At 56.7% G+C, this 56,405-nt stretch carries 58 protein-coding genes, 4 tRNA genes and 1 riboswitch (2 of these 63 running past the window's edge); of the genes, 22 read left to right on the plus strand and 40 right to left on the minus strand.

Annotation, left to right across the window (positions count from 1 at the left end; all coding sequences use genetic code 11):
* The 4 genes in view from hlyD to SK51_RS19760 are tightly spaced (at most 57 nt apart) and all read left to right on the plus strand, a layout consistent with a single transcriptional unit that may run on beyond the window.
* Positions 1-128, plus strand: partial view of a secretion protein HlyD gene (gene hlyD / locus SK51_RS19745; RefSeq protein ID WP_022647509.1) — the final stretch only. It extends 868 nt beyond the left edge of the window; 128 of the gene's 996 nt are visible here — the last part of the coding sequence; its start codon lies beyond the left edge, outside the window; it ends in the stop codon at positions 126-128.
* A complete protein-coding gene (locus SK51_RS19750; RefSeq protein WP_048206986.1) occupies positions 121-1,860 on the plus strand; it encodes an ATP-binding cassette domain-containing protein in 1,740 nt (579 codons plus the stop codon). Before hlyD ends, SK51_RS19750 begins: the two co-directional genes overlap by 8 nt.
* Positions 1,850-2,983: an ABC transporter permease gene (locus SK51_RS19755; RefSeq protein ID WP_022647507.1), complete on the plus strand. Its 1,134-nt coding sequence runs from the start codon at positions 1,850-1,852 to the stop codon at positions 2,981-2,983. The genes SK51_RS19750 and SK51_RS19755 overlap by 11 nt, the downstream gene beginning before the upstream one ends.
* Before the next feature lie 57 nt (positions 2,984-3,040).
* The gene (locus SK51_RS19760; protein WP_023305733.1) at positions 3,041-4,147 is read left to right on the plus strand and encodes an ABC transporter permease; all 1,107 of its coding nucleotides are present in this window, start codon (positions 3,041-3,043) and stop codon (positions 4,145-4,147) included.
* On the opposite strand, the gene SK51_RS19765 is transcribed toward SK51_RS19760, so the two are convergent.
* Entirely contained in the window at positions 4,109-4,519 is a 411-nt protein-coding gene (locus tag SK51_RS19765; RefSeq protein ID WP_003858499.1) for a YbhQ family protein, read from the minus strand. The two genes, SK51_RS19760 and SK51_RS19765, sit on opposite strands and share 39 nt — an antisense overlap.
* A 133-nt stretch (positions 4,520-4,652) precedes the next feature.
* Between SK51_RS19765 and SK51_RS19770 the strand changes: the two genes are divergently transcribed.
* Genes SK51_RS19770 through SK51_RS19780 form a run of 3 tightly spaced genes read left to right on the plus strand, consistent with a single transcriptional unit; the run spans position 4,653 to position 7,611 of the window.
* Positions 4,653-5,414, plus strand: a complete 762-nt coding sequence (locus SK51_RS19770) for an endonuclease/exonuclease/phosphatase family protein (protein WP_022647505.1) — start codon at positions 4,653-4,655, stop codon at positions 5,412-5,414.
* On the plus strand, positions 5,411-6,649 hold the full coding sequence (gene clsB / locus SK51_RS19775) for a cardiolipin synthase ClsB (RefSeq protein ID WP_022647504.1): 1,239 nt from the start codon (positions 5,411-5,413) through the stop codon (positions 6,647-6,649). The genes SK51_RS19770 and clsB overlap by 4 nt, the downstream gene beginning before the upstream one ends.
* Positions 6,649-7,611, plus strand: coding sequence for a lysylphosphatidylglycerol synthase domain-containing protein (locus tag SK51_RS19780; RefSeq protein ID WP_023299637.1), 963 nt, complete (start codon positions 6,649-6,651; stop codon positions 7,609-7,611). Before clsB ends, SK51_RS19780 begins: the two co-directional genes overlap by 1 nt.
* Before the next feature lie 531 nt (positions 7,612-8,142).
* Here SK51_RS19780 and SK51_RS19785 read toward each other — a convergent pair.
* The 6 genes from SK51_RS19785 to moaA form a co-directional block, all read right to left on the minus strand.
* Complete coding sequence (locus SK51_RS19785) at positions 8,143-8,850, minus strand: Bax inhibitor-1/YccA family protein (protein WP_003858508.1); 708 nt, start codon at positions 8,848-8,850, stop codon at positions 8,143-8,145.
* A gap of 58 nt (positions 8,851-8,908) precedes the next feature.
* Positions 8,909-9,361 carry a molybdopterin synthase catalytic subunit MoaE gene (gene moaE, locus SK51_RS19790; RefSeq protein WP_022647503.1) on the minus strand — a complete coding sequence of 151 codons (453 nt, stop codon included), beginning with the start codon at positions 9,359-9,361 and terminating at the stop codon, positions 8,909-8,911.
* Between the two features lies 1 nt (position 9,362).
* Positions 9,363-9,608: a molybdopterin synthase sulfur carrier subunit gene (moaD, locus tag SK51_RS19795; protein ID WP_022647502.1), complete on the minus strand. Its 246-nt coding sequence runs from the start codon at positions 9,606-9,608 to the stop codon at positions 9,363-9,365.
* A complete protein-coding gene (gene moaC, locus SK51_RS19800) occupies positions 9,601-10,086 on the minus strand; it encodes a cyclic pyranopterin monophosphate synthase MoaC (protein WP_023305732.1) in 486 nt (161 codons plus the stop codon). The genes moaD and moaC overlap by 8 nt, the downstream gene beginning before the upstream one ends.
* 3 nt (positions 10,087-10,089) lie before the next feature.
* Entirely contained in the window at positions 10,090-10,602 is a 513-nt protein-coding gene (moaB, locus tag SK51_RS19805; protein WP_022647501.1) for a molybdenum cofactor biosynthesis protein B, read from the minus strand.
* A gap of 24 nt (positions 10,603-10,626) precedes the next feature.
* Positions 10,627-11,616, minus strand: coding sequence for a GTP 3',8-cyclase MoaA (gene moaA / locus SK51_RS19810; RefSeq protein WP_022647500.1), 990 nt, complete (start codon positions 11,614-11,616; stop codon positions 10,627-10,629).
* Positions 11,604-11,737: riboswitch (molybdenum cofactor riboswitch) on the minus strand. (Overlaps the previous gene by 13 nt.)
* A gap of 226 nt (positions 11,738-11,963) precedes the next feature.
* Between moaA and yvcK the strand changes: the two genes are divergently transcribed.
* The gene (yvcK, locus tag SK51_RS19815; RefSeq protein ID WP_023305731.1) at positions 11,964-12,872 is read left to right on the plus strand and encodes a uridine diphosphate-N-acetylglucosamine-binding protein YvcK; all 909 of its coding nucleotides are present in this window, start codon (positions 11,964-11,966) and stop codon (positions 12,870-12,872) included.
* Between the two features lie 516 nt (positions 12,873-13,388).
* Here yvcK and uvrB read toward each other — a convergent pair.
* Positions 13,389-15,404, minus strand: coding sequence for an excinuclease ABC subunit UvrB (uvrB, locus tag SK51_RS19820; protein WP_003858519.1), 2,016 nt, complete (start codon positions 15,402-15,404; stop codon positions 13,389-13,391).
* A gap of 748 nt (positions 15,405-16,152) precedes the next feature.
* Here uvrB and SK51_RS19825 point away from each other — a divergent pair.
* The gene (locus SK51_RS19825) at positions 16,153-16,875 is read left to right on the plus strand and encodes an ABC transporter ATP-binding protein (protein ID WP_023305730.1); all 723 of its coding nucleotides are present in this window, start codon (positions 16,153-16,155) and stop codon (positions 16,873-16,875) included.
* Here SK51_RS19825 and bioD read toward each other — a convergent pair.
* From bioD to bioB, 4 genes are read right to left on the minus strand one after another with little or no spacing between them, the layout of a single operon-like run.
* The gene (gene bioD, locus SK51_RS19830) at positions 16,838-17,539 is read right to left on the minus strand and encodes a dethiobiotin synthase (RefSeq protein ID WP_074132799.1); all 702 of its coding nucleotides are present in this window, start codon (positions 17,537-17,539) and stop codon (positions 16,838-16,840) included. The two genes, SK51_RS19825 and bioD, sit on opposite strands and share 38 nt — an antisense overlap.
* Positions 17,532-18,287, minus strand: coding sequence for a malonyl-ACP O-methyltransferase BioC (gene bioC / locus SK51_RS19835; RefSeq protein WP_023305728.1), 756 nt, complete (start codon positions 18,285-18,287; stop codon positions 17,532-17,534). The genes bioD and bioC overlap by 8 nt, the downstream gene beginning before the upstream one ends.
* A complete protein-coding gene (bioF, locus tag SK51_RS19840; protein WP_023305727.1) occupies positions 18,271-19,428 on the minus strand; it encodes an 8-amino-7-oxononanoate synthase in 1,158 nt (385 codons plus the stop codon). The genes bioC and bioF overlap by 17 nt, the downstream gene beginning before the upstream one ends.
* The gene (gene bioB, locus SK51_RS19845) at positions 19,425-20,465 is read right to left on the minus strand and encodes a biotin synthase BioB (RefSeq protein WP_017384942.1); all 1,041 of its coding nucleotides are present in this window, start codon (positions 20,463-20,465) and stop codon (positions 19,425-19,427) included. The genes bioF and bioB overlap by 4 nt, the downstream gene beginning before the upstream one ends.
* A gap of 86 nt (positions 20,466-20,551) precedes the next feature.
* Between bioB and bioA the strand changes: the two genes are divergently transcribed.
* Both bioA and SK51_RS19855 read left to right on the plus strand, forming a co-directional pair.
* The gene (bioA, locus tag SK51_RS19850; protein WP_032670994.1) at positions 20,552-21,871 is read left to right on the plus strand and encodes an adenosylmethionine--8-amino-7-oxononanoate transaminase; all 1,320 of its coding nucleotides are present in this window, start codon (positions 20,552-20,554) and stop codon (positions 21,869-21,871) included.
* Between the two features lie 17 nt (positions 21,872-21,888).
* Complete coding sequence (locus SK51_RS19855) at positions 21,889-22,365, plus strand: kinase inhibitor (RefSeq protein WP_003858531.1); 477 nt, start codon at positions 21,889-21,891, stop codon at positions 22,363-22,365.
* An 85-nt stretch (positions 22,366-22,450) separates the two neighbouring features.
* On the opposite strand, the gene hutH is transcribed toward SK51_RS19855, so the two are convergent.
* The 5 genes from hutH to hutI form a co-directional block, all read right to left on the minus strand.
* Positions 22,451-23,971 (minus strand): histidine ammonia-lyase, encoded by a 1,521-nt coding sequence (gene hutH / locus SK51_RS19860; protein WP_023305725.1) that lies wholly within the window; start codon positions 23,969-23,971, stop codon positions 22,451-22,453.
* Positions 23,968-25,656, minus strand: coding sequence for a urocanate hydratase (gene hutU, locus SK51_RS19865; RefSeq protein ID WP_023305724.1), 1,689 nt, complete (start codon positions 25,654-25,656; stop codon positions 23,968-23,970). Before hutU ends, hutH begins: the two co-directional genes overlap by 4 nt.
* A gap of 127 nt (positions 25,657-25,783) precedes the next feature.
* Entirely contained in the window at positions 25,784-26,518 is a 735-nt protein-coding gene (locus SK51_RS19870; RefSeq protein WP_023305723.1) for a histidine utilization repressor, read from the minus strand.
* Positions 26,519-26,537: 19 nt separating this feature from the next.
* Positions 26,538-27,476, minus strand: a complete 939-nt coding sequence (gene hutG / locus SK51_RS19875) for a formimidoylglutamase (RefSeq protein WP_023305722.1) — start codon at positions 27,474-27,476, stop codon at positions 26,538-26,540.
* Positions 27,473-28,696, minus strand: coding sequence for an imidazolonepropionase (gene hutI / locus SK51_RS19880; RefSeq protein ID WP_023305721.1), 1,224 nt, complete (start codon positions 28,694-28,696; stop codon positions 27,473-27,475). Before hutI ends, hutG begins: the two co-directional genes overlap by 4 nt.
* 223 nt (positions 28,697-28,919) lie before the next feature.
* Here hutI and SK51_RS19885 point away from each other — a divergent pair, with 223 nt between their 5' ends.
* On the plus strand, positions 28,920-30,203 hold the full coding sequence (locus SK51_RS19885) for a putative acyl-CoA thioester hydrolase (protein ID WP_023305720.1): 1,284 nt from the start codon (positions 28,920-28,922) through the stop codon (positions 30,201-30,203).
* A gap of 103 nt (positions 30,204-30,306) precedes the next feature.
* On the opposite strand, the gene pgl is transcribed toward SK51_RS19885, so the two are convergent.
* Positions 30,307-31,302, minus strand: a complete 996-nt coding sequence (pgl, locus tag SK51_RS19890; protein WP_023305719.1) for a 6-phosphogluconolactonase — start codon at positions 31,300-31,302, stop codon at positions 30,307-30,309.
* A gap of 119 nt (positions 31,303-31,421) precedes the next feature.
* Between pgl and SK51_RS19895 the strand changes: the two genes are divergently transcribed.
* A complete protein-coding gene (locus SK51_RS19895) occupies positions 31,422-32,240 on the plus strand; it encodes a pyridoxal phosphatase (RefSeq protein ID WP_022647486.1) in 819 nt (272 codons plus the stop codon).
* On the opposite strand, the gene modC is transcribed toward SK51_RS19895, so the two are convergent.
* From modC to SK51_RS19915, 4 genes are all read right to left on the minus strand, one after another.
* Positions 32,241-33,299, minus strand: coding sequence for a molybdenum ABC transporter ATP-binding protein ModC (modC, locus tag SK51_RS19900; protein ID WP_017384950.1), 1,059 nt, complete (start codon positions 33,297-33,299; stop codon positions 32,241-32,243). It abuts the gene before it with no gap.
* Entirely contained in the window at positions 33,299-33,991 is a 693-nt protein-coding gene (gene modB / locus SK51_RS19905; protein WP_006809548.1) for a molybdate ABC transporter permease subunit, read from the minus strand. Before modB ends, modC begins: the two co-directional genes overlap by 1 nt.
* Positions 33,988-34,764, minus strand: a complete 777-nt coding sequence (gene modA / locus SK51_RS19910; RefSeq protein WP_023299624.1) for a molybdate ABC transporter substrate-binding protein — start codon at positions 34,762-34,764, stop codon at positions 33,988-33,990. The genes modB and modA overlap by 4 nt, the downstream gene beginning before the upstream one ends.
* Positions 34,765-34,942: 178 nt before the next feature.
* On the minus strand, positions 34,943-35,095 hold the full coding sequence (locus SK51_RS19915) for an AcrZ family multidrug efflux pump-associated protein (protein WP_003858549.1): 153 nt from the start codon (positions 35,093-35,095) through the stop codon (positions 34,943-34,945).
* Between the two features lie 127 nt (positions 35,096-35,222).
* Between SK51_RS19915 and modE the strand changes: the two genes are divergently transcribed.
* The 7 genes from modE to gpmA all read left to right on the plus strand — a co-directional run bounded on the left by modE (position 35,223) and on the right by gpmA (position 43,039).
* Positions 35,223-36,011 (plus strand): molybdenum-dependent transcriptional regulator, encoded by a 789-nt coding sequence (gene modE, locus SK51_RS19920; RefSeq protein WP_022647484.1) that lies wholly within the window; start codon positions 35,223-35,225, stop codon positions 36,009-36,011.
* A gap of 67 nt (positions 36,012-36,078) precedes the next feature.
* Positions 36,079-37,551 (plus strand): molybdate ABC transporter ATP-binding protein ModF, encoded by a 1,473-nt coding sequence (gene modF, locus SK51_RS19925; RefSeq protein WP_022647483.1) that lies wholly within the window; start codon positions 36,079-36,081, stop codon positions 37,549-37,551.
* Between the two features lie 201 nt (positions 37,552-37,752).
* Complete coding sequence (galE, locus tag SK51_RS19930; RefSeq protein WP_022647482.1) at positions 37,753-38,769, plus strand: UDP-glucose 4-epimerase GalE; 1,017 nt, start codon at positions 37,753-37,755, stop codon at positions 38,767-38,769.
* Between the two features lie 9 nt (positions 38,770-38,778).
* Positions 38,779-39,825 carry a galactose-1-phosphate uridylyltransferase gene (galT, locus tag SK51_RS19935; RefSeq protein ID WP_022647481.1) on the plus strand — a complete coding sequence of 349 codons (1,047 nt, stop codon included), beginning with the start codon at positions 38,779-38,781 and terminating at the stop codon, positions 39,823-39,825.
* A gap of 2 nt (positions 39,826-39,827) precedes the next feature.
* Complete coding sequence (galK, locus tag SK51_RS19940; protein WP_032676357.1) at positions 39,828-40,976, plus strand: galactokinase; 1,149 nt, start codon at positions 39,828-39,830, stop codon at positions 40,974-40,976.
* Positions 40,970-42,013, plus strand: coding sequence for a galactose-1-epimerase (gene galM, locus SK51_RS19945; RefSeq protein ID WP_023305716.1), 1,044 nt, complete (start codon positions 40,970-40,972; stop codon positions 42,011-42,013). The genes galK and galM overlap by 7 nt, the downstream gene beginning before the upstream one ends.
* Before the next feature lie 273 nt (positions 42,014-42,286).
* Positions 42,287-43,039, plus strand: a complete 753-nt coding sequence (gpmA, locus tag SK51_RS19950; RefSeq protein WP_003858562.1) for a 2,3-diphosphoglycerate-dependent phosphoglycerate mutase — start codon at positions 42,287-42,289, stop codon at positions 43,037-43,039.
* 61 nt (positions 43,040-43,100) lie between these two features.
* Here the strand turns inward: gpmA and aroG are convergent, their stop codons facing one another.
* The gene (gene aroG, locus SK51_RS19955) at positions 43,101-44,153 is read right to left on the minus strand and encodes a 3-deoxy-7-phosphoheptulonate synthase AroG (RefSeq protein WP_022647478.1); all 1,053 of its coding nucleotides are present in this window, start codon (positions 44,151-44,153) and stop codon (positions 43,101-43,103) included.
* 304 nt (positions 44,154-44,457) lie between these two features.
* On the opposite strand from aroG, the gene SK51_RS19960 reads away from it, so the two are divergent.
* Both SK51_RS19960 and zitB read left to right on the plus strand, forming a co-directional pair.
* Positions 44,458-44,817, plus strand: coding sequence for a protein YbgS (locus SK51_RS19960; RefSeq protein WP_023305715.1), 360 nt, complete (start codon positions 44,458-44,460; stop codon positions 44,815-44,817).
* Between the two features lie 99 nt (positions 44,818-44,916).
* Positions 44,917-45,855, plus strand: coding sequence for a CDF family zinc transporter ZitB (zitB, locus tag SK51_RS19965; RefSeq protein WP_022647476.1), 939 nt, complete (start codon positions 44,917-44,919; stop codon positions 45,853-45,855).
* Here the strand turns inward: zitB and pnuC are convergent.
* The 17 genes from pnuC to cydA all read right to left on the minus strand — a co-directional run.
* Positions 45,852-46,571, minus strand: a complete 720-nt coding sequence (gene pnuC, locus SK51_RS19970) for a nicotinamide riboside transporter PnuC (RefSeq protein WP_022647475.1) — start codon at positions 46,569-46,571, stop codon at positions 45,852-45,854. The genes zitB and pnuC overlap by 4 nt on opposite strands.
* A 22-nt stretch (positions 46,572-46,593) precedes the next feature.
* A complete protein-coding gene (gene nadA, locus SK51_RS19975) occupies positions 46,594-47,637 on the minus strand; it encodes a quinolinate synthase NadA (protein WP_032676358.1) in 1,044 nt (347 codons plus the stop codon).
* A 330-nt stretch (positions 47,638-47,967) separates the two neighbouring features.
* Positions 47,968-48,043: transfer RNA gene (locus SK51_RS19980), tRNA-Lys, on the minus strand.
* A 31-nt stretch (positions 48,044-48,074) separates the two neighbouring features.
* Positions 48,075-48,150: transfer RNA gene (locus SK51_RS19985), tRNA-Lys, on the minus strand.
* A 3-nt stretch (positions 48,151-48,153) separates the two neighbouring features.
* Positions 48,154-48,229, minus strand: a tRNA-Val gene (locus SK51_RS19990).
* Between the two features lie 27 nt (positions 48,230-48,256).
* Positions 48,257-48,332: transfer RNA gene (locus SK51_RS19995), tRNA-Lys, on the minus strand.
* Positions 48,333-48,493: 161 nt separating this feature from the next.
* A complete protein-coding gene (gene cpoB, locus SK51_RS20000) occupies positions 48,494-49,282 on the minus strand; it encodes a cell division protein CpoB (RefSeq protein WP_023305713.1) in 789 nt (262 codons plus the stop codon).
* 9 nt (positions 49,283-49,291) lie between these two features.
* On the minus strand, positions 49,292-49,813 hold the full coding sequence (gene pal, locus SK51_RS20005; RefSeq protein ID WP_003858578.1) for a peptidoglycan-associated lipoprotein Pal: 522 nt from the start codon (positions 49,811-49,813) through the stop codon (positions 49,292-49,294).
* Between the two features lie 34 nt (positions 49,814-49,847).
* Positions 49,848-51,140, minus strand: coding sequence for a Tol-Pal system beta propeller repeat protein TolB (tolB, locus tag SK51_RS20010; RefSeq protein WP_023305712.1), 1,293 nt, complete (start codon positions 51,138-51,140; stop codon positions 49,848-49,850).
* Between the two features lie 129 nt (positions 51,141-51,269).
* A complete protein-coding gene (tolA, locus tag SK51_RS20015; RefSeq protein ID WP_048206994.1) occupies positions 51,270-52,574 on the minus strand; it encodes a cell envelope integrity protein TolA in 1,305 nt (434 codons plus the stop codon).
* A gap of 28 nt (positions 52,575-52,602) precedes the next feature.
* On the minus strand, positions 52,603-53,031 hold the full coding sequence (gene tolR, locus SK51_RS20020; protein WP_003858589.1) for a colicin uptake protein TolR: 429 nt from the start codon (positions 53,029-53,031) through the stop codon (positions 52,603-52,605).
* Positions 53,032-53,034: 3 nt separating this feature from the next.
* Positions 53,035-53,727 carry a Tol-Pal system protein TolQ gene (gene tolQ, locus SK51_RS20025; RefSeq protein ID WP_022647470.1) on the minus strand — a complete coding sequence of 231 codons (693 nt, stop codon included), beginning with the start codon at positions 53,725-53,727 and terminating at the stop codon, positions 53,035-53,037.
* A complete protein-coding gene (ybgC, locus tag SK51_RS20030) occupies positions 53,724-54,128 on the minus strand; it encodes a tol-pal system-associated acyl-CoA thioesterase (protein ID WP_003858593.1) in 405 nt (134 codons plus the stop codon). Before ybgC ends, tolQ begins: the two co-directional genes overlap by 4 nt.
* 148 nt (positions 54,129-54,276) lie before the next feature.
* The gene (gene ybgE / locus SK51_RS20035) at positions 54,277-54,567 is read right to left on the minus strand and encodes a cyd operon protein YbgE (protein WP_023305710.1); all 291 of its coding nucleotides are present in this window, start codon (positions 54,565-54,567) and stop codon (positions 54,277-54,279) included.
* On the minus strand, positions 54,567-54,680 hold the full coding sequence (gene cydX, locus SK51_RS20040; protein WP_014169181.1) for a cytochrome bd-I oxidase subunit CydX: 114 nt from the start codon (positions 54,678-54,680) through the stop codon (positions 54,567-54,569). The genes ybgE and cydX overlap by 1 nt, the downstream gene beginning before the upstream one ends.
* A 14-nt stretch (positions 54,681-54,694) precedes the next feature.
* Complete coding sequence (cydB, locus tag SK51_RS20045; RefSeq protein ID WP_022647469.1) at positions 54,695-55,834, minus strand: cytochrome d ubiquinol oxidase subunit II; 1,140 nt, start codon at positions 55,832-55,834, stop codon at positions 54,695-54,697.
* A 15-nt stretch (positions 55,835-55,849) separates the two neighbouring features.
* A protein-coding gene (gene cydA / locus SK51_RS20050; protein ID WP_023299615.1) for a cytochrome ubiquinol oxidase subunit I crosses the window boundary here: on the minus strand, positions 55,850-56,405 show its 3' portion. 1,013 nt of this gene lie beyond the right edge of the window; the window shows 556 of its 1,569 coding nt (coding positions 1,014-1,569); the start codon falls outside the window, past its right edge; the stop codon is at positions 55,850-55,852.

Raw genomic sequence — 56,405 nt, forward strand, 5'->3', positions numbered from 1 at the left:
TTGAAACCCCGGATCTGCGTACCGACCTGGTGTATCGCCTGCGCATCATCGTCACCGATGCGGACGACGCGCTGCGTCAGGGCATGCCTGTTACCGTGACCTTAAACGACGGGGAACAACATGAATGATGCGGTTATCCAGCTCAATAATCTGGTCAAACGCTTCCCGGGAATGGCTAAACCGGCGGTCGCGCCGCTGAACTGTACGATTCAGAAAGGCTATGTGACCGGGCTGGTGGGGCCGGACGGCGCGGGTAAAACCACGCTGATGCGGATGCTAGCGGGATTGCTGAAGCCGGATGAAGGCAGCGCCAGCGTGCTTGGCCTCGATCCCATCAAAGACGACGCGGCGCTCCACGGCATACTCGGCTATATGCCGCAGAAGTTTGGTCTGTATGAAGATCTGACGGTAATAGAAAACCTCAACCTGTATGCCGATCTGCGCAGCGTTACCGGCGAAACCCGGCAGAAAACCTTCGAGCGTCTGCTGGCGTTTACCTCCCTCGGCCCGTTCACCGATCGGCTGGCGGGCAAACTTTCCGGCGGGATGAAGCAGAAGCTGGGGCTGGCCTGCACGCTGGTGGGCGAACCGAAGGTGCTGTTGCTGGATGAACCCGGCGTCGGCGTGGACCCGATTTCCCGCCGCGAGCTGTGGCAGATGGTGCACGAGCTGGCGGGTGACGGCATGTTGATCCTCTGGAGTACCTCTTACCTTGATGAAGCAGAGCAGTGCCGTGACGTGCTGCTGATGAACGAAGGCGAACTGCTCTATCAGGGCGAGCCCACCGAGCTGACGCAAACCATGGCCGGGCGCAGTTTTCTGCTACACAGCGCGCAGGAATCCAACCGCAAGCTGCTGCAACGGGTGCTGAAGCTGCCCCAGGTGAGCGACGGGATGATTCAGGGCCGTTCGGTGCGCGTGATCCTCAAAAAAGAGGCCACCGCCGACGATATCCGGCGTGCGCAGGGGATGCCTGAAATCGACATGACAGAGACCGCGCCGCGCTTTGAAGATGCGTTTATCGATCTGCTGGGCGGGGCGGGAACCTCAGAATCACCGCTTGGCGCCATTCTGCACACGGTGGAAGGCACGCCGGGCGAAACGGTCATTGAAGCGAAATCGCTCACCAAAAAATTTGGCGATTTCGCCGCCACCGATAACGTCAATTTTGCCGTGAAGCGCGGCGAGATATTTGGCCTGCTCGGGCCGAACGGTGCGGGGAAATCCACCACCTTTAAAATGATGTGCGGCCTGCTGGTACCGACCTCCGGCAAAGCGCTGGTGCTGAACATGGATCTCAAAGTCAGCTCCGGCAAGGCGCGCCAGCATCTGGGCTATATGGCGCAGAAGTTTTCGCTCTACGGCAACCTGACGGTGGAGCAAAATCTGCGATTTTTCTCCGGCGTCTACGGCCTGCGGGGACGGGCGCAGAACGAGAAGATCGGCCGCATGTGCGACGCCTTTGGCCTGACCGATATCGCCTCACACGCTACCGACGCGCTGCCGCTTGGCTTCAAACAGCGGCTGGCGCTGGCCTGTTCGTTGATGCACGAGCCCGACATCCTCTTTCTTGATGAACCTACGTCAGGCGTGGATCCCCTCACCCGCCGTGAATTCTGGTTGCATATCAATAGCATGGTGGAAAAAGGCGTGACCGTGATGGTCACCACCCACTTTATGGACGAGGCAGAGTACTGCGACCGCATCGGGCTGGTCTATCGCGGCAAGCTGATTGCCCACGGCACGCCGGACGACCTGAAAGCGCAGGCCGCCGACGACGCACAGCCGGACCCGACCATGGAGCAGGCGTTTATCACCCTCATCCACGACTGGGATAAGGAGAATCCTCATGCGCAGTAACGCCCTCTCCTGGCGCCGGGTGCGCGCCCTGTGCGTCAAAGAGACGCGGCAGATTGTGCGTGACCCCAGCAGCTGGCTGATTGCGGTGGTGATCCCCCTGCTGCTGCTGTTTATTTTTGGCTACGGAATTAACCTCGATTCCAGCAAGCTGCGGGTTGGGATCCTGCTGGAGCAGCAGAGCGAAGAGGCGCTGGACTTCACCCACGCCATGACCGGCTCGCCCTACATCGATGCCACCATCAGCGACAACCGGCAGGAACTGATCCAGAAAATGCAGGCCGGTAAAATTCGCGGTCTGATCGTCATCCCGGTCGATTTCGCCGCCAACATGGCACGCCCGGGCGCCGATGCGCCAATTCAGGTGATCACCGACGGCAGCGAACCGAACACCGCCAACTTCGTGCAGGGCTATGCGGAGGGGATCTGGCAGCTCTGGCAGATGCAGCGCGCCGAAGACCGGGGGGAGAAGTTTGAACCGCTGATTGACGTGCAGACGCGCTACTGGTTTAACCCCGCCGCCATCAGCCAGCATTTTATTATCCCGGGTGCAGTCACTATCATCATGACGGTGATTGGCGCGATCCTCACCTCGCTGGTGATCGCCCGCGAATGGGAGCGCGGCACCATGGAGGCGCTGCTCTCCACCGAAGTGACGCGCGTCGAGCTTTTGCTCTGCAAGCTGATCCCCTACTACTTCCTCGGCATGCTGGCGATGCTGCTCTGTATGCTGGTCTCGGTATTTATTCTTGGCGTGCCGTACCGCGGTTCGCTGGTGGTGCTGTTCTTTATTACCAGCCTGTTTTTACTCAGCACGCTGGGAATGGGGCTGCTGATCTCCACCATCACCCGCAACCAGTTTAACGCCGCGCAGGTGGCGCTTAATGCCGCCTTCCTGCCGTCGATCATGCTCTCCGGCTTTATCTTCCAGATTGACAGTATGCCAGCGGTGATCCGTGCCGTGACCTACATCATTCCGGCACGCTACTTTGTGAGCACCCTGCAAAGCCTGTTTCTGGCGGGGAACATCCCGGTAGTGCTGATTATCAACACCCTGTTTTTGCTGGCGTCGGCGGTGATGTTTATCGGGCTGACGTGGATGAAAACGAAAAGAAGATTAGATTAGCCATCGGATTTTGTAGGTCGGGTAAGCGCAAGCGCCACCCGACAGGAGGACGACGCGATGTTTCACCGTTTATGGACATTGATCCGCAAAGAGCTGCAATCCTTGCTGCGCGAGCCGCAGACCCGCGCCATTCTGGTGCTGCCGGTGCTGCTTCAGGTTGTACTGTTTCCGTTTGCCGCCACGCTGGAGGTCACCAACGCTACCATCGCCATTTACAACGAAGACAATGGCAAGCATTCCGTCGAGCTGACGCAGCGTTTCGCCCGCGCCAAAGCCTTTACCCATGTCCTGCTGCTGCAAAGCCCGCAGGCGATCCAGCCCACCATCGACACGCAGAAAGCATTATTGCTGGTGCGCTTCCCGGCGGATTTCTCCCGCAATCTGGACACCTTCCAGACCGCGCCGATGCAGCTGATCCTCGACGGGCGTAACTCCAACAGCGCCCAGATAGCGGCGAACTATTTGCAGCAGGTAGTGAAGGACTACCAGCAGGAGCTGATGGCGGACAAACCCAAACCCAACAACAGCGAGCTGGTGGTGCGCAACTGGTACAACCCGAATCTGGACTACAAGTGGTTTGTGGTGCCGTCGTTAATCGCCATGATCACCACTATTGGCGTGATGATTGTCACCTCGCTGTCCGTGGCACGCGAACGTGAGCAAGGTACGCTGGATCAGCTGCTGGTCTCGCCGCTCGCTACCTGGCAGATATTTGTCGGCAAGGCGGTGCCGGCACTGATTGTCGCGACGTTCCAGGCCACCATCGTGCTGGGGGTGGGAATATGGGCGTACCAGATCCCGTTTGCCGGATCGCTGGTGCTGTTTTACTTCACGATGGTGATTTACGGCCTGTCGCTGGTGGGGTTTGGGCTGCTGATTTCCGCGCTCTGCTCAACGCAGCAGCAGGCGTTTATCGGGGTGTTTGTCTTTATGATGCCGGCGATTTTGCTTTCAGGGTACGTGTCGCCAGTGGAGAACATGCCGGTGTGGTTACAGGATCTGACATGGATAAACCCGATTCGTCACTTCACGGATATCACCAAGCAAATCTATCTGAAGGATGCGAGTCTGGATATTGTGTGGGGAAGTTTGTGGCCGCTACTGGTCATCGCGGCCACAACGGGCTCAGTGGCCTATGCGATGTTTAGACGAAACATCGCGTAGCTTTTTCTCTTTGGTGAGCAACGACACCACCGCAGGCCCTGCGAGGATAGCCAGACCCGCCAGGGCCAGCAGCAGGTTGTTTTGCAGCACGCGTGACAACAGCCACAGGACGATCATTGCCGCACCAAAATACCAGGTGGTGGTGAGCTCTTCGAGCACATCACCCACTTCACGCCAGCGCGCGTCGTGGTGACGCTGTAAAAACAGCATCGACAGCACGGTCACGCCGTAAACCACGCATAACCCTAAGCCGACACGCACCAGCGTGCCGCTCATCCAGCCCATCACCAGTACGGCCACGACCAGTAAATGCAACATTATCTGCCAGCAACTCAAACCGGTTGCGACACGAACGCGTTGTTGCCACTTCATGGCTTCTCTCCTGAAGGATTTTTCTCTGCTAATTCAGACTACCGCACTTTACGGAAAATTCCGTAACGCCGCATCTTTTTGTGACGCCTACTACACTTTATTTTCATCGGGATAGTCACCCAGGAAGGTGTTTATGAGCAAAAGAACGCAGCATTTCTCGCTTAAGGTGCTGACGATAAATATTCATAAGGGCTTCACAGCATTTAACCGCCGCTTCATTTTACCGGAGCTGCGCGACGCGGTACGCACCGTCAGCGCCGATATTGTCTGCCTCCAGGAGGTCATGGGCGCGCACGAAGTGCACCCGATGCATTTCGAAAACTGGCCCGACACGCCCCATTACGAGTTTCTGGCGGATACCATGTGGAGCGATTACGCCTACGGGCGCAATGCGGTCTACCCGGAGGGGCATCACGGTAACGCAGTGCTGTCGCGTTTTCCTATCGAGCATTATGAGAACCGGGACGTCTCCGTTGGCGAGAGCGAAAAACGCGGGTTGTTATACTGCCGCATCACGCCACCGGCGCTCGATTTTCCCATTCATGTGGGCTGCGTTCATCTTGGCCTGCGTGAGGCCCACCGTCAGGCTCAGCTACAGATGCTGGCAGACTGGACCAATGCGCTGCCGGAGGGCGAGCCCGTGGTAGTGGCCGGTGATTTTAACGACTGGCGACAGCGGGCCAACCATCCTCTGAAGGTGAATGCGGGGCTGGAGGAGATTTTTACCCGCTCACGCGGTCGTCCCGCGCGGACGTTTCCGGTGCGCTTCCCCCTGCTGCGCCTTGACCGCATCTACGTAAAAAATGCCCACGCCAGCAGCCCGACTGCGCTGGCTTTACTCAACTGGCGACATCTCTCCGACCATGCCCCACTCAGCGCGGAGATCCACTTATGAAATGCACATGGCAGGAAGGTAACCGTATTACGCTGCTGGAAAATGGCGATAACTTTTATCCGGCAGTCTTTGAGGCGATTAGCCACGCACAGCAGAAAGTCTTTCTGGAAACGTTTATCTGGTTTGAAGACGACGTGGGCAGGCAGTTGCACAGCGCGCTGCTGCAAGCCGCTCGTCGCGGTATAAAAATCGAGGTCCTGCTCGACGGATATGGTTCGCCGGATCTCAGCGACGAATTTGTTAACGAGCTCACCGCCGCAGGGGTGGTATTCCGCTATTACGATCCCGGCCCGCGTCTGTTCGGGATGCGCACCAACCTGTTCCGCCGAATGCACCGCAAAATTGTGGTGGTGGACGAAACGGTGGCCTTCGTTGGCGGCATTAACTACTCCGCCGAGCATATGTCGGATTATGGTCCCGAAGCGAAACAGGACTACGCGATCCGTATCGAAGGGCCGGTGGTTCAGGACATCCAGCTGTTCGTGCTGGAAAACTTACCCGGCAAAGAGGCCGCACGCCGCTGGTGGCGACGCCGCCATCGCCCGGAAGAGAACCGCAAGCCCGGCGAGGCGCAGGCGCTGTTCGTCTGGCGGGATAACGAGGAGCACCGGGACGATATCGAACGTCACTACCTGAAGATGCTGGCGAACGCGAAGCGCGAGGTGATTATCGCCAACGCCTATTTCTTCCCCGGTTACCGGATTTTGCACGCCATGCGCAACGCGGCCCGACGCGGCGTGAGCGTGAAGCTCATCGTCCAGGGTGAGCCCGATATGCCGATTGTGAAGGTGGGCGCGCGTCTGCTCTATCGCTATCTGGTCAAAAGCGGCGTGCAAATCTATGAATATCGCCGCCGCCCGCTGCACGGCAAAGTGGCCGTGATGGATGACCACTGGGCGACCGTTGGCTCAAGCAACCTCGATCCGCTGAGCTTATCGCTCAATCTGGAAGCGAACCTGATCATCCACGATCGCCAGTTTAATCAGACCCTGCGCGATAACCTTCAGGGTCTGATCAATAAAGACTGCGTGCGTGTGGATGAGTCCATGGTGCCGAAACGCAGCTGGTGGAACGTTGGCATCGGTGTGGTGGTGTTCCACTTCCTGCGCCACTTCCCGGCCATGGTGGGCTGGCTGCCCGCGCATACGCCGAAACTGGCGCTGGTGGATCCGCCAGTGCAACCCGAAATGGAAACCCAGGACCGCGTAGAGGCGGAAGATGGAGGGAAAACCTGATGTCGAAATCTCATCCTCGCTGGCGGCTGGCGAAAAAAATCCTGACCTGGCTGTTCTTCATTGCCGTCGCGGTCCTGCTGGTGGTGTATGCCCAAAAGGTGGACTGGGAAGAGGTGTGGAAGGTTATTCGCAACTACAACCGGACAGTCCTGCTGGGGGCGGTTGGCCTGGTGATTGTGAGCTACCTGATGTACGGCTGCTATGACCTGTTGGGACGCGCCTACTGCGGGCATAAGCTTGCCAAACGGCAGGTTATGCTGGTGTCATTCATCTGCTACGCCTTTAACCTGACGCTGAGCACCTGGGTGGGCGGGATTGGTATGCGCTATCGCCTGTACTCCCGCCTTGGCTTACCGGGCGGCACCATCACGCGTATTTTCTCGCTGAGTATCACCACCAACTGGCTGGGGTATATCCTGCTCGGCGGGGTGATCTTCACCATTGGCGTGGTGCAGCTGCCTGCGCACTGGTACATCGATGAGGCCACCCTGCGCATTCTGGGCATCGTACTGCTGCTGATCATCGCCGCCTACCTTTGGGCCTGCGCCTTTGCCAAACGTCGTCATATGACCATTAAAGGGCAGAAGCTGGTGCTGCCGTCATGGAAGTTTGCCGTCCTGCAAATGGTGGTTTCCAGCGCCAACTGGATGGCGATGGGGGCCATTATCTGGCTGCTGATTGGCGAAGATGTGAATTACTTCTTCGTGCTGGGCGTGCTGCTGGTAAGCAGTATTGCCGGGGTGATTGTGCATATTCCAGCGGGGATCGGCGTACTGGAAGCGGTGTTTATCGCGCTGCTTGCAGGGGAGCATGTGTCTCACGGGACGATTATCGCTGCCCTGCTCGCGTACCGCATGATCTACTACTTCCTGCCGCTGGCGCTGGCAACGATCTGTTATCTGGTGCTGGAGAGTCGGGCGAAGAAGCTGCGCGCCAAAAACGAGAAGGCGATGGCAAAATAAAAGCAAAACGGCAACTTCGTTGCCGTTTTTAGGGTTTGTTCCCTCTCCCTGTGGGCTGAGGGATCCCCAGTAATTTTTTTATGCAGAAGCAATAAAGTTGCTTTCTAAATGACTGAGGGCTGTCAGCGATGCCCTGGTCCGGCTGTAAATCGCTGAGGCGTTTCCTGCAGGCCGGGGCGAGGCGCAGGGATGCGCCGAGAGGGCGGCTTTACAGGGACGTTGCCTCCGCCCGTACCCGATAAGCCGGAAGGAATAAGCCGAGGGCACCGCGAAGCGGCGATTTACCGCCGGGAGCCCGGGTCGCCAGGGTGGTGGCGACTGAGCCACCCTGGCACGTTCACCGGTCATGTCGTTACAGAGTAGCAAGGAACATAAAGTGAACGGAATGACCACCACCGCCGTATGTTCCCCTCACCCTAACCCTCTCCCCGGAGGGGCGAGGGGATTGCTCAGTGCTCGCATTAATTTGTGGGGAACCCTCAGCCCTGTGGGAGAGGGTCAGGGTGAGGGCATCAGACAGCGCCACCCTCACTAGCGACGGTTGCCGAAGATACGCAGCAGCATCAGGAACAGGTTGATGAAGTCCAGATAAAGCGTCAGTGCGCCCAGAATCGAGTATTTGCGCAGGTTTGAACTGTCGCGAACATCAATTTGTTCACCGATGTTTTTCAGTTTCTGGGTGTCGTAGGCGGTTAAGCCCACGAAGATCACCACCCCGATATAGGTCACCGCCCACATCAGCGCGTCACTCTTCAACCACAGGTTCACCAGCGACGCCAGCACAATCCCTATCAGCCCCATAAACAGCATGTTGCCGAAGCCGCTCAGGTCACGTTTGGTGGTGTAACCGTACAGGCTCATCACACCGAACATCCCGCCGGTCACCACAAAGGTGCTGGCAATGGAGGAGTAGGTGTAAACGATGAAAATACTGGAGAGCGTCAGCCCGGTCAGCGCCGAATAGAGCATAAACAGCGTGGTCGCCATGCCCGAACTGAGCTTGTGCACCAGCCCGGAGAGCACGAATACCAGCGCCAGTTGCGCAATAATCAGCCCAAAGAAGGTGATTTTGCTGGAGAAGATAAACATCATCAGTTCAGGCGTGTTTGCCGCATACCACGCGATAAACGCGGTAAGCAGCAGGCCAACCGTCATCCAGCCATATACCTGAGCCATGTAGGTTTGCAGCCCGCTACGGGTCTGCTGAACTATCGAATCGGAACGCGGAAATCGGTCCATGATTCACTCCTGATTAAGTAAACACACACGTTAAGACTAACACATCCACGTAAACCTGTTACCAGCGGCTGGCAGCCTGTTTGTCGCTGTCCCGCGATTCCACCCAGCGCTCACCTTCCGGCGTCGCTTCACGCTTCCAGAACGGCGCTTTAGTTTTGAGGTAATCCATGATGAACTCCCCCGCCGCAAAAGCACTCCCGCGATGGGCGCTGGTGACGCCGACAAACACAATTTCTTCGCCGGGCCACATTTCGCCGATGCGATGGATAACCGTAACGCGCCCCAGCGGCCAGCGGCCTCGCGCCTCTTCGACAATGGCCGCCAGCGATTTTTCGGTCATTCCCGGATAGTGCTCCAGCGTCAGCGCTTTTACGCTGTCGCCGAGATTATGATTACGCACTTTCCCGGTAAAGGTCACGACCGCGCCGTCTTCGTCGCGCCCGGCCAGCCAGTCATATTCCGTGCCCACGTTAAAACGCTCATGGCCAACCAGAATTCGGGTTTCCGTCATCTCAACCCCCTGTGACCGGCGGGAAGAAGGCCACTTCATCCCCATCAGCCAGCGGGTGGGTCAACTCCACCAGCGTCTGATTCACGGCGGCCAGCAGTTTGCCTTCATCCAGCGCCAGCGCCCAGCGGTCGCTTTGCGCCGCCAGATGCGCACGCAGGGCGGCGACGTTTTCGAAAGAGCCGTCCAGCGTCAGGCTGTCGGTATTGATAAGCTCACGGACCTGGGCAAAAAAGAGCACCTTAATCATGGATTTCCACCTTAAAATCACCGGATTTGCCGCCGCTTTTTGCCAGCAGACGCACCGGGCCAATCACCATATCTTTCTGCACCGCTTTACACATGTCGTAGATGGTCAGCGCCGCCACGGAGGCTGCCGTTAACGCCTCCATCTCCACACCGGTTTTCCCGGTTAAGCGGCACAGGGACTCGATACGCACGCGGTTATGCTCCGGCTGCGCCTGCAAATTTACCTCCACTTTGCTAAGCATCAGCGGATGGCAGAGCGGGATGAGGTCCCAGGTGCGTTTAGCGGCCTGAATACCGGCGATGCGGGCGGTGGCAAACACATCACCCTTGTGATGGCTACCGTCGATAATCATCGCCAGCGTCTCCGGCAGCATGGTGACGAACGCTTCAGCACGCGCCTCGCGCACCGTTTCGGCTTTGGCGGAGACATCCACCATATGCGCTTCGCCAGCGGCGTTTATGTGGGTCAGTTGTGACATAGCTTATTTCTTTAAATGGGGATGGAAATTACACGGACGGGTACGGGCATCCAGCTGCGGGGCAATAATGTTTTCCCACGCGGTGCGGCAGGCTTTGGTCGAGCCCGGCATGGCGAAGATCAGCGTCTTGTTCGCTACCCCCGCGACGGCACGGGACTGGAGCGTAGAGGTGCCAATCTCTTCAAATGAGAGCATGCGGAACACTTCGCCGAAGCCTTCTACTTCGCGATCGAACAGCGGAAGCAGCGCTTCCGGCGCCTGGTCGCCTGCGGTAAAGCCGGTGCCGCCAGTGATCAGTACAACCTGGACGTCATCACTCGCAATCCACTGTGAAACCTGAGCGCGAATGGCGTAACGGTTCTCTTTGACGATCGCTTTATCAACAATCTGGTGCCCGGCTTCGTGTGCCGCCTCGCGCAGCCAGTGGCCGGAGGTATCATCCTCTTCACCACGACGTTCGGAAACGGTAAGAATAGCAATGCGTGTCGGGATAAATTCCGCGCTTACCTGACTCATCTTCTGGTTCCTTCTAAAGCCTGATTACCCGCCGATATAGGACAGGTTCTGAGTAATGCCGGTGTTGCCCTGATGCAGGAAATGGGTCTGCTTTTTGTGCGTCAGCGCCTCGGAAATGCGTGCTTCAAGCGCGTCCTGTTGGGCGTCGTCTTCCAGCAAATCGCGCAGATCGACGCCGCCATCCCCGAACAGGCAGAGGTGCAGCTTGCCAACAGAGGAGACGCGCAGGCGGTTGCAGCTGGCACAGAAGTCTTTTTCATAGGGCATGATCAGGCCGATTTCGCCTTCATAATCCGGATGACAAAAGACCTGCGCCGGGCCATCGCTGCGCTGGCGGATCTGGTGGATCCAGCCGCGTTTCAGCAGTTCGTCACGCAGGACCATGCCGGAGATGTGATGGCGACGGAACAGCTCGCTGCCCTCCCCGGTCTCCATCAGCTCAATAAAACGCAGTTGAATGCGGCGCGGTTTGATCCACGCCAGAAAAGTGTCCAGCTGATGGTGGTTCACATCACGCATCAACACGGTATTGACTTTGACCTTGTCGAAACCGGCGGTGAACGCGGCATCGATGCCGTCCATTACCTGCTGGAACTTATCCTGGCCGGTAATGGCGTGGAACTGACGGGCGTCCAGGCTATCGACGCTGACGTTGATCGCCGTCAGCCCCGCATCGCGCCAGTTCGCCACGTCACGCGCCATGCGGTAACCGTTGGTGGTCACCGCTATCTGGCGGATACGTTCGTTTTCACGCACGGCGGCAATGATGTCAGGGAAATCACGGCGCAGGGAGGGCTCTCCCCCGGTAAGACGCACTTTTTCCGTACCGAGTTCAGAGAACGCGCGCGTGACGCGGCGTACTTCTTCCACGGAGAGAAAGCCATTATTGGTGACGCTGCCCGGCTTGTAGCCATCGGGCAGGCAGTAGGTGCAACGGAAGTTACACACGTCGGTAATCGACAAACGTAAGTAGAAAAACTTACGCGCGAAAGCATCAGTAAGTTGTGAAGCCATGTACACCTTTCCAGATCGGGAGGCACAGTCATTTCTTTCTGTACCCTGGTGGCAAATCCGCCACGGCCAGGGCGCCATATCTCTCGACACAGGCGCCAGGGCTAGAGTGTATGTTTTCAGTTTTGAAAACGTGGTTATGGCGATAGTAGCGTGGAAATCGCCACTTCGCCATTGTCGCTTTTCGCTATATAAATTTATACATAACGATGTTATCGTGCATTTTCACTACAGAATACGCAAAAACAGCGCTTTCGCATTGATATACGTCATTATGGTTTGTGAGAGGCATCGTCTTTTAGGAGTAGTTGCGTTACTGTGACGCAAGCTTAACAGGATAAGGAATAGGTATGCGCAATCGCACTTTTGCGGATCTGGACCGCGTGGTCGCTCTTGGAGGAGGTCACGGTCTGGGACGGGTTATGTCGTCGTTATCGTCACTGGGCTCACGCCTGACGGGCATCGTGACAACAACGGACAACGGCGGCTCAACCGGGCGGATCCGACGTGCTGAAGGCGGGATAGCCTGGGGTGATACGCGCAACTGCCTCAACCAGCTCATCACTGAGCCAAGCGTGGCCTCGGCGATGTTTGAGTACCGTTTTGGGGGAAATGGCGAACTTTCAGGCCATAACCTTGGAAATCTGATGTTAAAGGCGCTGGATCACCTGAGCGTGCGCCCTCTGGAAGCGATCAATTTAATTCGTAACCTGCTAAAAGTGGATGCGTTCCTGATCCCGATGTCCGAACAGCCGGTAGATTTGATGGCGATCGATGCTGACGATCACGAAGTGTATGGTGAAGTGAATATCGACCAGCTTCTTCTTCCGCCAAAAGAGCTGATGACCTACCCCAGCGTACCCGCAACGCGTGAAGCGGTTGAAGCGATTGGCGAGGCCGATCTGATCCTGATTGGGCCGGGGAGTTTTTATACCAGCCTGATGCCGATCCTGCTGGTGAAAGAGCTGGCGCAGGCGCTGCGCAGAACGCCTGCGCCCATGGTCTATATCGGTAATTTAGGCCGCGAACTCAGTCCGGCCGCGGCAAGCCTGTCGCTGGCGGATAAGCTGGACCTGATGGAACAGTATGTTGGTAAGAAAATTATCGATGGTGTCGTGGTCGGGCCAAAAGTAGATGTGTCGGGGATTGGCGATCGCGTGGTGGTGCAGGAGCCGCTGGAAGCCAGCGATATTAAATATCGCCACGACCGCCATTTGCTGCGCGAGGCGCTGGAGAAGGCGATTCAGGCATTAGGTTAGGTTCGTTTTGTGCGGCCTGATGCCCTCACCCCGGCCCTCTCCCACAGGGCTGAGGGTTCCCCACAAATTAATGCGAGCACTGAGCAATCCCCTCGCCCCTCCGGGGAGAGGGTTAGGGTGAGGGGAATATACGGCGGTGGTGGTCATTCCGTTCACTTTATGTTCCTTGCTACTCTGTAGCGACATGAGCGGTGAACGTGCCAGGGTGGCTCAGTCGCCACCACCCTGGCGACCCGGGCTCCCGGCGGAAAATCGCCGCTTCGCGGTGCCCTCGGCTTATTCCTTCCGGCTTATCGGGTACGGGCGGAGGCAACGTCCCTGTAAAGCCGCCCTCTCGGCGCATCCCTGCGCCTCGCCCCGGCCGGAAGGCAAACGCCTCAGCGATTTACAGCCGGACCAGGGCATCGCTGACAGCCCTCAGTCATTTAGAAAGCAACTTTATTGCTTCTGCATAAAAAAATTACTGGGGATCCCTCAGCCCACAGAGAGAGGGAGAAAACCCCACCGGGCAAAAAACTACGATGCCGCAATAAACAGATCCCGCAGCTGATGCAGCTGATCGCGGATTTGCGCAGCCTCTTCGAACTCCAGATTCTGCGCGTGCTGCATCATCTGCCCTTCCAGCTCGTGGATCTTTTGCTGCAACGCTTTCGGGGTCAGCGCGACGGTATCCTCTTCCACCACTGAACGGGCCTTGCCGCGCCCTTTCGCTTTGGTCTTCGCAATGTTCTGACCCAGCGCCAGGATATCCACCACCTTCTTGTTCAGCCCCTGCGGCGTGATGCCGTGCTCTTCGTTATAGCGCTGCTGCTTCTCGCGACGACGTTCCGTTTCGCCAATCGCTTTGGCCATCGACGGGGTGATTTTATCCCCGTACAGAATCGCCTTCCCGTTGACGTTACGCGCGGCGCGGCCAATGGTCTGGATCAGCGAGCGCTCGGAACGCAGGAAGCCCTCTTTGTCCGCATCCAGAATCGCCACCAGCGACACTTCCGGCATATCCAGACCTTCTCGCAGAAGGTTGATACCCACCAGCACGTCGAACTCGCCCAGGCGCAGGTCGCGGATGATCTCCATACGCTCCACGGTATCAATATCCGAGTGCAGATACCGCACCTTCTCGCCGTGTTCTTCCAGATACTCCGTCAAATCCTCCGCCATACGTTTGGTGAGCGTGGTCACAAGCACGCGCTCGTTGATGGCAGAGCGGGCACGTATTTCCGAGAGCAGATCGTCCACCTGCGTCGCCACCGGACGCACCTCGATAATCGGATCCAGCAGCCCGGTCGGACGCACAACCTGGTCCACCACGTCATCACCGGATTTCTCCAGCTCGTAGTTGCCCGGCGTCGCCGATACGTAGATGGTCTGCGGAGCAAGCGCCTCAAATTCTTCAAACTTCATCGGACGGTTGTCCAGCGCTGACGGCAGTCGGAATCCGTACTCCACCAGCGTCTCTTTACGCGCGCGGTCACCGCGGTACATCCCGCCGATCTGGGGGATCGTAACGTGGGATTCGTCGATCACCAGCAGGCCGTCCGCCGGAAGGTAGTCAAACAGCGTCGGCGGCGCTTCGCCCGGTCCGCGCCCGGAGAGGTAGCGTGAGTAGTTTTCAATGCCGGAGCAGTAGCCCAGCTCGTTCATCATCTCCAGATCGAACTGGGTACGCTGGCTCAGGCGCTGCTCTTCCAGCAGCTTGTTGTTCGCCAGCAGCACCTTGCGGCGGTCTGCCAGCTCAATTTTAATCTCTTCCATCGCCTGTACGATACGCTCGCGTGGCGTCACGTAGTGCGTTTTTGGGTAGATGGTGAAGCGCTGGATCACCGACTCCACATGACCGGTCAGCGGGTCGAACAGCGACAGGCGTTCAACCTCTTCATCGAACAGCTCTACGCGCAGCGCCATGTCGTCCGATTCCGCCGGGAAGATATCAATCACCTCACCACGTACGCGGAAGGTCCCGCGCTGGAACGCCTGATCGTTACGGGTGTACTGCAGCTCCGCCAGACGGCGCAAAATCGCCCGCTGATCGATGATCATCCCCTGCGTCAGGTGCAGCATCATCTTGAGATAGAGATCCGGATCGCCCAGGCCGTAGATCGCCGACACCGAGGCCACCACCACCACATCACGACGCTCCAGTAGCGCCTTGGTCGCCGACAAACGCATCTGCTCGATATGTTCGTTCACCGAGGCATCTTTCTCGATAAACGTGTCGGAGCTGGGAACGTAGGCTTCCGGCTGGTAGTAGTCGTAGTAGGAGACGAAATACTCCACCGCGTTTTCCGGGAAGAACTCTTTCATCTCACCATACAGCTGCGCCGCCAGCGTTTTGTTCGGCGCGAGAACCATCGTAGGACGCTGAAGATCGGCAATGACGTTGGCAATAGTGAAGGTTTTACCCGAACCGGTTACCCCCAGCAGGGTCTGGTGCGCCAGCCCGTCTTCCAGCCCCTCTTCCAGGCGACGAATGGCCTCGGGCTGATCCCCGGAAGGACGGAAAGCAGAATTCAATTTGAACGGTTTACTCATGGGCGACGACCTGATGACAGAATAAGCGGCAGGTGAGTAATTTTACTCGTTGTGGCCAGGATTGCCAGTAAAAAACACTGGATGGAAAACCAGTATCGTGTCAGGATATTTAGCGTAGCGCAGAGAGGATTAGTGCGTTCGCGAGCTAAATTTCAACTGTGACAATATAAAACACCAGCCTCAGGGGGTTATCCCCAGAACTATTACTTTTTTAACATTTGTCAAGGGCGGTTATGAAAGTTTTATGGCAACAGGTGTCGCTGGCGCTGAGGGAATTGCTTTTATCTAATTCGTTAAAAAATATAGACTATTTCCTAAAGCCGCGTTTCGCATCAATTTGGGCGTAACCCGCGTATTCTCTCGCTTATCGCGTGTTTTCTAACTCTAATGCACAAGGTTATCCACAGGAATAGTGGATAACTGCCTCCAGCCCGTACAGCATGCACTCCAGCAAATTCCCGGTTTTTCCCACGAAGCGGCAGTAAAAAATTTTTATCACTCTTTTTTGCCTGGAAAACGTTCATTTTTTCATAAGTAACCGGCGAGATCTTAATCACAATTCCGTCATTTTCCCTGCACCACGATTCGACACGCACGGCACCGGGAGCGTGCAATTCGAACAAACGTTAAGCTTTTAGCAGTGGGTTATTCCTAAAAATGGCTCTTTTTTAATCATTATTTTGTTTCTGGCAGGCGTTTTGCAGATATCAGCCTGAGCATTACCCCACACATTTTTAAGGAGAGAAAGATGTTGAGTCTGCGTGCTGTAAATCAGTTTTACGGAAGCCAACATACGCTATGGAACGTGAATATCGATTTCCCGCAAGGCATCTGTACGGGCATTGTTGGCCTGCCTGGCATGGGTAAATCCACGCTCATGAACTGCATTACCGGAAAGGTGCCCGTTGAGAGCGGCACCATCATCTGGCATGAGGCTGGCGCGCCGCCGCGTAATTTGCTCAGCCCTGCGTCAGCATTAACGGCGCCGCCAACGATAGGCTACGTCCCGCAGGATCGGCGGATATTTTCCCAACTGACCGTCGATGAAAATCTGCATATCGCTATGCGGGCGACGGGGAAATCCGACCCGACATCAAAAAATGATGTGTACGCCCTGTTTCCGGAGCTCTATCCGCTGCGACAGAGCCGTGCCTCTGCGCTGTCCCCCGACGACCAGTATCAGCTTGCCCTCGCCAGTGCGCTGGTTAATCGCCCGCGCGTGTTGATTCTGGATGAGCCCATGTATGGCGCAGGGCAAGGCTTCGCCCGCAGGCTGGGTCAACTGCTGGTACGGTTGAATCGGGAGCTGGGAATGACGGTGCTGTTAGCGGAGCAACAGCTGTCGTTTATCCGCCGGGTAGCGGATCGTTTCTGCATGCTTTATCGCGGGCGTAACGTGGCGCAGGGCCACGTTAACGAGCTGGATGACGATCTTATTGCGCACTGGATGGCGCGGGACATAAGGCGCTGAGGTCAAGATAGCGTCCGGTTTCCGCCTGCTCTGCGCCGTCGGCAAGCCACGGGATCTCACCGAGAAACGGCGCAGGCAGCACCCGCTTCAGCGTCGCCAGATACTCAGCATGACGTTTACCCGGCGCAACCACGTCATTGGCAATCCACCCTGCCAGACGCAACCCGGCCTGCTGCACGGCCTGAGCGGTCAGCATGGCGTGATTGATACAGCCAAGCTTCACCCCCACCACCAGAATGACCGGAAGCTGCTCGGCCTGCACCCAGTCAGCAAATGTCTGCTCGTCGGACAGCGGGGTAAACCAGCCGCCAGCCCCCTCCACCAGCACCCAGTCGGCCTGCGTTTCCAGGTTGCGTAATCCGGAAGAGAGAACCGAAAAATCAATCGGACGATCTTCATCGGCGCTGACGATGTGCGGCGAGGTGGGTTCAGCAAAGGTATAGGGGTTCACCGCAGAATAGGCCAGCACAAGGCTGCTGTTACGCTGTAGCGCCAGCGCATCAGTATTGCGTAAGCCTTCCGGCGTCATCTCGCTGCCGGAGGCTACGGGCTTATACCCGGCCGTTGTTTTCCCCAGCTGACGCGCCGCCTGCAACAGCGCGGCGCTGGCAACCGTTTTACCGACTTCGGTGTCCGTACCGGTAACAAAATAACGTTCAGTCACGTTCAATAATCCCATGAAAAAGATGATAAGAGAGCGGGAACCGGTCCCGTTCCTGCGGCCAGGCCAGCTCCAGACGCTGGAGCTGGCCGCGGGTAAGGGGTTTCTTCTCCCGACCGGCGTGCAGGTGCGTCGCGCCTATCCCCTTAAGAGAGCGCATGGCGCTTAACGCATCGCTAAATTCGAGGGTGACGGTCTGGACCTCACTGCGATAGCGCCAGCCTGCCAGCGCCTGAGTGACCTGTTCGTGCGAGAGAAACCGGTTGGCGTGCGGCTGCGCATCCACCGCCCTCCACGCCTGATTCAGCTCCGGCAACGAACTTTCCAGCAGGGTGGTAAAGGCCACCGCTCCGCCGGGCCGTGCCACGCGGTAAAGCTCGCGTAGCGCCTGCGACAGGCTGGTGCACCACTGCACCGCCAGATGGCTCCAGACGAGGTCAAACAGCGCATCCTCCAGCGGGATGGCCTCGATATCGGCCACCAGATAACGGTCTGCTGACTGCTGCTGGCGGGCTTCATCCAGCATCTGCGCGGATAAATCCAGCGCCGTGACGTGGCTGCCCGTTGCGCGCCAGTAGCGGCTATTGCCGCCTGGCCCGCAGCCCGCGTCGAGCACCTGCGCAAAACGCCCGTCACCGAGCGCGGCCAGCAGCCCGCGCGCGCTCAGGCGTTGCAGCTCATCGTGCTGTGAATAGCTTTGTGCTGCCCGGCCAAACGCGGCGGCAACGGCCTGTTTATTGACGGGAGACATACAGTGCCTCCAGAAGCGTATCGATATCCTGCGGCTCGTGCGCTGCCGTAAGCGTCAGACGCAAGCGCGCGGTGCCTGGCGGCACGGTGGGTGGGCGGATCGCCGTGACCCACTGCCCGCGTTCTCGTAGCGCCTGTGCCAGCATCAGCGCCCGATGGTTTTCACCCACAATCACGGGCTGAATGGCGCTGTGCGAGTCGGTAAGCCGGTAAGGCAGTTCGCTTACCCCCCGGCGAAAACGCTGAATATGGTCGGCCAGGCGAGCCCGGCGTTCAGCGCCGTCTTCGCTGCGGATCACCGCAAGCGACGCAGAGAGTGCCACGGCCTGCGCCGGGGGCATGCTGGTGCTGTAGATCAGGTGCCGGGCGAACTGCACCAGGTAGTCGGCCACCGGCTCGCTGCACAACACCGCGGCACCGCTGACGCCGAAGCCTTTGCCGAAGGTGACCACCAGCAGTTCCGGCCTGACGCCCTGCTGATAAGCGCTTCCGCGCCCCTCCTCGCCTGTGACGCCAATGCCGTGGGCATCGTCGACCAGCAGCCATGCGTTTTGCTGTTTTGCGGCGTCGTGCAACGCGGCCAGGGGCGCGCTGTCTCCGTCCATGCTAAATACCCCTTCCGTCACCGCCAGCTGAAGCCCTGAACAGGGTTTACCCAGCAGGACGTTCAGCTGAGAGGCATCGTTATGGGCAAAACGCCGCAGCTGTGCCGGGCTGAGACTGGCGGCTTCAAGCAGGGAGGCGTGGCTCAGGCGGTCCGCGATGATGCGGTCGTCTTTGCCCATCAGGGCGGCAATCACCGCCTGATTCGCGGCAAAACCGGAGATAAACAACAGCGCCCGCGGGTAGCCCAGCCAGTCGGCCAGCTCTTCCTCCAGCGCCTGATGCGCCGTGGTGTAGCCGCTGACGTGCCCGGAGCCACCGCTGCCCACGCCGTAACGATCCGCGCCCTGCTGCCAGGCACGAACGATTTGCGGGTGCTGGCTCAGGCCCAGATAATCGTTGCTGGAGAAATTACAGAACCGCTCTCCTTCCCGGGTGAGAAAACGGCCTGCACCGTTTTCCACTACCCTGCGTACCCGAAATGCATCCGCCGCCCGCCGCTCGTCGAGCGCGGTCCTGATACGTGCCTGCCAGGTCATACGGCTGCCGCGTTGTAGAACTGGTCAGTGTCGGCGTTGAAAATCTGCTGCTCCAGCTGCTGCTGTTGCTCGTTATCCCCCGCCTGTACCCCAGTCTGGTGTGGGTTCAGCCCCAGCTTGCGGAACAGCTGAACGTCTTTGTCCTCTTCCGGGTTTGGTGTGGTCAGCAGTTTGCAACCGTAGAAGATGGAGTTGGCCCCGGCCATAAAGCACATCGCCTGGGTCTGCTCGCTCATCTGCTCGCGACCGGCAGAGAGGCGAACGTAAGAGGTTGGCATCATGATGCGCGCCACCGCGATGGTGCGGATGAAATCGAAGGCATCCACGTCCTCATTATCCGCCAGCGGCGTGCCTTTTACCTTCACCAGCATGTTGATGGGCACGCTTTCCGGAGGGGTCGGCAGGTTCGCCAGCTGTAACAGCAGGCCGGCACGATCTTTTACCGTTTCGCCCAGTCCCACGATCCCGCCGGAACAGACCTTGATCCCCGCATCACGCACTTTATCCAGCGTGTCCAGACGCTCCTGATAGGTGCGCGTGGTGATGATGTTGCCGTAGAATTCCGGCGAGGTATCGAGGTTGTGATTGTAGTAATCCAGCCCTGCCGCCGAGAGGCGCTGCGCCTGCTCCTCGTTTAGCGTACCCAGGGTCATGCAGGCTTCAAGCCCCATCTCCTTCACCCCCTTCACCATCTGCTCCAGATAGGGCATGTCGCGGTCATGCGGGTTTTTCCACGCCGCGCCCATGCAGAAGCGGGTTGAGCCAGCGTTTTTGGCCTTGCGCGCTGAGTCGAGCACCTGCTCGACTTCCATCAGGCGCTCGGATTCGAGACCGGTTTTATAGCGCGCGCTTTGCGGGCAATATTTGCAGTCTTCCGGGCAAGCCCCGGTTTTAATCGACAGCAGCGTGCTGACCTGAACATGACGCGGATCGAAGTGCTGGCGGTGCACCTGTTGCGCTTCAAACATCAGCTCCAGGAAAGGTTTGTTGAATAATTCAGTGACTTGCGACATCGTCCAGCGTGCGTGGTGAGCCATCGGGCTTCTCCAAAGGGTTTTGTTAATTGTCGGTTCGGTTTATACTTGTAAACCTAAAACTTTTCAAAATGGTTTACAAGTCGATTATGACCCAGGACGATCTCGCCTTCGACAAGCAGCATATCTGGCACCCTTACACCTCCACGACCCGCCCCCTTCCCGTCTATCCGGTAGCCTCGGCCCACGGCTGCGAGCTGCATCTCGCCAGCGGCGAGCGGCTTGTTGACGGGATGTCCTCCTGGTGGGCGGCGATCCATGGCTACAACCACCCGCGTCTGAACGCGGCGATGAAAGCGCAGATTGACCAGATGTCACACGTGATGTTTGGCGGGATCACGCATCAGCCCGCGGTGGATTTATGCCGTCGCCTGGTAGCGATGACGCCTGAATCGCTGGAGTGTGTTTTCCTGGCTGATTCCGGCTCGGTGGCCGTGGAAGTGGCGATGAAAATGGCGTTGCAGTACTGGCATGCGAAGGGCGAAACGCGCCAGCGGTTCCTCACCTTCCGCAACGGCTATCACGGCGACACCTTCGGGGCGATGTCGGTGTGCGATCCGGACAACTCCATGCACAGCCTGTGGAAAGGCTACCTGCCGGAAAACCTGTTTGCGCCAGCCCCGCAGAGCCGCTTCGACGGCGAATGGGACGAGATGGACATGGTGGGCTTCGCGCGGTTGATGGCAGCCCATCGCCACGAGATTGCCGCCGTTATTCTCGAACCGATTGTGCAGGGCGCGGGCGGAATGCGGATGTATCACCCCGAGTGGCTGAAGCGCATTCGGAAGATGTGCGACCGCGAAGGAATTTTGCTGATTGCCGATGAGATCGCCACCGGCTTTGGCCGTACCGGGAAGCTGTTTGCCTGCGAGCATGCGGGGATCGCGCCGGATATTCTGTGCCTGGGGAAAGCGCTCACCGGCGGCACCATGACGCTCTCCGCCACGCTCACCACCCGCCAGGTTGCCGACACCATCAGCGACGGCGACGCGGGCTGCTTTATGCACGGCCCGACGTTTATGGGCAACCCGCTGGCCTGCGCCGTGGCAAGCGAAAGCCTCGCCATTCTGGAGAGCGGCGAGTGGCAGACGCAGGTGGCGGCGATTGAGGCACAGCTGAAGCAGCAGCTAAGCGCAGCGGTGGAGGCGGAATACGTCGCGGACGTCCGCGTGCTGGGCGCCATCGGGGTGATCGAGACAACGCATCCGGTGAACATGGCCGCGTTGCAGCGCTTCTTCGTTGACCAGGGCGTTTGGGTGCGACCTTTCGGTAAGCTGATTTACCTCATGCCGCCGTACAGCATTTCTCCGGATCAGCTCCACAAGCTGACCGGGGCAGTGGTTAAAGCCGTTAACATATCAGCGCATTTCACGATTTACCCCCATGCGTTACACTTTCTGAATGAGTGAGTAACGAGGGAAATAGGATGAAAATCATCAGTAAAGATTTGCGCGACGGCGAAAAGCTGCCGGAACGTCACGTGTTTAACGGGATGGGTTATCAGGGAGATAATATCTCTCCCCATCTGGCGTGGGACGATGTACCAGCGGGAACTAAAAGTTTTGTCGTAACCTGCTATGATCCGGATGCGCCAACCGGCTCGGGCTGGTGGCACTGGATCGTGGCAAACCTGCCCGCCGACACCCGCGTGCTGCCGCAGGGTTCCGGTTCCGATCTGGTTGCCCTGCCCGACGGTGCGATTCAGACCCGCACGGACTTTGGCAAAGCGGGCTACGGCGGCGCGGCGCCGCCAAAAGGGGAAACGCACCGCTATATCTTCACGGTGCACGCGCTGGATGTGGACAAGATTGAGGTTGACGAAGGGGCGAGCGGGGCAATGGTAGGCTTTAACGTCCATTTCCATTCGCTGGGCAGCGCGTCGATTACGGCGATGTATTCATAAAAAAAGCCGGGTGGCGGCTACGCCTTACCCGGACTACATTTCGTATTCGTAGGCCCGGTAAGCGCAGCGCCACCGGGCAAAAAAATCACAGCACGGAAGGTAGCAGTCCTGCAAGGGTTTCTTCTTCCAGAAGCTGTATCGCCTTATCAATATCCGGCGCAAAGAAGCGGTCCTCATCGTAGTGCGTAACGTGCTCGCGCAGCGTATGACGCGCCTGCTCCAGCAGCGGGCTGGATTTTAGCCCTTCGCGTAAATCAATACCCTGACACGCCGCCAGCCATTCCACCGCCAGCACGCCGCGGGTGTTGGAGGCCATCTCCCACAGTCGACGCCCGGCAGCCGGGGCCATCGAAACGTGATCTTCCTGATTTGCTGACGTTGGCAGGCTGTCCACGCTGTGCGGATGCGACAGGGCTTTGTTTTCGCTTGCCAGTGCTGCGGCGGTGACCTGGGCGATCATAAAGCCCGAATTCACGCCGCCGTTGCGCACCAGGAACGGCGGCAGCTGGGACATGTGTTTATCCATCATTAGTGCGATTCGACGCTCGGACAATGCTCCGATTTCGGCCATCGCCAGCGCGATATTATCTGCGGCCATCGCCACCGGCTCGGCGTGGAAGTTGCCGCCGGAGACCACCTCGTTTTCCTGAGCAAACACCAGTGGGTTGTCGGACACCGCATTGGCCTCCACCAGCAGCACTTCTGCCGCCTGGCGAAGCTGTGTCAGGCATGCGCCCATCACCTGCGGCTGGCAGCGCAGAGAATACGGATCCTGCACCTTCTCGCAGTTGTGATGCGAATCGGCAATGTCGCTGGTATCGGTAAGTACGTGGCGGTACATGGCTGCGGCATCAATCTGACCACGCTGGCCGCGCACCTCGTGGATGCGGGCATCGAACGGACGACGCGAGCCGAGCACCGCTTCAGTGGTCAGCGCACCACACACCACCGCGGAGGCGAACAGATCTTCCGCTTCAAACAGGCCGCGCAGCGCAAAGGCCGTCGACGCCTGCGTGCCGTTGAGCAGCGCCAGCCCTTCTTTTGCCGCGAGGGTGATCGGCGCTAAGCCGGCTTTTTTCAGCGCCTCTTTCGCAGGCAGCCACTCCCCTTGCCAGCGCGCCTTGCCTTCACCCAGCAGGAGCAGCGACATATGCGCCAGCGGTGCCAGATCGCCGGAAGCTCCGACGGAGCCCTTCGCCGGGATCCACGGATAAACTTCAGCATTCACCAGCACCATCAGCGCCTGGATCACGCTCAGACGAATGCCGGAAAACCCACGCGCCAGGCTGTTGATTTTCAACACCATCATCAGGCGGACGATCTCATCGTCCAGCGGCTGGCCAACGCCCGCCGCGTGCGAGAGCACAAGCGAACGCTGTAAATTCTCCAGATCGTGCGTGGCAATGCGGGTCTGCGCCAGCAGGCCAAACCCGGTATTGATGCCGTAGGCGGTGCGCCCCTCCGCTACAATCGCCTCCACGCAGGCCACGCTGTCATTAATGGCACGGTGGGCGCTTTCATCAAGGGCGAGTGTCACCGGCTGACGCCAGACGTGACGCAGCTGTTTGAGCGACAAAGAGCCGGGAGTAAGTGTTAACGCGTTCATGCAGGCTTTCCTTGTGTGGCGGGGATCATCGGCAGGTTCAAGCCCTGCTCTTTGGCACAATCAATGGCAATCTCGTAACCCGCATCCGCGTGGCGCATCACGCCGGTTGCCGGGTCGTTATGCAGCACGCGAGCAATACGTGCCGCCGCTTCGTCGGTACCGTCACAGACGATGACCATCCCGGAGTGCTGGGAGAAGCCCATCCCGACGCCGCCGCCGTGGTGCAGCGACACCCAGGTTGCGCCGCTGGCGGTGTTCAGCATGGCATTCAGCAGCGGCCAGTCGGAGACCGCATCCGAGCCGTCGCGCATGGCTTCGGTTTCACGGTTCGGACTGGCGACAGAGCCGGAGTCCAGGTGGTCGCGGCCAATGACGATCGGCGCGGAGACTTCGCCGCTGCGCACCATTTCGTTAAAGGCGAGGCCGAGTTTTTGCCGCCACTCCAGCCCGACCCAGCAGATACGCGCCGGTAAGCCCTGAAAATTAATGCGCTCGCGCGCCATATCCAGCCAGCGGTGCAGATGTTCATCGTCGGCGACAATCTCTTTTACTCTGGCGTCGGTTTTGTAGATATCCTCCGGGTCGCCGGAGAGGGCAACCCAGCGGAACGGCCCGATGCCGCGGCAGAACAGCGGACGAATATAGGCGGGCACGAAGCCGGGGAAATCAAAGGCGTTATTAACCCCCATCTCTTTCGCCATCTGGCGGATGTTATTCCCGTAATCAAAGGTCGGAATACCCATCTTACTGAAGGCCAGCATCGCGGAGACGTGTTCCGCCATGGCGCGTTTAGCCGCCAGTACCGTGCCCTCAGGATTGGTTTCCGCTTTTTGCTGGTAATCTTCCCACGTCCAGCCTTTTGGCAGGTAACCATGAAGCGGATCGTGAGCGCTGGTCTGGTCGGTGACCAGATCCGGACGCACGCCGCGCGCCACCAGTTCCGGCAGAATATCCGCCGCGTTGCCGCACAGGGCAACCGACACGGCTTTGCCTTCAGCGGTGTACTTTTTGATGCGCGCCAGCGCGTCATCGAGGTTGTCGGCCTGTTCATCAACATAGCGGGTACGCAGACGGAAATCGATGCGGCTCTGCTGGCACTCAATGTTCAGGGAGCACGCGCCCGCCAGCGTCGCGGCCAGCGGCTGCGCGCCGCCCATGCCGCCCAGTCCGGCGGTGAGCACCCAGCGGCCTTTCAGTGAGCCGTTATAGTGCTGTCGGCCCGCTTCCACGAAGGTTTCATAGGTGCCCTGCACAATCCCCTGGCTGCCGATGTAGATCCAGCTGCCGGCGGTCATCTGGCCGTACATGGCCAGCCCTTTTGCGTCCAGCTCGTTGAAATGTTCCCACGTCGCCCAGTGCGGCACCAGGTTGGAGTTGGCAATCAGCACACGTGGCGCATTTTTATGGGTTTTGAATACGCCAACCGGTTTGCCGGATTGCACCAGCAGCGTTTCGTCGTTTTCGAGATTCGTCAAAGACTCGACAATCGCGTCATAGCACGCCCAGTTGCGCGCGGCGCGGCCAATGCCGCCGTAGACCACCAGCTCATGGGGATTCTCTGCTACCTCAGGATCAAGGTTGTTCATCAACATGCGCAGCGGTGCTTCGGTGAGCCAGCTTTTTGCGGTGAGCGTGGTGCCGCGCGCGGCGCGGACATCCTGCTTGCGGTATTTATCTGACGACATTGTGTGTTCCTCATAAGGGACAGGTGATGCATTTAGATATACTTGTATAGACAAGCACGCACAAGGTCGGATTTAACAAAAAAGATACAATTTTGCTATATTGCGTTAGCGATCACGCTTATAAAACTTATGACATAAAGTGGCCCTGCAACCGGTAGCGATTCCCCGGGAACAGCAGCTTCGCATGCGACACGATCTGCGAGAATGACCAGGTACGACGGCGGATCAGCAGGCAGGGATCGTGCTCTTTAATACGTAACAACTCGCACTCCTGAGGCGTGGCGCGCACGGCCTCCACGATATGCTCCCCTTCCGTCAGCGGGGCGACGAGCGAGAGATACGCATGCGGTGTGGTTTGGGTGTAATCCTGGTTCAGGTAGTCCGGGATCCGCTCCGCGTTGACGCAGCGATCTTCAATCTGGACCGGAATATCGTTCTCATAATGCACCATCACCGAATGGAAGATCCGGGTGCCCTCGTTAACGTTCAGCTCGATGGCCTGTTCGGCGCTGGCCTGCGTCTCTTCAAGCACCAGCACTTCGCAGTGGTGCTGATGGTTGCGGGCGGCAATTTCATCGGCAATGCTGCGGATTTCAAACAGCGCCGACTGTCCTTTTGGCTCGGCGACAAAGGTTCCGACACCCTGCAAACGCACCAGCAACCCTTCATCGGTCAGTTCCCGCAGCGCCCGGTTAATGGTCATTCGACTAAAGCCAAACTGCGCGACCAGTTCAGCTTCGGAGGGAATACGGTCGTGCGGACGCCAGACGCCGGCAGCAATTTTTTCGCTGATCGCCTTTTTCACCTTCTCATAAAAAGGTGCGGGTGGGCTGGAGGGTTGCTGCGGTGAGCGTGAAAACATGCTGACTCCTGTAATGTGGTTATGCCCACCAGTGAGCAATTTGCCAGGCCAGTCGGGCGGCAAGCTTCGCCCCCTGACCGTCCCGGTCGTAGTGCGGATTATATTCCACCAGATCCGCCGCCTGTAGTTTACCGCTTCGGCAGATACGCTCAATCACCGGGAACAGATCCAGCGCCGGGATCCCCAACGCCGCAGGGGCGGATACGGCGGGCATTTCTGCGGCGGGCAGCACATCAAGGTCAACGGTGAGATAAACCCGGTCTGCCTGCGCAAGCACGCTTTCCAGCGCGGATAGCGCATCCCGGCGAAAATCGAGATCTTCAACCAGCATCACGTTCAACCGTTCAGCTTCCTCCCACAGCGCCTGGGTATTCGCCGCACGGCTTACCCCCAGGCAGGCGTAGTGAAACGACCGCGACTGCGACGCGCAGTAGAGCGCCAGCTGGCGGAACGGCGTGCCGGACGTAGCCCGTTCAGCCTTACGTAAATCGAGGTGCGCATCCAGGTTGATCACCGCAATGCGATCGTTCGGAAAGGCGTCCAGCACGCCGCGCCCGTGCGCCCAGGCGGTTTCATGTCCACCGCCAAAAACCAGAGTACGCATCCCGGATTGCTGGCACGCGGTTATGGCCTCGCTCAGCGCCTGCTGTGCCGCCTCCAGCGCATTGCCTTCAACAAAAATGGAGCCCATATCCACGAGGCGCGCATGCCCCTGATGGCTCGCCATATTCGCCAGCGCGCCGCGCAGCACATCGGGAGCCTGTGCAGCACCGGGCCTGCCCTGGTTACGCTTAACCCCTTCATCACATTCAAAGCCCAGCAGGGCGATGCCTGACGGCACGGGTGCAAAGTGTACGCGCTGCTGTATGGTCTGGAAAAGACGTTTCGCGGTGCTGGATTCGGCGCTGTCGTCACGACCCTGCCAGACCTGCGGGGAAGCGGGATGCCACAATTTCATGCTACCTGCCCCCGAAACACGCGTTGATATAAAGGATTCCGCCCCGGCTCGTAAACCATCTCAACCGGATGATTCGCCTCCCAGACGACGAAATCAGCCACATAACCGGGCTTTAACTGCCCGTGCGTCGCGCCACGACCTAGCGCCTGCGCCGCATGCCGCGTCACGCCAGCCCAGGCCTCTTCCGGCGTGAGGCCAAACTGGACGCAGGCCATGTTCATTGCCAGATGCAGGCTGGCAAACGGGCTGGTGCCCGGGTTGTAGTCGGTAGCCACCGCCATCGGCACGCCCTGCTCTCTGAGCTGCGCCACCGGTGGACGCTGGCGCTCCTGAAGAAAATAGAACGCGCCGGGGAGCAATACCGCCACCGTGCCGCTTTGCGCCATCGCCTGAATACCTGCATCATCGAGATACTCAATATGATCGGCCGACAGCCCCTTATACTGGCTGACCAGCGCCGCGCCGCCCAGATTCGACAGCTGCTCTACATGCCCTTTAACCGGTATCCCGAGCGCGGCGGCGGCCCGGAACAGGCGCTCGGTTTGCACCGGGGTAAAGCCGACGTTTTCACAAAACACGTCCACCGCTTCAAATAACTCTTTTTGCCACAGCGTGGGCATGATCTGCTCACAGACCAGCGTGAGATAGGCATCCGGATCCTGTCGGTACTCGGCAGGAACGGCGTGCGCGGCCAGCAGCGTCGGGCTGATATCGACCAGATTGTTCAGGCTGAGCTGGCGGGCAACCAGCAGCATTTTCTCTTCGGCCTGGGCATTCAGTCCGTATCCCGATTTGATTTCAATGGTCGTTACGCCTTCATTCATCAGCCGCTGGAGCCGCTGCTGTGCCACCGTCAGGAGCATTTCCGGCGAACTGTTGCGGGTCGCCGTGACCGTGGCGTTAATACCGCCGCCCTGCGCGCTGATGGTCTGATACGACACGCCGTTAAGCCGTTGTTCCCATTCCGCTGCGCGATCGCCGCCGAACACCAGATGGGTGTGGCAATCGATCAGGCCGGGAGTAACCAGACGCCCGTCGAGATCGACACACTGACGATGCCCGGAGGGGATCTCGGCTTCAGGAATAACGGCCGCAATCGTCTGGCCGCGCACGACGAGGGCATGTTGTTCTTTCAGGCCGTAGGGTTCCGGCTCACCTGTCGCCAGGGTCGCCAGTCGCGCATTTCGCCATATCACATCATCGGGATGAAGCTGCTGCATGTGCCTTCCGCTTGTCATGGGTTGTATAGACATTTATTTTCATCTGTCACCTGCTGTCAACCGCCTTGCAGGAAAATGTTATTTATTTGTGATGACTTTCCCGTCGCCTGCGGGCAAAAATGCAACTTTTCCCGTTTTTATCTTCCCGTTTCGCTCAACTTAGTATAAAAAAGCAGGCTATTTCGTCTATTCAGATAAGACTTGCATACCCAGGAGCATTACCTTGAATATTTCCAGGATTTCCCGTCTGGCGTTGGCACTCGCCTTTGGCGTGACTTTATCCGCTTGCAGTTCAACACCACCGGATCAGCAACCATCTGAGCAGGTTGCTCCGGGCACCGCTTCCCGTCCGATCCTGTCAGCGGCTGAAGCGAAGAACTTCACCCGTGCGCACTATTTCTCGGCGATGGATCCCAATGCAGCCCCATGGACGCCTTCTTCTATTAACCTGCCGAAACAGCCAGACTTCGTTGTCGGCCCGGCCGGAGCAGAGGGCGTTACGCACACCTCAATTCAGGCAGCTGTTGATGCCGCAATCACCAAACACAGCGCATCTCGTCAGTACATTGCCATCCTGCCGGGTGAATACGAAGGAACCGTTTATGTTCCGGCTGCACCGGGAAGCATTACGCTTTACGGACTTGGCGAAAAAGCGGTCGACGTGAAAATTGGCCTGGCGATTGATTCAGAGATCGACAGCACCACCTGGCGCCATCTGGTGAACCCGGCCGGTAAATACATGCCAGGTAAACCGGCGTGGTATATGTTTGATAACTGCCAGCGCAAACGTGCCGCCACCATTGGCGTGATGTGCTCGGCGGTATTCTGGTCACAGAACAATGGCCTGCAATTGCAGAACCTGACCATTCAGAACACCCTGGGCGACAGCGTTGACGCAGGTAATCACCAGGCCGTGGCGCTGCGTAGCGATGGCGACAAGGTACAGATTAACAACGTCAATATCCTGGGCCGCCAGAATACCTTCTTCGTGACCAACAGCGGCGTGCAGAATACCCTTCAGAACAACCGTCTGACGCGTACTCTGGTCACCAACAGCTACATTGAAGGCGACGTGGATATGGTCTCCGGTCGCGGCGCGGTGGTGTTTGATAACACCGACTTCCGCGTGGTGAATTCACGTACGCAGCAGGAAGGTTACGTCTTTGCCCCGGCCACGCAGTCCAATCTGTTCTATGGCTTCCTGGCCGTGAATAGCCGCTTTACTGCTGCTGGCGATGGCGTGGCGCAGCTTGGCCGCTCTCTGGACGTGGACTCCGCCACTAACGGCCAGGTCGTGATCCGCGACAGCGTGATTAACGAAGGCTTTAACATGGCGAAACCGTGGGCGGATGCGGCGATCTCGAAACGTCCTTTCTCCGGCAACACCGGCACGGTGGATGATAAAGACAACGTGCAGCGTAACCTGAACGACGCTAACTTCAACCGCATGTGGGAATACAACAACCGCGGTCTGGGTAGCAAAGTGGTTACTGAACCGAAGCAGTAAAATGCCTGCTGCCGGGTGGCGGCTACGCCTTACCCGGCCTACCTCATGCATTAACCACGCATAAAAAAACCTCGCATGTGCGAGGTTTTTTTTCGTCTACGGATCAGTGAGCGTTAATTACAACCCACATCGGCCCTTGTCCGACCGCATAGCGTCCTTTCTCTTCCAGTAGACCCTGCACGCCTTTGATTTCATAGAGCGCGATGTGGTGGGATTTCTGCCCCGCCGCAATCAGGTATTTGCCGCTGTGATCGACATTAAAGCCGCGCGGCTGGGTTTCTGTCGGCTGGAAGCCCTCAACTGCCAGAACGCTGCCGTCTTCTGAGACGCTGAAGACGGTGATCAAACTGGAGGTACGGTCACAGGCATACAGGTGGCGGCCATCCGGCGTGATGTGAATGTCTGCCGCCCAGCGTGTGTCGGAGAAATCAGCTGGCATCATGTCCAGCGTCTGTACGCACTCGATCTGCCCGTTAGGATCGTTCAGCTCCCAGACATCTACCGAGCTGTTCAGCTCGTTAACGACATAGGCATACTGCTGATTCGGGTGGAAGACCATATGGCGCGGGCCTGCGCCTTCCACGGTGGTGACTTCCGCCGGGCTCTGCGCGACCAGATGACCGTCATCGCTCAGGGTAAACAGGCAGATGCGATCCTGCTTCAGCGCTGGCACCCACAGCGTGCGGTTATCCGGCGAAATGTTGGCGGAGTGGCAACCCTCAAGCCCTTCTACCACGTCGACGGTTTCAACGGGAATACCGTCTTCCAGGCGGGTGACGCTCACGCAGCCTGCATTGTAGGAGCCGCTGAAGATAAAGTTGCCTTTATGGTCGGTAGAAATATGGGTCGGGCTGCCCGGCAGCGGCGCTTCTGCGGTATAGGTCAGCGCGCCGTCATCCGGGGAGATGCGGTATGCGAGTACGCGGAATTCCGGGCGTACCCCGACATAAAGAAAACGTTTATCCGGGCTGACGACCATCGGCTGCACCTGGCCTGGCACATCAACAACCTGAACCAGCGTAAGCGAACCTTCTGTATTCAAACGCCAGACATGGATCTGCTGACTTTCAGGACTGGCGGTATAAACGGTTTGTTTCATGAATACTCCTGATTATTTTTAACGGTGAATGCTGAATTGTAGTCCGGGATTTTGCAGGGTTCCGCTCTCGGTGTACCATCCCGACAGACCTTAAATTCAACATTAACCCGGAAGAAAAAATGACCTCGCGAGTGATTGCCCTGGATTTAGACGGAACACTGCTTACCCCTCAGAAAACCCTGCTCCCCTCTTCTCTTGAGGCCCTCAAACGAGCCCGGGAAGCGGGGTATCAACTTCTCATCGTAACGGGTCGACATCACGTAGCCATTCATCCTTTTTATCAGGCACTGGGCTTAGATACACCTGCAATTTGTTGTAATGGCACTTATTTGTATGATTATCAGGCAAAAAAGGTTTTAACCTCTGATCCGCTTCCCGTTCCGCAGGCGCTGCAATTGATTGATTTACTGGATGAGCACGCGATTCACGGCCTGATGTATGTGGATAACGCCATGCTGTATGAACGCCCTACCGGCCATGTGATCCGCACCAGCAACTGGGCCCTGTCTCTGCCGGAAGCGCAGCGTCCGGTGTTCACTCAGGTTTCCTCCCTGCGCCAGGCGGCGGAAGACGTCCAGGCAATCTGGAAATTTGCCCTGACCGATGAAGACACTGCCAAACTGAACACCTTCGCAAAACATGTCGAGCATACGCTGGGTCTGGAATGTGAATGGTCCTGGCACGATCAGGTGGATATCGCCCGTAAAGGCAACAGCAAAGGAAAGCGTTTGACCCAGTTCGTTGAGTCACAGGGCTGGTCAATGCAGGACGTGATTGCCTTCGGCGATAACTATAACGACATCAGCATGCTGGAAGCGGCCGGAACGGGCGTGGCGATGGGCAACGCCGATGATGCGGTGAAAGCGCGTGCTAACGTGGTGATTGGCGATAACACCACCGACAGCATCGCGCAGTATATTTATACCCACCTGCTGTAATCAGGCGGTGATAGAGACGCTCTTGATTTGCGCGTAAAGCCACAGGCCAGGCTTGATGCCTAACTCATCCCTGGCCCACGGGCTGATGCGCGCCCACAGCGTTCTGTTGCCCACTTCCAGTTGCACTTCTACCTGGCCGTTATCATCAAAACACTGCGCCACTTTTGCGCGCAAAATATTGCGGATACTGGTTTGCAGCGGCGGTTGCAGCACCAGGGAGACATCCGACGCCTGAATGCGGATCCGTAACGTGGACTGAATCGGCGTATCGATTTTATTCACCCACAAATGCTGGTCACCCAGCGCCAGCGCGGTCATCGCATAATGTGGATGGTGCTCCAGCACGCTCACCTTCAGAATGCTGCTCTGCTGCTCCTTTGGCAGCCACGGATGCATAACGCTGCTGCCCCATACCTCTTCCAGATTGCCGAATGCCTTCACCCTGCCCGCCTCCAGCACCAGCACTTTGTCGGCCAGATGTAAGATCTCATCCAGCGAATGGCTGACGTACAGCATGGGCACGTTGATTTCCCGCGCCAGACGTTGCAGATACGGCAGCAACTCGCGCTTGCGCGGAATATCCAGCGAGGCCAGCGGCTCATCCAGCAGCAACAATTCCGGCGCGGTTAACAGGGCGCGGCCAATCGCCACGCGCTGTTTTTCACCACCCGACAGCGAAGACGGGAGACGATCGAGCAGCGGTTCGATGCCCAGCAGCGCCACCAGCTTATCGAACTGTCCGGCCATGCTTTTTGCCATGCCATAGCGCAGATTTCCGCGCACGCTGTAGTGCGGAAACAGGCGCGCATCCTGAAACACATAGCCGATGCGGCGCTTGTCCGGTGACAGGCAGACCTTCTTCTCCGCGTCGTTTAAGACGCGGTTATTTAACACAATTCTGCCAGACTGGGGACGCGTCAGGCCGCTAATCGCATTAATCAGCGACGTTTTCCCTGCCCCGGAAACGCCAAAAATGGCGGTGATACCGCTGGCAGGCAGCGTTTCGTTAAGCGTCAGAGTGTGGCTGCCCAGGGTTTGCGTAAAGTTGAGTTCCAGCATCACGGTTTCCCCATCCGTTCACGGCTGAGGCGCGCCAGCCATTCAGACACCAGCAGCGAGACCAGGGCGAGTACAATCGAAATAATACACAGCCGGGCCGCCGCACCTTCGCCACCCGGGGTTTGAATCAGGGTATACATGGCCGACGGGATGGTCCGCGTCTCGCCGGGAATGTTGGACACAAAGGTGATGGTCGCGCCGAACTCACCCAGTGAGCGGGCGAAGGCTAACACCGTACCGACGATAATGCCCGGTAAGGTGAGCGGAAGCGTAATGGTCAGGAATACCCGCCAGCGGCCTGCACCCAGCGTGCGGGCGGCCTGCTCTAGCCGGATATCCACCCCTTCCAGCGCCAGGCGGATAGCGCGCACCATTAGCGGGAAGGACATTACTGCCGCGGCCAGAACCGCGCCGCGCCAGCTGAAAGCAAAGGTCAGGCCGAACCAATCGTACAGCCATTCGCCGATAAAACCGCGTCGCCCCATAGAGATCAGCAGCAGATAGCCGACCACCACAGGCGGTAACACGAGCGGAAGATGGAGAACACTGTCGAGCAGGGCTTTGCCTGGAAACTTCACGCGAACCAGTAACCAGGCAAAGAACACCCCAAAGGGCAAACTCAGTGCAACCGCCAGGGAAGAGACTTTCAGGCTCAGCAGCACGGCCTGCCATTCAGGTTCGGTCAATATCATTCGTGAGTCGTAAATCCGTAACGTTTAAAGATAGCGGACGCTTCAGGCCCCTTCAGGTAGTCAACGAAGGCCGTCACGGTCGCATTTTTATGTCCATCAACTATCGCAACAGGATATTCTACTTTCTTATGCGAGTCTTCCGGGAAGGTACCGACCACCTTCACACCTTTACTGGCGACGGCATCGGAGCCGTAAACGATCCCGAGTGGCGCTTCGTTACGCTCCACCAGCGCCAGCGCGCCGCGCACATCTTCTGCGGGAGCCAGCTTCGGCGATAAGGTCTCCCATGCGCCCAGTTTTTGCAGCGCTTCTTTCGCATAAATCCCGGCAGGAACATGCTCCGGATCGCCTACCGCCAGACGGCCACCGTTGAGCAGACGGGTCCAGTCCGTCTGTTTGTTGATGGCGATGTCGCCCTGCTTGCTGTTTGCGGGCGCGACCACCACCAGGCTATTTCCCAGCAGGGTTTCGCGGCTAGCCGTATCAACAGATTTTTTCTCCACCGCGTAGTCCATCCATTTCTGATCGGCAGAGATGAACAGATCAGCCGGAGCCCCCGCTTCGATCTGGCGGGCCAGCGTGGACGAGGAGGCAAACGACGAAACGACCTCGACGTTTTTCTCTTTTTTGTATACCGCAGCAATATCCTGCATCGCGTTAGTCAGCGACGCCGCCGCAAAGACCGTGATTTTTCCTTCATCCGCCAGCGCGTGGCCGGTGAGTGAGAGAGTCAGCGTTGCCCCTGCGAAAAGGCGTACCCATGAACGTGCCATTTGAAGCTCCTGTGCGTATCGTTATATACAAACAAATATAACGACATATCGCAGGCGTTCCTAGCGCTAAATCGTACCCATTAATGCGTAAACTCAAGGAACGTTGTAAAAGATATCGGCGGGAGAGGAATAAACTTGAGAGCAAAACGCCCGGGCTGGCCGGGCGTTTTGGAGGAAATCATTGCTGCTTTTTAGGCTGGTCACGACGATGACCAATGTTCGAAAAGACGTTGAACACTTCACCCAGGCCGTAGATGGCACCGAGGATGATAGCCATCACTACTGGCACCATGATTACCGCGAATACCAGACTTTTCAACAACTCTAACATGGTTTTCTCCAGATCTTGTGAACGGCTTATTCTACCCTGAAAAGTAAGAAAAACATCCCCTTTTGTGCGGTGCGCTTTCCGCACCCGGACATTTGGGTCACAATAACCTTTTTGCCGGGACATTGTTATGCAGGCCGAAATTCTCCTCACCCTACGACTTCAGCAGAAGCTTTTCGCCGATCCGCGACGCATCGCCCTGTTAAAACAAATAGAACAAACTGGCTCGATTAGCCAGGGAGCCAAAAACGCCGGCATCAGCTATAAAAGCGCCTGGGATGCGATTAACGACATGAACACCCTGAGCGAACAAACGCTGGTAGAGCGCGCCACCGGCGGAAAAGGCGGCGGCGGCGCCGTGTTGACGCGTTACGGGCAACGCCTGATCCAGCTCTATGACTTACTGGCGCAGATCCAGCAAAAAGCATTTGATGTGCTGAGCGATGACGACAACCTGCCGCTGGACAGCCTGCTGGGCGCCATCTCCCGTTTCTCTTTGCAGACCAGCGCCCGCAACCAATGGTTTGGTACGGTGACGGGGCGCGATCATTCGCAGGTGCAGGAGCATATTGAGATCCTGCTCGCGGACGGCACAACGCGCCTGAAAGCCGCCATCACCGCGCAAAGCGGTCAACGCCTTGGGCTGAACGAAGGTCAGGAGGTGCTGGTATTACTCAAAGCGCCCTGGATCAGCATCACGCTTAACCCTGAGCAGGCCGCCGAGGCCGACAACCAGCTACGCGGGCGTATCAGCCACATCGAGCGCGGCGCAGAACAGTGTGAAGTGCTGATGACCCTGCCGGATGGACAGTCGCTCTGCGCCACCGTTCCGGTGAACGACGCGACCGAATTAGATGAAGGTGCTGTGGTGACCGCATATTTCAATGCAGACCGGGTAATTATCGCCACATTGTGCTAAGCGCATTGACAACCCCACCAACACTGAGTATCCCTGACATCTGTTGCTGCAAAAAATGGGATAACACATGTCATCATTGCATATTTCGCAAGGCACGTTTCGTCTTAGCGATACCCGTACCTTATCGCTGCCAGAGTTAACCCTTCGCGCCGGAGAAAGCTGGGCGTTTGTGGGCACGAATGGCAGCGGAAAATCCGCGCTGGCCCGCGCCCTGGCTGGCGAATTAACCCAGCTGAAGGGTGAGCGTCAGTGCACCTTTACCCGGCTTACGCGCCTTTCCTTTGAACAGCTGCAAAAGCTGGTCAGCGATGAGTGGCAGCGTAACAATACCGATTTGCTCAGCCCCGGCGAAGAAGATACCGGCCGCACGACGGCGGACATTATCCAGGATGAGATAAAAGATCCTGCCCGCTGTCAGCAGCTGGCGGAGCAATTTGGCATTACCGCCCTGCTTAACCGCCGCTTTAAATATCTCTCTACCGGCGAGACGCGCAAAACGCTGCTGTGTCAGGCGCTGATGAGCGAGCCGGAACTCCTGATTCTGGATGAACCGTTTGACGGACTGGATGTGCAGTCCCGCGCGCAGCTGGCAGCGTTGCTGGCGTCGCTTAACCAGCAGGGATACACCCTTGTGCTGGTCCTTAACCGCTTTGATGAGATCCCGGATTTCGTACATTACGCGGGCGTGCTGGCGGACTGTAGCCTGACCGAAACCGGCGAGAAAGCCGTACTGCTCCGGCAGGCGCTAATTGCACAGCTGGCCCACAGCGAGAAACTGGACGGTATTGCGCTGCCGGAGCCGGATGCCCCTTCGGCACGCCACGGGCTGGATCCTGACCAGCCGCGCATTGTGCTGCGCGATGGGGTGGTTGCTTACGACGATCGCCCTATTCTTAATCATCTCAGCTGGACGGTTAATCCTGGTGAGCACTGGCAGATCGTCGGCCCCAACGGGGCGGGTAAATCCACGCTGCTAAGCCTGATCACTGGCGATCACCCGCAGGGTTACAGCAACGATTTGACCCTCTTCGGCCGCCGCCGCGGCAGCGGGGAAACCATCTGGGATATCAAAAAGCATATCGGTTATGTTAGCAGCAGCCTGCATCTGGACTACCGGGTGAGCACTACGGTGCGAAACGTGATCCTCTCTGGCTTCTTCGATTCCATTGGTATTTATCAGGCGGTATCCGACAAGCAGCACAAGCTGGCGCAGCAGTGGCTGGATATTCTGGGTATGGACAACCGGGTAGCCGATGCGCCATTCCACAGCCTGTCGTGGGGGCAGCAGCGGCTGGCATTGATCGTCCGCGCGCTGGTTAAGCATCCTACGCTGTTGATTCTTGATGAACCGTTGCAGGGGCTGGATCCCCTCAACCGTCAGCTGATCCGCCGCTTTGTGGATGTCCTGATTAGCGAAGGTGAAACCCAGCTGCTGTTTGTCTCCCACCATGCTGAGGATGCCCCGTCCTGCATCACCCATCGGCTGGAATTTGTGCCTGACGGCGAGCATTACCGCTACCTGCTGAGCAAAATCGATTAACGCGTGGAGGGCGCTGCCCTCCGCTTTTCAGACAACCTGCAACAATACATCTCTATCTCTTTGATCTACAATGCACTCAGTCTGTGAAAAAGCGCCTGTGAAAACCAGTGTAAACGATACCACTATTTTATCCCATGTCACACTTTTCGCGTCTCTGATATGCTATGGTTAATTCATACCATAAGCCTAATGGAGCGAAATATGCGAGTTCTGGTAACAGGTGGTAGCGGTTACATAGGAAGTCATACCTGCGTACAACTTCTGCAAAGCGGCCACGATGTCGTCATTCTTGATAACCTGTGCAACAGTAAGCGCAGCGTGCTGCCGGTCATTGAACGCCTTGCGGGTAAACAGCCGACTTTCGTGGAAGGCGATATCCGCAATGAAGCATTGATGACTGAAATCCTTCACGATCACGCGATTGAAACCGTTATCCACTTCGCGGGCCTGAAAGCGGTGGGCGAATCGGTAGCAAAACCGCTTGAGTACTACGACAACAACGTCAACGGTACCCTGCGTCTGATCTCCGCCATGCGTGCGGCGAACGTTAAAAACTTTATCTTCAGCTCTTCCGCGACCGTCTACGGCGATCAGCCAAAAATTCCTTACGTTGAAAGCTTCCCGACCGGTACGCCGCAAAGCCCGTATGGCAAAAGCAAGCTGATGGTAGAGCAGATCCTGACCGACCTGCAAAAAGCCCAGCCTGAGTGGAGCATCGCGCTGCTGCGCTACTTCAACCCGGTTGGCGCGCATCCGTCAGGCGACATGGGTGAAGATCCGCAAGGCATTCCAAATAACCTGATGCCGTATATCGCGCAGGTTGCCGTAGGGCGTCGCGACTCCCTGGCGATTTTTGGTAACGATTATCCCACCGAAGACGGCACCGGCGTGCGCGATTACATTCACGTGATGGATCTGGCCGACGGCCACGTGGCGGCGATGCAGCAGCTGGCGGATAAACCGGGCGTGCATATTTACAACCTCGGCGCCGGCGTCGGCAGCAGCGTGCTGGATGTGGTGAATGCCTTCAGTAAAGCCTGCGGCAAGCCAGTGAAGTATCACTTCGCGCCGCGTCGTGATGGCGACCTCCCGGCTTACTGGGCCGATGCCACCAAAGCGGATAAAGAGCTTAACTGGCGTGTTACCCGCACGCTTGATGAAATGGCACAGGATACCTGGCACTGGCAGTCACGCCATCCGCAGGGTTATCCGGATTAAGGATTTGTCATGACACAATTCAATCCCGTTGATCACCCGCATCGTCGTTTTAACCCGCTCAGCGGGCAATGGATTTTAGTTTCACCGCATCGCGCCAAGCGCCCCTGGCAGGGGGCGCAAGAGACGCCTGCCAAACAGTCGCTGCCGCAGCACGATCCGGACTGCTTCCTCTGTCCGGGCAACACGCGCGTGACGGGCGATACAAACCCGAACTACAAAGGCACCTTCGTTTTCACTAACGATTTTGCGGCGCTGATGACCGACACGCCGGACGCGCCGGAAAACCACGACCCGCTGATGCGCTGTGAAAGCGCCCGCGGCACCAGCCGCGTGATCTGCTTCTCTCCCGATCACAGCAAAACGCTGCCGGAGCTGAGCGTTGAGGCGCTGAAAGAGGTGGTCAGCACCTGGCAGGCGCAAACGGCGGAGCTGGGCCAGACCTATCCGTGGGTGCAGGTATTTGAAAATAAAGGCGCGGCGATGGGCTGCTCTAACCCGCATCCGCACGGCCAGATCTGGGCGAACAGCTTCCTGCCGAACGAAGCCGAACGTGAAGACCGGCTGCAAAAAGCCTATTTCGCCCAGAACGGTTCGCCGATGCTGGTGGATTACACCCAGCGTGAACTGGCGGACGGCAGCCGCACTGTGGTGGAAACCGAGCACTGGCTTGCGGTAGTCCCTTACTGGGCGGCGTGGCCGTTTGAAACGCTGCTGCTGCCAAAGGCCCATGTTCAGCGTATTACGGACCTCAGCGACGCCCAGCGAGACGACCTTGCCCTGGCGCTGAAAAAACTGACCAGCCGCTACGACAACCTGTTCCAGTGTTCCTTCCCCTACTCCATGGGCTGGCACGGTGCGCCGTTTAACGGCGAAGAGAATCAACACTGGCAGTTACATGCACACTTCTATCCGCCGCTGCTGCGTTCTGCGACGGTACGTAAATTCATGGTGGGCTATGAAATGCTGGCGGAAACCCAGCGCGACCTGACGGCGGAACAGGCGGCAGAACGCCTGCGTGCCGTTAGCGACGTCCATTACCGCGAATCAGGAGTCTAAAAATGAGTCTGAAAGATAAAACACAATCCCTGTTTGCTGAAAAATTTGGCTACCCTGCCACCCATATTATCCAGGCGCCAGGCCGCGTTAATCTGATCGGCGAGCACACCGACTATAACGACGGTTTTGTCCTGCCGTGTGCCATCGACTACCAGACGGTAATCGCCTGCGCGAAACGTTCAGATCGTAACGTGCGAGTGATCGCCGCGGATTACGGCAATGAAATTGACGAATTTTCCCTCGATGCGCCGATCGTGACCCACGACAGCCAGCAGTGGTCGAACTATGTTCGCGGCGTGGTGAAGCATCTTCTGAAGCGTAACAAGAATTTCGGCGGGGCCGATCTGGTGATCAGCGGCAACGTTCCGCAAGGGGCGGGATTAAGCTCTTCCGCATCGCTGGAAGTGGCGGTCGGCACCGTGTTCCAGCAGCTTTATCATCTGCCGCTGGACGGGGCGCAGATCGCCTTCAATGGTCAGGAAGCGGAAAACCAGTTCGTGGGCTGCAACTGCGGCATTATGGATCAGCTGATTTCCGCGCTGGGCAAGAAAGAACATGCTTTGCTGATTGACTGCCGCTCCCTCGGGACCAAAGCGGTTCCACTGCCAAAAGGTGCGGCTGTGGTGATCATCAACAGCAACTTCAAACGCACACTGGTGGGGAGCGAGTACAACACCCGCCGCGAGCAGTGTGAAACCGGCGCGCGCTTCTTCCAGCAGCCAGCCCTGCGTGATGTCTCACTTGACGAATTTAACAAGGTTGCCCACGAACTGGATCCGGTTGTCACGAAGCGCGTGCGTCACGTGCTGACGGAAAATGCCCGTACCGTAGAAGCCGCCTCCGCGCTGGCGAAAGGTGACCTGAAACGGATGGGCGAGCTGATGGCCGAATCGCATGCCTCCATGCGCGACGATTTCGAAATCACCGTGCCACAAATCGACACCCTGGTTGAAATTGTGAAAGCCACGATTGGCGACAAAGGCGGCGTGCGTATGACCGGGGGTGGATTTGGCGGCTGTGTCGTCGCCCTGGTGCCGGAAGAGCTGGTCCCTGCCATTCAGGACGCGGTGGCTAAACAGTACGAAGCCAAAACGGGCATCAAAGAAACTTTCTATGTCTGCAAAGCATCACAAGGAGCCGGACAGTGCTAAACGAAACACCTACTCTCGCACCGGATGGTCTGCCGTATCGCCTGTTGACCCTGCGCAACAGCGCCGGGATGGTGGTTACGCTGATGGACTGGGGCGCAACGTTACTTTCTGCCCGCGTACCAATGCCTGACGGCAGCGTGCGCGAAACCCTGCTCGGCTGCGCATCGCCCGAGCAGTATATCGAGCAGACCGCTTTTCTGGGCGCATCCATAGGCCGCTACGCCAACCGCATCGCCAGAAGCCGGTTTACGCTGGACGGCGTAACCTATTCCCTGCTTGCCAGCCAGGGTGAAAATCAGCTGCACGGCGGCCCCGAAGGGTTTGATAAACGTCGCTGGAAGATTGTGCAGCAAAATGACCGTGAGGTCTGGTTCTCTCTGGACTCCCTCGACGGAGACCAGGGCTTCCCGGGCAATCTCACCGCAACCGCGCGCTTTACCCTGACCGAAGATAATCGTATCGCCATTGAGTACCGCGCGATCGTCGACAAGCCGTGCCCGGTCAACCTGACTAACCACGCCTATTTCAACCTTGACGGCAATCAGACCGATGTCCGCAGCCACAAACTCCAGATCCTGGCGGACGCGTATCTGCCGGTCGATGAGATGGGGATCCCTTATCAGGGGCTGAAACCGGTAAGCGGTAATAGCTTTGATTTCCGTCAGCCGAAAACCATCGCCCAGGATTTCCTGAGTGATGACGATCAGCGCAAGGTGAAAGGCTACGACCACGCTTTCCTGTTGCAGGCGAAAGGCGATCTTTCTCAACCTGCCGCACAGGTCTGGTCTGCGGATGAGAAGTTACAGATGACGGTCTACACCACCGCCCCTGCCCTGCAGTTCTACTCCGGTAACTACCTGGAGGGGACCACGGCGCGTGAACATAACGACTACGCCGCCTGGCAAGGTCTGGCGCTGGAGAGCGAGTTCCTGCCGGACAGTCCTAACCATCCTGAATGGCCGCAGCCTGACTGTGTGCTGCGTCCGGGTGAAGAGTACGTAAGCGTCACAGAGTATCATTTCATTCCGCGCGCATAATGTCCGGCGGCGCTACGCGTGCACGGGCCTACGAATGTAGGCCGGATAAGCGAAGCGCCATCCGGCAAAAAGCCTGGCCCTCACCGCGAGGGCTTTTTTCCGCTCAGCTTGCTGAAAATAGCGGCGATCGCAGACAAAATCATAACCCTGGATTCACATGCATCTTACACTCTCGAACTATTTTCGCTATGGTTAGGGTTAAGCGTTGCTGCTGGCACAGTCACGGCAATATAATGAGAATTGTTATCATTCAAAATGCTTGAGGAGTAAGAAATGGCTAATACTAAGCTTGTCCTGGTGCGCCACGGCGAAAGCCAGTGGAACAACGAAAACCGCTTCACCGGTTGGTATGACGTTGATCTGTCCGAGAAAGGCGTGAGCGAAGCAAAAGCGGCAGGTAAACTGCTGAAAGAAGAAGGCTTCACCTTTGACTTTGCTTACACCTCTGTGCTGAAACGTGCCATCCATACCCTGTGGAACATTCTGGACGAGCTGGATCAGGCCTGGCTGCCGGTTGAGAAATCCTGGAAACTGAACGAGCGTCACTACGGTGCGCTGCAAGGTCTGAACAAAGCAGAAACCGCAGAAAAATACGGTGACGAGCAGGTTAAGCAGTGGCGTCGTGGTTTTGCGGTCACGCCTCCAGAGCTGAGCAAAGATGACGAGCGCTACCCGGGCCACGATCCGCGTTACGCGAAGCTGACTGAGGCTGAACTGCCGCAGACCGAAAGCCTGGCGCTGACCATCGACCGTGTTGTGCCTTACTGGAACGAAACCATTCTGCCACGCCTGAAAAGCGGCGAGCGCGTCATTATCGCTGCTCACGGTAACTCCCTGCGTGCGCTGGTGAAATACCTGGACAACATGGGTGAAGATGAAATCCTCGAGCTGAACATCCCTACCGGCGTGCCGCTGGTGTACGAGTTCGACGAAAACTTCAAGCCAGTTAAACATTACTACCTGGGTAACGCCGACGAAATCGCTGCAAAAGCGGCGGCCGTGGCGAACCAGGGTAAAGCGAAGTAATTTTCGCCGGACATAAAAAAAGCGTGGAGCAATCCACGCTTTTTTATTGCCCGCGATAAACTTAACCGCGACGCGCTTTTACCGCATCCGCCAGCTGACGCAGGATCGCATCGGTATCATCCCAGCCAATGCAGGCATCCGTCACGCTCTTACCGTAGACCAGCGGCTCGCTGCCCTCCAGATTCTGATTGCCTTCCACCAGATGGCTCTCAATCATCACCCCAATCACTGCGCGTTCACCGTTGGCGATTTGCTGACAAACGTCTGCACCAACTTCCATCTGCTTTTTGAACTGTTTGCTTGAGTTCGCATGGCTGAAATCGATCATGATCTGCGGCGCCAGTCCCGCTTTCTCCAGACCCGCCTTCACTTCCGCCACGTGTTTTGCGCTGTAGTTAGGCTCTTTACCGCCGCGCAGAATGATATGGCAATCGCCATTACCGCTGGTATTCACGATAGCCGAGTGGCCCCACTTAGTCACCGACAGGAAGCAGTGCGGCGCGCCAGCCGCATTGATGGCATCAATAGCGACTTTGATGGTGCCATCAGTGCCGTTTTTGAAACCCACCGGGCATGACAGGCCAGACGCCAGCTCACGGTGAACCTGCGATTCAGTCGTACGCGCACCAATAGCGCCCCAGCTCATCAGGTCAGCCAGATACTGCGGGGTGATCATATCGAGGAATTCTCCGGCAGCAGGCAGCCCGCTGTCGTTAATCTCCAGCAGCAGCTTACGCGCAATACGCAGGCCGTCGTTGATCTGGAAACTGTTGTCCATGTGCGGATCGTTGATCAACCCTTTCCAGCCCACGGTGGTACGCGGTTTTTCGAAATAAACGCGCATCACAATTTCCAGTTCGCCCTTCAGCTCTTCGCGCAGGGTGAGCAGACGTGACGCGTACTCTTTGGCCGCAGCAGGATCGTGAATGGAGCACGGTCCGATGACCACCAGAAGACGATCGTCGCTACCTTTCAGGATCTTGTGGATCGCCTTACGGGCATGAGACACCGTGTTGGCGGCATTTTCGGTGGCGGGGAATTTTTCAAGGAGCGCTACGGGAGGTAATAACTCATTGATCTCTTTAATGCGTAAATCGTCGTTCTGATAATTCATCTTCTTTCCGGCTCTGCCATATCTTTAGTAATGAAAGCAATGCTTTCAATCTAACTTGTCGGTCACGAAGTGTAAACGGGATTTTACACTTCGCGCAGATAATTCCTGGAATTCGCCTAAAATACGCAACAAAATAGCGAAAAATGAGATCTCGCCTAAGCTTTTTACTTGTAACGACTGTTTTTAAATACTTATACGCGATTCCATCCTGACATAATTCAGGAATCTGGGATCTTTCGCCACTGAACAAGATGCACTGTTGGAGAATGTTATCCAGCGTAACGATAAGAACAGGAGCACCATGATGAAAATGACGAAACTGACTACGCTTTTCCTGACGGCAACCCTTACCCTGGCAAGCGGTAGCGTACTGGCAGCCGATACAGGCTCCTCCGGCAGCAACGGCGACGCGAATGCCGCTGCCGAAGCGGGCCAGGTTGCGCCGGATGCAAAACAGAATATCGCGCCAAATAATGTTGATAACAGTAATATCAACACGGGCAATACCAACACCGGCGGTACGAATACCGGCACGATGAACCATGACGGTATGAGCACTGACGAAGTTCACAAAAACTCAATGTGTAAAGACGGGAAGTGCCCGGACCCGAATGACAAAGTGGGCAGCGATGCCAATCCCAAAACGGACGGTACTACCCAGTAACCTTCCGTAAGGTAAAAGAGGGAGAGCGAATGCTCTCCTTTTTTATTTAAGCTCTTAAAAACGCTACACTAAAAATAATAATAAATCAGGAACGATACCATGGCGCACTCCCACTCCCATTCCCACTCCACTGGCGATGAAAATGCCAAACGGCTTCTGCTGGCTTTTGGCGTCACTGCCACCTTTATGATTATTGAGGTGACAGGCGGACTGATCTCCGGATCGCTGGCGCTGCTGGCCGATGCCGGGCATATGCTGACCGACGCTGCCGCGCTCCTGTTTGCTCTGCTGGCCGTGCAGTTTGCACGTCGCCCTCCCAATGCCCGCCACACCTTTGGCTGGCTCAGACTCACCACACTTGCTGCGTTCGTGAATGCGATTGCACTGGTGGTTATTACCATTCTTATCGTCTGGGAGGCGTTTCAGCGCTTTCGTCATCCACAACCGGTAGCCGGAACGACGATGATGGTGATTGCTATTGCCGGGTTGGTCGCCAATATTCTGGCATTCTGGATATTGCACCGCGGCAGCAGCGAAAAAAATCTGAACGTACGGGCCGCGGCGCTTCACGTGCTGGGCGATCTGCTGGGTTCCGTAGGTGCCATCGTCGCCGCGCTGATCATTATGGGTACGGGCTGGACCCCCATCGACCCGATTCTTTCCGTGCTGGTATCGTGCCTTGTATTACGCAGTGCCTGGCGGCTGTTGAAAGAGAGCGTGAATGAACTGCTGGAAGGCGCTCCCACGTCGCTGGATATTGGCGAGCTAAAACGCAATCTGTGTCGTTCCATTCCTGAAGTCCGTAACGTTCACCACGTTCACGTCTGGCTGGTGGGTGAGAAACCGCTTATGACGCTGCACGTTCAGGTTATTCCGCCCCACGATCACGATGCGTTGCTTGAACGTATTCGGCACTTCCTTGAGCATCACTACGAAATTGCGCACTCCACCATCCAGATGGAGTATCAGCCCTGTAACGGGCCAGACTGTCACCTGAACGAGGCGCAGTCCGGCCACTCACACGAGCATCACCATTAGCGGGAAAGCGCACGAGAGCCACGCTCACGCGCGCTGTTGATCCACATGCGGCTACCGTTCAGGGCAATGACGGTCAGCAGCATATACTCCAGCGACATGGCATAAACGCCCTGACGGGCAAAAATCACCACGCTAATCACGTTGATGACCACCCACAGCAGCCAGTTTTCAACGTATTTACGGGTCATCAGGATCATTGCGGCAATTGACAGCACCATCATGCAGGAATCCCAGAACGGGAAGGCATCAGGCTGAAGCTCAGGCATCGTCACGTTTAATCCCAGACCCGACATGACCGAGACCGCCACGCGCGTCAGGAAGGCAAATACCGGGTCAATAAAGACGGTCATAAAGCCGATTGCCACCACGCAGGCCGCGAGCCAGGCAATGGCTTTTGGCAACGGCAGCCAGCGGATTTGCAGCTCCGCCTCCTGCTGACTGTTTTGCCGCGACCAGGCGTACCAGCCATAGATATTGGCCGCGAAGAAGAACAGCTGCAGAAGCAGGCTGGCGTAGAGCTGGATCTGGAAGAAGATGATCGCAAACAGCGTGACGTTTATCAGCCCGAACGCATAGTTACTGATCTTCTCAAGGCTGGCCAGCCAGATACAGAGTAAACCGGCCAGCGTACCTACCGCTTCAATCCACGACAGGTCATAGCCGCCCGCACCAATCGGAATATGAACCAGGATGTTCTGTGTGCTAAAAAAATCCATTTTTTCTCCGGGGCGTAATAAGTTAAGTACGTAGTGTAGCCGCAAAATCCAGCATACGGTTAAGCGGAATTAACGCGCCTTCGCGCAGGGCGGCGTCTACGTGGATCTCATGCGCTGCGCCACCGATCTCCAGCCCCTCCGCTATCGCCTTAAGTCCATTCATCGCCATCCACGGGCAGTGCGCGCAGCTTCGACAGGTCGCCCCTTCTCCGGCGGTTGGCGCTTCGAGCAGCTCTTTTTCTGGTACGGCCTGCTGCATTTTATAGAAGATACCGCGATCGGTCGCCACGATGAGCTGCTTATGCGGCAGGGTTTTTGCCGCGTTTATCAACTGGCTGGTTGAGCCGACGGCGTCCGCCATCTCAACAATCGACTGCGGCGACTCCGGATGCACCAGAATTGCGGCCTGCGGGTATAAGCGTTTCATCCTGGTCAGTGCCTGGGTCTTAAACTCGTCGTGAACGATACAGGCGCCCTGCCAGCACAGAACATCCGCACCGGTCTGTTTTTGTACGTAGTTTCCCAGGTGACGATCGGGCGCCCAGATGATTTTCTCCCCCAGGCTGTCCAGATGTTCAATCAGCTCAACGGCAATACTGGACGTTACTACCCAGTCTGCCCGGGCTTTCACCGCCGCAGACGTATTGGCATAGACCACCACGGTACGGTCAGGGTGGGCATCACAGAAGGCGGTGAACTCATCAATCGGGCAACCGAGGTCAAGAGAACATTCGGCATTCAGCGTAGGCATCAGAATCGTTTTTTCCGGGCTGAGGATTTTTGCCGTTTCACCCATAAAACGAACCCCCGCGACCAGCAGCGTGGAGGCTGAATGCTTAGCACCGAAACGCGCCATCTCCAGGGAGTCTGAGATACAGCCACCCGTCTCTTCCGCCAGCTGCTGAATTTCCGGGTCGGTGTAGTAATGCGCCACCATCACCGCATCACGCTCTTTAAGGAGGCGCTTGATTTTTTCACGATAGAACTGCTTCTCATCCCGGCTTAGCGGAGCTGGCTTCGGCGGGAAGGGATAGATTGCGGTTTCGGGATCAAACATCACACTCATTATGGCTTCTCGTTTTACTGGCTTAACAATATTGCCTTTGTTTTGCATGAGATAACAAAAATGAGGCAATGGTGTTTTATATACTAAACAAGATAGCGAATATGAGGGGGAATGTCATCGGGAAATGATGCCGGTAGCATTTGTCGGCTGGTGGCTTCGCCTTACCCGACCTACAAGGCACTGGCGAACGACAGATAGCAGAAAAGCGCCTTTAGGGCGCCTTTCTACACTGGTGGGTCGTGCAGGATGACTCGGCTTCGCCTCGCCCTTCGGGCCGTTGCTAAAGCAACGTTATCCTTCACGTGTAATATCTGAGTAAGACATTAAAATTGGTGGGTCGTGCAGGATTCGAACCTGCGACCAATTGATTAAAAGTCAACTGCTCTACCAACTGAGCTAACGACCCCTTACGGGATGTACTTCAAATCTATTCAGGCTGGTGGGTCGTGCAGGATTCGAACCTGCGACCAATTGATTAAAAGTCAACTGCTCTACCAACTGAGCTAACGACCCGAGTGGTGGGTGATGACGGGCTCGAACCGCCGACCCCCTCCGTGTAAAGGAGATGCTCTACCAACTGAGCTAATCACCCACTCTGTACTGCCGGAACTGCTTTAAGTGGTGGGTCGTGCAGGATTCGAACCTGCGACCAATTGATTAAAAGTCAACTGCTCTACCAACTGAGCTAACGACCCACTTTTGCGCTGCTTTCACGTTGTTTGATATCCCGTGGCAACGGCGGCATATATTACTGATTTAAGAATTCTGCGCAACAAAAATTTCGATGAAGATCACTTAACTGCTTAGGAATCATGCTGCACGACCAGAAATAACGCGATTTCTGGTCATGCGATAATCAACCCATCGAACTCAAACGTTTTTGCGCTTGTTTGGCGCCGTCTGTACCCGGGAATTTCGCAACCACCTGCTGATAAACCGCTTTGGCTTTTGCAGTGTCGCCTTTGTCCTGCATGATCACGCCGACTTTATACATCGCATCCGGCGCTTTCGGTGATTTCGGGTAATTTTTCACCACAGAGGCAAAATAAAACGCCGCATCATCCTTTTTACCCTTGTTGTAATTCAACTGACCCAGCCAGTAGTTCGCATTTGGCTGGTAAGTAGAATCAGGGTACTTCTTAACGAAGTTCTGAAACGCAACGATAGCATCGTCCTGGCGCGATTTGTCCTGTACCAGGGCAATGGCCGCGTTATAGTCCGTATTCGCGTCACCGCTTTGTACAGGCGCTCCAGACGACGCGGAGGCATCTGCCGCAGGTGCAGGCGTCGCCGCACCGCTTTGATCGCCTGCTACGGGCTGTGCAGCCGCACCGCCGCTGCTCAGGCTATCCATCTGCGACAAGATTTGCTTCTGGCGTTCCACAACCTGATTAAGCTGATACTGACTCTCCTGGATCTGACCACGAAGGGAATCGATATCGTTCTGGTTGTCAGAAAGTTGCTGCTGGAGTTGAGTTAAAAGCTGGCTGTGAGCGTTAGAGATACGCTCGAGTTGAGTGACCCGGTCTTCTACCGAGCCTGAGCCGACACTACTGATTGGTGCCTGAGCAAAAGCGGCCCAGGGGGCCGCTATTCCAACCAGTAACGACAGACTCATCAGATGATGTCTGAAGTTACTGCTCATGCAATTCTCTTAGTAAACGAGTACGGCACGACGGTTTTTGGAGTAAGCCGCTTCGTCGTGACCCAGTACTGCTGGTTTTTCTTTACCGTAAGAAACGATGGAGATCTGGTCAGCAGAAACGCCTTTACCCTGCAAATACATTTTAACAGCGTTTGCACGACGTTCACCCAGGGAGATGTTGTACTCCGGAGTACCACGTTCGTCCGCGTGACCTTCTACGGTGACTTTGTAAGACGGGTTGCTACGCAGGAAGTTTGCGTGCGCATCCAGCATCGCAGCGAAGTCAGAACGGATGTCGTATTTATCCAGATCGAAGTAAACGATGTTGTTCTGCTGTAACTGCTGCATCTGAAGACGCGCTTGCTCTTCAGAAGACATATTGCCATTGCCGTTAGCGTCCATACCGGTGCCGGCACCCATCATGCCTTCGCCGCTCTGGTCATTGCTTGCGTTCTTGTTAGAAGAACACGCTGCGATTGCCATAACAGGCAGAGCGATCATCAGCCCCTTCAGCACTTTGTTCAGTTGCATTTCTAAGATTCCTTTAGTAATCAATTAATTATTATTACAGATACGGCGACCAGGCAGGTGATTTTACCTGTCCATCAGTTGCCGGAAGACGCGCTTTGAAACGCCCATCTGTAGAAACCAGATTCAGCACGGATCCCATCCCCTGAGAAGAGCTGTAGATTACCATGGTGCCGTTAGGTGCCAGACTTGGCGTTTCATCCAGGAACGTTGACGACAGTATTTGTACGCCTCCCGTTACCAGATCTTGTTTGGCAATGTGCTGCTGACCACCCGCAGTGCTGACCATTACCATTGTTTTACCATCGGCACTGACGTCAGCATCCTGGTTCTGAGAACCTTCCCAGGTAATACGCTGCGCTGCTCCGCCGTTGATATTCACTTTATAAACTTGTGGACGACCCGCCTGGTCGGACGTAAAGGCCAGATTCTGGCTGTCCGGGAACCAGGTTGGTTCAGTGTTATTGCTACGACCATCCGTGACCTGACGGATCTGACCAGAACCAATATCCATTACGTACAGGTTCAGGCTACCGGTTTTAGACAGGGCAAACGCCAGTTTGGTACCGTCCGGAGAGAACGCAGGTGCACCGTTGTGACGTGGGAATGACGCAACCTGACGAACAGCACCGTTAGAGAGCGTCTGGATGACCAGCGCGGAGCGGCCGCTTTCGAAGGTCACATACGCCAGCTTTGAGCCGTCCGGAGACCATGCCGGAGACATCAGCGGCTGCGGTGAACGGTGTACGGTGAACTGGTTGTAACCATCGTAGTCAGAGACGCGCAGCTCATAAGGGAACTGGCCGCCGTTGGTCTGTACCACGTACGCGATACGGGTACGGAACGCACCTTTAATACCGGTCAGCTTCTCAAACACTTCGTCACTTGCCGTGTGGCCTGCGTAACGGAGCCACTGCTTGTTCACTTTATAAGTGTTTTGAGCCAGAACGGTACCCGGCGCACCGCCGGTATCCACCAGCTGATAAGCGACGTTATAGCCGCCGTCTGGCGCAGGGGTAACCTGCCCGACAACCACGGCATCAATACCCAGTGCAGACCATGCTGCAGGTTGAACTTCCTGCGCAGTACCCGGCTGCTGAGGCAGACGAGAACGATCTAAGGGGTTAAATTTACCGCTGTTACGCAGGTCAGCTGCAACAATGCCGCCAATATCTTCAGGCGCAGCGCCCGGGCCTGCCCACTGGAACGGAACGACACCAATCGGACGCGCCGAGTCCACCCCCTGGGTGATCTCGATACGTACTTCTGCGTGCAGTACAGCTGCCCACAGCATTAAAAAACTAACTGCTACACGTAATGCCTGCTTCATCATATCTCCCTTATCTGGGTAACCTTACCCACGATAATTTAGCAGAATGTTAACAAACCCAAATAGACAAAACTACTTATCCTGTTTACGACCATAGACTGTTTTTCATACTTCCGTTAGAAGAGTTGATTACAGCTTAAAGTCCAGTTTGGCATCTTTTATCCTTTCATAAACAGCCTCGCTAGGCGGTTTAGGAATGTTCGCCGATCTGGCTGCGGCCAGCGCAGCCTGACAGAGCGCAGGATCGCCCCCTTCAGACGTCACGCTTTTCAACCTGCCGTCTGGCGCAAGATTGATGTGCAGTACGCATTGCTTGCCCTGATACAGGCCTGCATCAAAGAGTCGGCTCTGAATCGCAACCTGGATCTGTTTGGCATAAGCACTGATATCTGCACCTGTTGCCCCACCGTTGGCTCCGGAGGTACCGCTGTCTTTTGACGGCTGTCCATTTCCTTTCGCCCCACCGCCCGTTTTCGGTGCATTCTTACCGGAACTCAGGTCGCCCAGCAGATCGTCAACTCCTGCGGCTGCGGCAGCTTTCTCAGCGGCAGCGGCCTTTTTAGCAGCGGCTTTTTCGGCTGCTGCTTTCTTATCGGCAGCGGCTTTTTCGGCTGCTGCTTTCTTATCGGCAGCGGCTTTCTCAGCTGCAGCTTTTTTATCAGCAGCGGCTTTTTTATCAGCAGCGGCTTTTTCCGCAGCGGCGGCTTTTTCTGCCGCAGCTTTCTCAGCGGCAGCCGCTTTCTTCGCCGCTTCGGCGGCCGCTTTTTTCTCTGCTTCCTGGGCGGCTTTCTTCGCGGCTTCTGCTTCGGCTTTCTTCTGTGCGTCAGCAGCGGCTTTTTTCGCGGCTTCGGCTTCCGCTTTCTTCTTCGCATCAGCAGCGGCTTTCTTCGCGGCTTCTGCTTCGGCCTTCTTCTGCGCGTCAGCAGCGGCTTTTTTCGCTGCTTCTGCGGCTACTTTCGCCTGAGCATCTGCCTGCGCCTTAGCGTCTGCTGCGGCTTTGGCTGCCGCCTCCTCCGCCTGCTTCTGCTGTTCCTGCGCTTTCTTCGCTGCGGCTTCAGCCTGTTTCTGCTGCTCCGCCTGCTCTTTCGCCGCTTCCTGTGCCTGCAAACGCTCTTTCTCAAGCTGCTTCAGACGCTCCTGCTCGGCGGCCTGCTTTTCACGTAGCTCTTCCGCCTGCTGTTGCGCCTGTTTTTCACGCTGTTCTTCCGCACGTTTTGCACTCGCCTGCTGCTGTTGCTGGCGATTATAGTTCTGCACTACCGCACCGGGATCCACCATGACGGCGTCGATGGACGAGCCCCCACCGCCGCCTGATGCATCAAGGTGCTCATCGAACGAACTCCAGATCAGCGCTGCAAAAAGAATTACGTGCAGCACTGCGGAGACGATTATCGCTCGCTTAAGCTTGTCGTTCTGTTCGGTTGCCTTTGACACTATCGGTTCCCAAAAACTACGCAGATGATCAAATAGGCTGAGTCATTAAGCCAACTGACTTAACGCCCGCGCTATGTAGCAAGTTCAGCGCTTTGATAATTTCATCATATGGTACGTCTTTCGCACCACCGATTAAGAAGACCGTCTTCGGATTTGACTCCAGGCGTCGTTGCGCTTCAGCAATAACCTGCTCGGGCGGAAGCTGATCCATACGATCTTTCTCTACCACCACGCTGTACTGCCCTACGCCGGAAACCTCAATGATGACCGGAGGATCGTCATTGGTGCTTACCGCCTGTGATTCTGTCGCATCCGGCAGATCCACTTCCACGCTCTGGGTGATGATGGGCGCTGTCGCCATAAAGATCAGCAGCAGCACCAGCAGCACGTCCAGTAACGGAACGATATTGATTTCGGACTTGAGCTCGCGACGACCTCGTCCACGCGATCTGGCCATGGTTTACCCCTTGTTGCTCTCGGTGCTGGTAAACGCCTGACGATGCAGAATCGCGGTGAACTCTTCCATAAAGTTGTCGTAGTTCAGTTCCAGTTTATTCACGCGCTGGTTCAGACGGTTATACGCCATTACCGCCGGAATTGCCGCGAACAGACCGATTGCGGTCGCGATCAGTGCTTCTGCGATACCCGGTGCCACCATCTGCAAGGTTGCCTGCTTCACCGCCCCCAGGGCGATAAAGGCGTGCATGATCCCCCACACCGTACCAAACAGGCCGATATACGGGCTGATGGAGCCAACGGTTCCGAGGAAAGGAATATGCGTTTCAAGATTTTCCAGTTCGCGATTCATGGAAATGCGCATCGCACGCGACGCACCTTCTACCACGGCTTCCGGCGCATGGTTGTTAGCACGGTGTAAGCGAGCGAACTCTTTGAAACCACTATAAAAAATTTGTTCGGAGCCTGAAAGGTTATCACGGCGTCCCTGGCTTTCCTGATAGAGACGAGAAAGCTCTATACCCGACCAGAACTTATCTTCAAACGCTTCGGCTTCGCGGCCAGCGGCATTGAGGATACGCGTTCTCTGGATGATGATGGCCCAGGATGCGATTGAAAAACCAATCAAAATCAACATGATAAGTTTAACCAGAAGGCTTGCCTTCAGGAACAAATCAAGGATATTCATGTCAGTCACTGCTTAAACTCCGCGACAATAGACTTAGGAAGCGCACGAGGCTTCATTATGGTTGGATCAACACAGACAATCAGGACTTCAGCTGAGTTCAGTACCGTGTTCTCTGCATTGACTATCCGCTGCGTGAAAACCAGTGAAGTTCCGCGCATTGATGTAATTTCTGTTTGGACTTCGAGCATATCGTCGAGTCTGGCAGGCGCAAAATACTCAAGCGTCATCTTGCGTACCACGAAGGCAACTCGCTCAGCCAACAGCACCTGTTGACTAAAGTGATGATGGCGCAGCATCTCTGTGCGTGCCCGTTCATAAAAAGCAACGTAGCTGGCGTGGTAGACCACACCACCGGCATCGGTATCTTCGTAATAGACACGTACCGGCCATCGAAACAGCGTTGTATTCACTTTACATCCCGGTAATACAAGAAAAGTTGGAGCTTTCAAACTTCGCTACTATACGCGCGGGAATGATGGTTTGGAATGGGGGAAAGTAAACGGAGAGTAAATTTTTATGGGCTCGGGTAAGCCCATATCATTAACGGACATTTCTTATTCAGAAGAAGAAGAAAATCAAACCGGCGAGAAGAACCAGATCGGCAATCAGCGGGCAGAAGATACCCTGCCAGTGAAGCGCTTTCGGATGAAAGCCGACACCGTGAATCACACCTGCACACACCGCCCACATAATCAGGAAGCCGTGCCAGATCTCAAGCTCGCTGGTTTTAGCCGCGAAGCGCGACGGGTCCCAGAAGATACAGCCCGCCAGCAGTAATGCCATAATGAGGGAAAGCGCCCGCAGGGGGCGCTTGTCCATTACCGCATATAACGTTGCGATAATATTCATTAGTGCTTATCTTCACCTGCTTTAGACGCTTCTACATGCTCAAGCGCCAGGGCAGTGATGACACCAAATGCACAGGCAAGAAGCGTCCCTAAAATCCATGCGAAATACCACATATTCAGCTCCTTACTTAATACATAGAGTGGGTGTTGCTTTCGATATGTTCTTTAGTGATGCGACCGAACATTTTCCAGTAACACCAGGCGGTGTAGAGCAGGATAATCGGCACGAACACGCAAGCAACGTACGTCATCAGGTTCAACGTCAACTGGCTGGACGTTGCATCCCACATGGTCAGGCTAGCATTCATCATGGTGCTGGATGGCATCACGAATGGGAACATAGCAATACCTGCCGTCAGGATAATGCACGCAAGCGTCAGGGAAGAGAACACGAACGCCATAGCGCCTTTCTCCAGACGAGACATTAACACTGTCAGCAGTGGCAGCAGCACACCCAGAGCAGGGATAGCCCACAGCGCAGGCATATTGTTGAAGTTCACCAGCCATGCGCCAGCCTGACGCGCCACCTCTTTGGTCAACGGGTTAGACGGTGCGGTATGGTTAATGGCGGAGGTCACCACGTAGCCATCAATACCGTACACGACCCACACGCCTGCCAGCGCGAAGCAGACCAGCGTCACCAGCGCCGCCACCTGAGCGGTCGCACGGGAACGCAGGTGCAGTTCACCTACGGTACGCATCTGGAGATAGGTTGCGCCCTGGGTGATGATCATCGCCACGCTCACCACGCCCGCCAGAAGACCAAACGGATTCAGCAGCTGGAAGAAGTTACCGGTGTAGAACAGACGCATATATTCGTCGACGTGGAACGGTACGCCCTGTAACAGGTTACCGAACGCCACACCAATGACCAGCGGTGGAACGAAGCTACCAATGAAGATGCCCCAGTCCCACATGTTACGCCAGCGGGTGTCTTCAATCTTGGAGCGGTAGTCAAAACCTACCGGACGGAAGAATAAAGAGGCCAGCACCAGAATCATCGCCACATAGAAGCCGGAGAACGCAGCCGCGTAAACCATCGGCCAGGCAGCGAACAGCGCGCCGCCTGCGGTGATCAGCCACACCTGGTTACCGTCCCAGTGCGGGGCGATGGAGTTGATCATGATTCGACGCTCGGTGTCATTACGACCGAGGAAACGGGTGAGCATGCCCACGCCCATATCGAAACCATCGGTGACCGCAAAACCAATCAGCAGAACGCCGATCAACAGCCACCAGATAAAACGCAATACTTCATAATCGATCATTTGATGACTCCTGTCTTAGCGTGCCGGCTGAGTAGTCGTAACAGACTGCTCGTAGTGGTAGCGACCGGTTTTCAGGCTGCTTGGGCCAAGGCGCGCGAACTTGAACATCAGGAACAGTTCAGCCACCAGGAACAGGGTGTACAGACCGCAAATCAGCAGCATGGAGAAGATCAGGTCGCCTGCGGTCAGGGAGGAGTTCGCTACCGCTGTTGGCAGCACCTCACCGATCGCCCATGGCTGACGGCCATATTCCGCAACAAACCAGCCGGACTCGATAGCAATCCATGGCAGTGGGATACCGTACAGCGCGGTGCGCAGCAGCCATTTTTTCTCACCGATACGGTTACGAATGACTGACCAGAACGAGGCCGCGATGATCAGCAGCATGATAATGCCGCAACCCACCATGATGCGGAACGCGAAGTACAGCGGCGCAACGCGTGGAATAGAGTCTTTGGTTGCCATCTGAATCTGCGCTTCCGTCGCGTCGGAGACGTTCGGGGTATAGCGTTTCAGCAGCAGACCGTAACCGAGGTCTTTCTTCACGTCGTTAAATTGATCGCGAACGGCC

Origin of the sequence: Enterobacter sp. MGH85, from assembly GCF_001037655.1 — a bacterium.
Classification (GTDB): Bacteria; Pseudomonadota; Gammaproteobacteria; order Enterobacterales; family Enterobacteriaceae; genus Enterobacter; species Enterobacter intestinihominis.

Excerpts from the sequence above, each read along its gene's own strand:
- hutG (WP_023305722.1), bottom strand. The coding sequence starts at position 27,476 with ATGAAATTGTGGCATCCCGCTTCCCCGCAGGTCTGGCAGGGTCGTGAC.
- galK (WP_032676357.1), top strand. The coding sequence starts at position 39,828 with ATGAGTCTGAAAGATAAAACACAATCCCTGTTTGCTGAAAAATTTGGC.
- uvrB (WP_003858519.1), bottom strand. The coding sequence starts at position 15,404 with ATGAGTAAACCGTTCAAATTGAATTCTGCTTTCCGTCCTTCCGGGGAT.
- gpmA (WP_003858562.1), top strand. The coding sequence starts at position 42,287 with ATGGCTAATACTAAGCTTGTCCTGGTGCGCCACGGCGAAAGCCAGTGG.
- moaB (WP_022647501.1), bottom strand. The coding sequence starts at position 10,602 with ATGAGTCAGGTAAGCGCGGAATTTATCCCGACACGCATTGCTATTCTT.
- pnuC (WP_022647475.1), bottom strand. The coding sequence starts at position 46,571 with ATGGATTTTTTTAGCACACAGAACATCCTGGTTCATATTCCGATTGGT.
- cpoB (WP_023305713.1), bottom strand. The coding sequence starts at position 49,282 with ATGAGCAGTAACTTCAGACATCATCTGATGAGTCTGTCGTTACTGGTT.
- clsB (WP_022647504.1), top strand. The coding sequence starts at position 5,411 with ATGAAATGCACATGGCAGGAAGGTAACCGTATTACGCTGCTGGAAAAT.
- galE (WP_022647482.1), top strand. The coding sequence starts at position 37,753 with ATGCGAGTTCTGGTAACAGGTGGTAGCGGTTACATAGGAAGTCATACC.
- ybgE (WP_023305710.1), bottom strand. The coding sequence starts at position 54,567 with ATGAATATTATCGCAACGTTATATGCGGTAATGGACAAGCGCCCCCTG.
- cydB (WP_022647469.1), bottom strand. The coding sequence starts at position 55,834 with ATGATCGATTATGAAGTATTGCGTTTTATCTGGTGGCTGTTGATCGGC.
- bioB (WP_017384942.1), bottom strand. The coding sequence starts at position 20,465 with ATGGCTCACCACGCACGCTGGACGATGTCGCAAGTCACTGAATTATTC.
- moaD (WP_022647502.1), bottom strand. The coding sequence starts at position 9,608 with ATGATTAAGGTGCTCTTTTTTGCCCAGGTCCGTGAGCTTATCAATACC.
- SK51_RS19825 (WP_023305730.1), top strand. The coding sequence starts at position 16,153 with ATGTTGAGTCTGCGTGCTGTAAATCAGTTTTACGGAAGCCAACATACG.
- SK51_RS19960 (WP_023305715.1), top strand. The coding sequence starts at position 44,458 with ATGAAAATGACGAAACTGACTACGCTTTTCCTGACGGCAACCCTTACC.
- aroG (WP_022647478.1), bottom strand. The coding sequence starts at position 44,153 with ATGAATTATCAGAACGACGATTTACGCATTAAAGAGATCAATGAGTTA.
- tolB (WP_023305712.1), bottom strand. The coding sequence starts at position 51,140 with ATGAAGCAGGCATTACGTGTAGCAGTTAGTTTTTTAATGCTGTGGGCA.
- SK51_RS19785 (WP_003858508.1), bottom strand. The coding sequence starts at position 8,850 with ATGGACCGATTTCCGCGTTCCGATTCGATAGTTCAGCAGACCCGTAGC.
- modE (WP_022647484.1), top strand. The coding sequence starts at position 35,223 with ATGCAGGCCGAAATTCTCCTCACCCTACGACTTCAGCAGAAGCTTTTC.
- modF (WP_022647483.1), top strand. The coding sequence starts at position 36,079 with ATGTCATCATTGCATATTTCGCAAGGCACGTTTCGTCTTAGCGATACC.
- hutI (WP_023305721.1), bottom strand. The coding sequence starts at position 28,696 with ATGCAGCAGCTTCATCCCGATGATGTGATATGGCGAAATGCGCGACTG.
- modA (WP_023299624.1), bottom strand. The coding sequence starts at position 34,764 with ATGGCACGTTCATGGGTACGCCTTTTCGCAGGGGCAACGCTGACTCTC.
- moaE (WP_022647503.1), bottom strand. The coding sequence starts at position 9,361 with ATGACGGAAACCCGAATTCTGGTTGGCCATGAGCGTTTTAACGTGGGC.
- modC (WP_017384950.1), bottom strand. The coding sequence starts at position 33,299 with ATGCTGGAACTCAACTTTACGCAAACCCTGGGCAGCCACACTCTGACG.
- nadA (WP_032676358.1), bottom strand. The coding sequence starts at position 47,637 with ATGAGTGTGATGTTTGATCCCGAAACCGCAATCTATCCCTTCCCGCCG.
- modB (WP_006809548.1), bottom strand. The coding sequence starts at position 33,991 with ATGATATTGACCGAACCTGAATGGCAGGCCGTGCTGCTGAGCCTGAAA.
- SK51_RS19770 (WP_022647505.1), top strand. The coding sequence starts at position 4,653 with ATGAGCAAAAGAACGCAGCATTTCTCGCTTAAGGTGCTGACGATAAAT.
- pgl (WP_023305719.1), bottom strand. The coding sequence starts at position 31,302 with ATGAAACAAACCGTTTATACCGCCAGTCCTGAAAGTCAGCAGATCCAT.
- SK51_RS19915 (WP_003858549.1), bottom strand. The coding sequence starts at position 35,095 with ATGTTAGAGTTGTTGAAAAGTCTGGTATTCGCGGTAATCATGGTGCCA.
- galT (WP_022647481.1), top strand. The coding sequence starts at position 38,779 with ATGACACAATTCAATCCCGTTGATCACCCGCATCGTCGTTTTAACCCG.
- SK51_RS19870 (WP_023305723.1), bottom strand. The coding sequence starts at position 26,518 with ATGTTTTCACGCTCACCGCAGCAACCCTCCAGCCCACCCGCACCTTTT.
- tolR (WP_003858589.1), bottom strand. The coding sequence starts at position 53,031 with ATGGCCAGATCGCGTGGACGAGGTCGTCGCGAGCTCAAGTCCGAAATC.
- bioA (WP_032670994.1), top strand. The coding sequence starts at position 20,552 with ATGACCCAGGACGATCTCGCCTTCGACAAGCAGCATATCTGGCACCCT.
- SK51_RS19755 (WP_022647507.1), top strand. The coding sequence starts at position 1,850 with ATGCGCAGTAACGCCCTCTCCTGGCGCCGGGTGCGCGCCCTGTGCGTC.
- SK51_RS19750 (WP_048206986.1), top strand. The coding sequence starts at position 121 with ATGAATGATGCGGTTATCCAGCTCAATAATCTGGTCAAACGCTTCCCG.
- zitB (WP_022647476.1), top strand. The coding sequence starts at position 44,917 with ATGGCGCACTCCCACTCCCATTCCCACTCCACTGGCGATGAAAATGCC.
- moaC (WP_023305732.1), bottom strand. The coding sequence starts at position 10,086 with ATGTCACAACTGACCCACATAAACGCCGCTGGCGAAGCGCATATGGTG.
- bioF (WP_023305727.1), bottom strand. The coding sequence starts at position 19,428 with ATGACCTGGCAGGCACGTATCAGGACCGCGCTCGACGAGCGGCGGGCG.
- SK51_RS19895 (WP_022647486.1), top strand. The coding sequence starts at position 31,422 with ATGACCTCGCGAGTGATTGCCCTGGATTTAGACGGAACACTGCTTACC.
- SK51_RS19765 (WP_003858499.1), bottom strand. The coding sequence starts at position 4,519 with ATGAAGTGGCAACAACGCGTTCGTGTCGCAACCGGTTTGAGTTGCTGG.
- moaA (WP_022647500.1), bottom strand. The coding sequence starts at position 11,616 with ATGGCTTCACAACTTACTGATGCTTTCGCGCGTAAGTTTTTCTACTTA.
- hutU (WP_023305724.1), bottom strand. The coding sequence starts at position 25,656 with ATGTCGTCAGATAAATACCGCAAGCAGGATGTCCGCGCCGCGCGCGGC.
- pal (WP_003858578.1), bottom strand. The coding sequence starts at position 49,813 with ATGCAACTGAACAAAGTGCTGAAGGGGCTGATGATCGCTCTGCCTGTT.
- hutH (WP_023305725.1), bottom strand. The coding sequence starts at position 23,971 with ATGAACGCGTTAACACTTACTCCCGGCTCTTTGTCGCTCAAACAGCTG.
- SK51_RS19780 (WP_023299637.1), top strand. The coding sequence starts at position 6,649 with ATGTCGAAATCTCATCCTCGCTGGCGGCTGGCGAAAAAAATCCTGACC.
- bioC (WP_023305728.1), bottom strand. The coding sequence starts at position 18,287 with ATGTCTCCCGTCAATAAACAGGCCGTTGCCGCCGCGTTTGGCCGGGCA.
- cydX (WP_014169181.1), bottom strand. The coding sequence starts at position 54,680 with ATGTGGTATTTCGCATGGATTTTAGGGACGCTTCTTGCCTGTGCATTT.
- SK51_RS19760 (WP_023305733.1), top strand. The coding sequence starts at position 3,041 with ATGTTTCACCGTTTATGGACATTGATCCGCAAAGAGCTGCAATCCTTG.
- yvcK (WP_023305731.1), top strand. The coding sequence starts at position 11,964 with ATGCGCAATCGCACTTTTGCGGATCTGGACCGCGTGGTCGCTCTTGGA.
- SK51_RS19855 (WP_003858531.1), top strand. The coding sequence starts at position 21,889 with ATGAAAATCATCAGTAAAGATTTGCGCGACGGCGAAAAGCTGCCGGAA.